The sequence below is a fragment of the Paenibacillus sp. NPDC058071 genome, assembly GCF_042885235.1.
Taxonomy (GTDB): domain Bacteria; phylum Bacillota; class Bacilli; order Paenibacillales; family Paenibacillaceae; genus Pristimantibacillus.
Genome location: NZ_JBHVSK010000022.1, coordinates 1 through 45,256 on the forward strand (window position 1 = coordinate 1; position 45,256 = coordinate 45,256).

The following is a 45,256-nucleotide window of genomic DNA, read 5'->3' on the forward strand; positions in this document are numbered from 1 at the left end:
ACTTGCTCAATCTTTTTTATCGCTTTTCCATTAATCCGTTAGGATTAACAGGGCAGTTTCGCTCGTTGTTCAGTTTTCAAAGAACAATCTTTTTTCGTCGTTCGCTTCGTTTTTCTCAGCGGCGACTTTTATAATATATCACAGGCACCTAGATGATTGCAAGCATTTTTTTAAATTCTTTTTTCATGCTTTATTTCCTCGTCCTTGGCGCGAGATATAATGTAGCATAGATTGTTCCGCGACGTCAACCCTATTCGCCAATTTCATTTCAAAACCTGCTCTAAACGTACTTTTGCCGCCTCAAACCGCTTCTTTATACAATAAAGTACTGCACACCCGCAATCAAAGCAATACCTGGCACCCCCAACACAACGACGGTACCTATCGTGGCCGGATTGATCGGTATGTACAGTTGAGGAAGTATTCCCGAATAGTTGAGCAAATACAATACCGCCGCCGCAAGCGTCAGATGAATAGCGAAGCCTTTCACCCATGACCAAGACAGCTTATGTCGCAGCAAAATCGCGATGAGCAGTAAAGATGAAACAATGAGTATCGCCAGCCATATCGTTTTCATGAGCTTAGCGTCCCCCATTCCGGCCAAGTCTTGCATGTCCGCTTAGCAACACGCAGCAGCATCTCGTATCGTTTCTCTGCCGTAATGACCGAATAAATTGCATAGTCGATTTGATCTTTCCCCTCCGCCATATTAAAAAATCGATTCGCGTTCACCCATTCCCGGCGAGCCTCTTCGATTTCCGCACGCAGGTGCTCGGTCCAAAGAAGCGAGTCCATCTCGCCTTCCCCTTCCGTTTCATGTCCGGTTCTCGACCGCCCTTTCGTTGCTACCCCCGCCCATTTCCACTTCATAACCAGCCACCCCCGTCGATTCTGGCCTAGCAATTCAGGCTATTACCTATGTATAGTTGATAGCCCGAAGAATAGAACCATACTTAGAGGAAACCGGTAAATAGCGGTAGATAAAAAGAAAGAGACCGCCCGTCAAAGGCAATCTCTTATATATACGTTCATTATTGCAATTCTCTTCTGCCTTCGAGTGCTTTGGATAGCGTAACCTCGTCCGCATATTCCAAATCGCCGCCCACTGGCAAGCCGTGCGCAATACGGGTCACTCGAATGCCGAAAGGCTTCACCAGCCTCGAAATATACATCGCGGTGGCTTCTCCTTCGATATTCGGGTTAGTTGCCAGAATTAGCTCCTGCACGCGTTCGTCGCTTAACCGCTTCAGCAGTTCGGCAATTCGAATCTGGTCGGGACCGATGCCCTCCATCGGCGAAATAGCGCCCTGCAGCACATGATAATAACCTTGAAATTCCTTCGTTCTTTCCATCGCCACAAGGTCCTTCGACTCCTGAACGACGCAAATGACCGAATTGTCACGCGTCTTGTCCTGACAAATCCGGCAAGGATCGGTATCTGTAATGTTGCAGCAAGTGGAGCAATAGGTCAAATTCCGCTTTACGCTAACAAGCGCCTTGGCGAAATCGATCACATCGTCCTCTTTCATCCGCAGCACATGAAAAGCAAGCCTTGCCGCCGTCTTCGGCCCAATACCAGGCAGCCGCGTAAAGGCATCGATTAGTTTCGCTATCGGTTCGGGGTAATACAACAGGTGCAGCTCCCTTCAAGCCATACATAAAACGGCCCCCCGCTTTGATAAGCGGTGAGGCGCGTTTGAAAGTGTTCGTATGAATGGTACGTTTCTTTTAGAACAAGCCTGGAATCTTCATACCGCCCGTAAACTTGCCCATATCTTGGTTGGCCACGTCATCCACTTTGTTAAGCGCATCGTTAACCGCCGTCAAAATAAGATCTTGCAGCATTTCGACATCTTCCGGATCTACCGCTTCTGGCTTGATGGCAATGCTCATAATCTTTTTATGACCGTTCGCCACAACCGTAACGACTCCGCCGCCCGCTGTTCCTTCGACGGTTTTGTTAACAAGCTCCTCTTGTGCTTTCATCATTTGCTCTTGCATTTTCTTCACTTGCTTCATCATTTGGTTCATATTGTTCATCATAATCACCTCATTATTAGAGTAAATGCTTTAATCTTCCTTTACGACGACCAGCTGTTCACCAAACATCTTGACCGCTTCCTCCACCCATTCTGGACGGGAAGCTTCACCGCCGCCACCCTCGCTTGCATCAATGGCTTCAGCGGACAGCTCCAGCGGTTCTCCGCCGCCGCCCGATCGCTCGGACGCAGCTTGCCAGTCCTTCAGCATAACGGTTGCGAGACGCAGTTGATTCCCGGTCACGTCCTGCAAGACCCGCTCGATGATCTCGCGGTGCGCCGGCTTCTCGGTCGTTTCGCGGTGCATCGTATTTTTGAATCCGACGAGCACGGTATCGCCTGCGACAGACACCGGCTCTCCGTCCATCAACCATGCATGGACGGTAATCTTCGCCTCTTTGACCCGCTGAAGCACCTCGCTCCATTTCATGCGGATCTGCCCGGAATCGGGACTGCCCGCCGTAGCGAGGTAAGGATCAAGCTTAACGGTTGCAGGCCTGATGCCACTAGTTCCGCCGCCGAAGCCTGCCCGTCCTGCAGCAGGCTGGCGCCCTTGACGCTGCGCGCCCTGGCCGCCGGCAGAAGCATCTCCGCCGGACAGGTCCGCACCGCTGCGCGCCAGCTGCTCGAGTTTGCTTTCCAGTGCGGCGACCTGTCGTTGAAGCCGTTCCAGTTCAGCCGACGAAGCGCCTCCGCCGCTGCCGGACGACGCAACCACAGTTGTCGAAGTTCCCGGCGCCGCCGCCATGCCGCCTTCGTTCGAAGTGCACAGCTTCATCAGGGCTACTTCGAACAGCGTCTGCGGTTGGGAGGCGTGCCTCATTTCCGTTTGGTAGCCGTTCAAAATATCGATCATGGCAAACAGCCGATCCGGCGTGAAAGAATCCGCCATCCCTTTAAACCGCTCCGCGTCCACAACCCGCTCCGTCGCCGCTCCTTGCGGAGCAAGCTTGAGCACAAGCAGATCGCGGAAGTAATAAATTAAGTTTTCCATGCACTTGTCGGCGCTTTTGCCAGCCTGCGTCAAGCTTTCGACGAGCGGCAGCACCGCCGCGACGTTGCGGTCTTTGACCGCTTCCGCCAATTGATAGAATTGCTCGGCAGCCATGCCGCCCGTAACGTCTACGGCCGACTCCAGCGTAATGCGAGAGTTGCCGAAAGCCGATACCTGTTCAAGCAGGCTGATTGCGTCGCGCATGCCGCCTTCCGACAGACGAGCGATATACGATATCGCGTCCTCGTCGGCCTCGATGCCTTCTTCGCGGCAAATCTCCAATAGCCGCTCCGTCTGCTCGACAAGCGTAACTTGCCGGAAGTCAAAGCGCTGGCAGCGCGAGATAATCGTTGCCGGCAGCTTATGCGGCTCCGTCGTAGCCAAAATAAAAATAACGTGGCCCGGCGGTTCCTCGAGCGTCTTGAGCAGCGCGTTAAACGCTTCGGCCGTCAGCATGTGCACTTCATCGATGATATATACTTTATAACGCACTTCGGACGGGGCATACCGAACTTTATCGCGGATATCGCGAATCTCGTCGATCCCCCGGTTCGAAGCGGCGTCGATCTCAACGACATCCATTATATGACCTGCCGTTATTCCTCGGCAAGCGTCACATTCGTTGCAGGGTTCCTCAGCAGGACCGCGCTCGCAGTTAACCGCTTTCGCCATAATTTTGGCGGCGCTTGTTTTGCCTGTTCCCCGTGGGCCATTAAACAAATAAGCGTGAGAGATGCGGTTCTCCCGAATCGCGTTCTGCAACGTCTGGATGATATGCTTTTGTCCAACCATGTCCTGAAACGTCTGCGGACGCCAGGCACGATACAAGGCAATATGTGTCACGCGGACCGTTCCCTCCAGCTTCCTGATTCAACCCTATTATACAACATACTGGACGATGATAAAAACGATAATCGAAATATTCGGTCGTTTAATCCATTCTATAAGTCCGAAAAATAAAAAAACACCCGTCTCTGCTATCCGGCTTATCAACCGAATATGCGTTACTGGTGTCTCGTTGCGATATTTAGAAAAAAGATAGAACCGTGCACCTGCCCCCGATACATGCGACCCAGGCGGCACTCTTGCGTCCCAGCTCGAGCCAGGCACTCCTTCGGCACATGAACTAACCTGCTTACGGCTGCTTCCTTCCGGACCTGACCGGGTTCACAAGCGCCCATTGCGAAGGACCCAACTGTCAACACTGATTGCAAACGCCAAACCCTGCATCGACATAACCTCAAACAGGAATTCAACCTCGCTAAAGCGGATTGCGAGTTACAGGGCACCGCTAACTCCCCATCTAGCACGGCAAAAATAAGTATAGCCCATTCGAACCCAAAGCGCAACTCGTGGATGCAGATTCCAGTTCTTCCACTGTCGTCAGCCGACGATTCGAGCCTTTACCTTATAGCGCGGCATATTGTATTGAAGCACCTTCTCGGCCTTTAAACGAAGCTCTTCTGCCTGTTCCTCGGTCAAGTTGCCGCTCAGCGTGAGATCGGCTCGCAAATGCTCGCCGTTGAAGTGAAGGCTATTGCCTGCCACTCCTTCGCTCTTCAATTGATTCAGTACCTGACCGGCAAATCGACCGTCGGATTTATAGTTCAAATAGGAAAAGTTATTCGGAATGTTGGGATTGCTGTTCGAATAGCCCATGTAACCGTCATGGCCGTACGTCTTGACCTGTCTGGTGCTTGGATTGCTGCTGCAGCCGGCGAGGCTCAAAGGCAGCACGACCGCGCTTGCTAGCGCAAGGCCGAGCAGAAGCGTCTTTATTTTCCGGCTGGAAGTGAAACTCGGTATCATTTTGCTCAATCAAAAAACCTCCCTTCAACCATAGGATGGCTGAGGGAGGCTCTTGTATTCTGCCAAATAAAGGCCGAATGTCCATTGCAAATATTAGATGCCGTATTTCTTTTTGAAACGATCGACGCGACCGCCCGCATCCAAGAACTTTTGCTTACCCGTGAAGAACGGGTGACATACGGAGCAAACCTCTACGCGCAGGTTCTGTTTAATCGAACCCGTTTCAAAGCTGTTACCGCAAGCGCAAGTAATACTGGAGACGTGGTATGTCGGATGAATACCTTGTTTCATCTCGTTCACCTCTTTCTGCCCTGAACCACATGCGGGTCCAGAGTTAAAATCACACACATCGGATTATAGCACGACGTCCATCCGCTTGCAATGTCCAAGTTGCTTCCAGCGTCAGAGCCGTCCAACCTTCAAAATCCTGTTATTTGCGCAGCGCCGCCGGAGGCAAGTGCGTATATGAACCAATCACAACATCCGGCAGCTCATCACGGAAAATCTCCAGCATTTGCTTCATGCCATAGATTTCTCCTCTAGCCGGCGGAATTAATTCCAAATAACTTTCCGGATCGATGTTCAAATTCCGCATTTGAATCAGCTTCAGACCCGTACGTCTAGCAAAGCCGATCATTGCTTCAATCTCCTCTTCCCGGTCGGTGACGCCTGGGAAGATCAGATAGTTAATCGAAGTATAAACGCCCTTGTCGGTTGCGTATCGAAGCGATTTCTCCACATTTTTAAGCGTATAGGCGCGAGGCTTATAGTAAGCATTGTAATGATCGTCGAGCGCACTGATCGTACTAACACGCATCAAATCGAGACCTGCGTCAACAATCGCCCGGATATGGTCGGTCAGACCCGCGTTCGTATTAATATTAATGTAGCCTTGGGACGTCTGACTGCGTACGCGACGCATCGCTTCCACAATGATTTTCGCCTGTGTGGACGGCTCCCCTTCGCAACCTTGCCCAAAGCTGATGATCGAATCGGGCTCGCGAAGGTGCTCCAGCATAATTTCCGAAATCTCATCGACTGTCGGCTTGAAGTTCATCCGCGTCTGCGGAGCGACAAAGCCGCTGTCATCCGGCTGCTCGGATATGCAGCCGAAGCAGCCCGCGTTGCAGGAATACGAGACCGGCACTCCGCCTTCCCATCTTTGCAGGAAAGTGTTCGAGGAAGTCAGGCATTCGTAACCGAGCGCGCAGTTCGACAAATGTTTATACAAGCGGTTTTCCGGATATTTCTCGAGCAATCTTTCCACGCCGTTCTTCACATCGCCGCGGTCGCAATTTAACGGATCCCATTTGTAAGGATCGTCACTTTGCTCCGCCGCCACGTAGAAGCCTCCGTCTTTCCAAACGACTGACGTGTAGCCGAACAACGGAAACTTCTCATTCTTGTTTGTCTTAACATAGCCAGGCAGTGCAAGGCGCGTATAGCCTTGCGGCAGTAAAGCGCCTACTGCCTGGACCTTGCCGTCCAGCATCTTCATCTCGCCTGTTTCGGGATCGATGCAGACGGGACGGGTGTACGGCAGGCCGACCAGCGTAGCGCCGCTCGGCAGCGGAATGAGCTCATCTTCCATCAGTTCGACGATCATGTCGCCGCTGCGCCCAACCGCTATATAATCAGGATGGTCGAATAATTTCCCCGACTCATCGGCATATACCAAATTCATCTCGATGTCCTCCTTGAAGCGGCAGCTTACGAGCTATGCGTCGTGCGCGGCGAAGGCCGTCTGCCGGACGTCGTACCGCTGCTCTTAATCGCGGCGCGCTGCTGCGTTGTCGAAGACGATTGCCCTTGCGAAGAGGGTGCGGATTCGTCTGCGGAAGCGTCCAACGACAGGAGAAACTCGTCGTTCGTCTTGCTGTTCGCCAGCTTCTTCAGGAATTTATCTACAAATTCCGGCGTGTCGGTCATATTGCGACGCACGACCCACAGCTTCTCCAGTTCTTCCTTCGTCAGCAGCAATTCCTCACGCCGCGTACCGGATCTGCGAATATCAAGCGCCGGGAAAATGCGGCGTTCAGCCAGCTTGCGATCCAAGTGCAGCTCCATATTGCCTGTGCCTTTAAATTCTTCATAAATGATGTCGTCCATACGCGAGCCTGTCTCTACCAGAGCAGTAGCCAGAATGGTCAAGCTGCCGCCTTCCTCCACGTTCCGGGCCGCGCCAAAAAACCGTTTTGGCCGATGGAACGATGCCGGATCGATACCGCCGCTGAGCGTGCGTCCCGATGGCGGTACGACCAGATTGTACGCTCTTGCCAGCCGCGTAATGCTATCCATCAAAATAACGACGTCTTTCTTATGCTCTACCAAGCGAAGCGCTCTCTCCAGCACAAGCTCTGTCACTTTAATATGGTTTTCCGGCACCTCGTCGAAAGTAGAAGCTACTACTTCCCCTTTCACTGAACGCTGCATATCCGTTACTTCCTCCGGACGCTCATCGATTAACAGCACAAACAGCTCGATATCGGGATGATTGGTCGAAATACTGTTGGCGATTTCTTTGAGCAGCAGCGTTTTGCCCGCTTTTGGCGGCGCTACAATCAAGCCGCGCTGGCCAAGCCCAACGGGCGCCAGCAAATCCATAATGCGTGTCGAGAGTTTGGAAGGGGCCGTCTCCAGCACAAGTTTCTTCTGCGGAAATAGAGGAGTAAGGGCGGGAAAATGCAAGCGTTCGGCGGCGAGCGCCGGGTCTGTGCCGTTTACTGCATTAACTTGAAGCAATCCGAAAAATTTCTCCGAATCTTTCGGCAGCCGGCATTTGCCGGATACAACATCGCCCGTTCGAAGATCAAACTTCCGAATTTGCGAGGCCGAAATATAAATGTCCTCTTTGCTCGGCAAATAATTGATCGGCCGAAGGAAGCCGTAGCCTTCCGGCAATATTTCAAGTACACCCTGCATAAACATAAGGCCGCTTTTTTCTGCTTGTGCGCGAAGTATCGCAAAAATCAATTCTTTCTTCTTGAGCTGTCCGTAATAAGGAATCTGGTATTGCTTCGCCAGCTTGTACAAGTCGGTCAGCTTCATCTCTTCCAGATCGGCGATCTGAAGATCTGTCATGTCCTCACCACTTTATTCATTTTTTCCATACCTTGATCTATCATTATATACCGAATTCGGTGCCTTCTATTCGCAGAAGGCACCAAAATCACAGTCGTTTATTCACTATCTTGCTCTCGCCATACGTCGGCGCCGAGTCTCGTCAAGTTTTCAACCAGATTGTCGTAGCCTCGATCGATATATTCGACGCCTGTTATTTCCGTGACGCCTTCTGGCACAACTAAGCCTGCAATGACAAGTGCTGCTCCGGCACGCAGATCAGTCGCTCGAACCTTCGCCGCATTCAATTTCGCACCTTCAATAACCGCCGAACGGCCTTCAACGCGGATATCCGCTCCCATACGGGCCAGTTCCGGCACATGCTTGAATCGATTGCTGTATACATAGTCGCTTAGAATGCTCACGCCTTTAGCTTGCGTCAGCAGACTGGTCATCGGCGATTGCAAGTCGGTAGCAAATCCCGGATAGACGAGCGCCTTCACATCGACGGACGTATAATGATCGTTGCCAACAATTCGAATCGACTCATCCATCTCATGGACGGTTACGCCCATTTCTTCCAGCTTTGCTGTAATCGCCTCGAGATGCTTCGGAATAACATTATCGATTAGAACATCGCCCCGCGTTGCCGCTGCGGCAATCATGTAAGTGCCAGCCTGAATTCGGTCCGGAATAATGGAGTGGCGGCAGCCGCGAAGGCTGTCAACGCCCTCGATGCGGATCGTTTCCGTCCCCGCGCCTTTAATTTTCGCGCCCATCGCATTCAACAGCGTTGCAACGTCGATAATTTCCGGCTCTTTTGCCGCATTCTCAATAATTGTGGAGCCTTTCGCCTTGGAAGCCGCAAGCATAATGTTAATCGTTGCGCCAACGCTGACAACATCAAGATAAATCTTCGCTCCACGCAGTTCTTTCGCGTGAATGCGCATGGACCCGTGATCGTTCGTTACCGTTGCGCCCAGCGCCTCAAACCCTTTGATATGCTGATCGATCGGCCGCGGCTCGAAATTGCAACCGCCCGGCATGCCGATGACCGCTTCACCAAAGCGTCCGAGCATTGCGCCCATTAAATAATAGGATGCGCGAAGCAGCTTCACTTTCCCATTCGGCATTGGCTTCGACACAGCCCTCGACGGATCAATTCGCATCACGTCGTCACTGCGGTCGATAACCGCTCCTAAATCTTGCAATATTTCGCTTAACACCGCCACATCACTAAGCTGTGGCAAGTTGTCCAATATAACTTCCGATTCCGCTAGGATCGCTGCAGGAACAAGCGCAACGGCGCTGTTCTTCGCTCCGCTGATCTGAACGGTTCCCCGCAGCGGACGTCCGCCGCGTACCATCAATTTCTCCATCAAGTAATCCTCCCGTGGATTGGAAAAGAACAAACGTATAGGATCGTCCTCTGGCGCAACCCCTACCTATAGGCAGGGCTGGCCTGACACGTTGTTCAAAGCGTGATGCTCCGATTACGCATTCCAACCTTGCTCCCTCAGACGGTCTAGCAACATCATTTATCTAGGTTCCTACTACTTGCTTCCATGTCGATGCGCCTGCGCGCGCAAAAAGCCGGAAAAGCCCCGTCGCGCCAAGCCTGCTCGACTTTTCATTCTGAGCCATTATACCATATCGGCTAAAGGAATGGTAAAGCTGTTTTAAGGCACCATTCGGGCCTAAACCCTCTTCTTACCAATTCGATTGCCCGACTTTTTCATACCAAAAGAAAGTTTTCCCGCCTCTACTCCATACGTCGATATAAAAAAGGGGCCCTTCTCAGGACCCCACCGCGAAACGGCTGTTCGAGCTGCCGCCGTGCAGCTGCTTGTTCACCGCCATGCGCATTTCATCAATATCAAACGGCTTCGTAAAATGCATCAGCGCCCCGAGGTCGGTCGCTTCCTTGATCATATCCAACTCGCCGTATGCGGTCATCATAATGACCTTAATTTCTTTGTTGATGGTCTTAATATGCTTTAAAATTTCAAGGCCGTCCATGCCAGGGATCTTCATGTCGAGCAGTACCAAATCAGGACTCTCTGTCTTTACGATTTCCAGCGCCAGTTTACCGTTCGAAGCTTGGAAAGTGTCATAACCCTCGCTGCTGAACACTTCCATCAACAGCACCCGAATTCCGTTCTGGTCGTCAACAATCAATACCTTCTTCTTCTCCAAATCTATTACCTCCCGCGTTCGAGCTGTAACTGGTCAACTCTTCCATAATCGTTAATATATTCGCGGATAGTAAGGAGAAATCCTGCTGGGACCGGAAATTTATTGCAAGGAAATTATTGGCCCGAGTAAGCGACCGCAGCGCGCACGAAACCGCGGAACAAACGTTGCGGACGGTTCGGACGGGAAGTGAATTCCGGATGGAATTGCACCGCTAGGAACCATGGGTGATCCGGCAGTTCGACCATTTCAACCAGTCGTCCGTCTGGGGACGTTCCCGAGAAGCGCAAGCCCGAAGCTTCGACTTGCTCGCGGTATTCATTATTAAACTCATACCGATGGCGATGACGCTCGTATACAAGCTCGTCGTCGTATTCAGCCGCCGCAAGCGAGCCGTCCACAATCTTGCAAGGATACAGTCCAAGGCGCATCGTGCCGCCCATGTCCTCGATATCCTTTTGATCCGGAAGCAAATCGATGACTGGATAAGGCGTCGACGGATTGATCTCGGAACTGTTTGCATTCGCCAGTCCTGTAACATTGCGAGCGTACTCGATTACAGCAACCTGCATGCCGAGGCAAATGCCGAAGAACGGAATGCGCTGCTCGCGAGCGTAACGGATCGCCGAAATTTTACCTTCGATACCGCGATCGCCAAAGCCGCCAGGAACAAGAATGCCTTGCACGCCTTCAAGCTTTTCAGTCACGTTCTGATCGCTCAGCTCTTCTGCGTTGACCCAACGCAGCTTAATGTCCGTATCGGCGTCGAATCCGGCATGGCTCAAAGCTTCAACAACGCTCAAATAAGCATCGTGCAGAGCAACGTATTTGCCAACAATGGCGATTTCCGTCGTCTTAGTCAGCGATTTCACCCGCGTAACGAGCTTTTCCCACTCGGACATATCTGGATCGTTAGTCGTCAGCTTCAGATGGTTCACGACGATTTCGTCGAGACCCTCTTCCCGCAGCATGAGCGGTACGTCATACAGCGTAGCCGCATCGCGGCACTCGATAACGGCGTTTGCGTCCACGTCGCAAAATTGAGCGATTTTGCGCTTCATATCTTCCGGCAGTGGTTGCTCAGTACGCGTTACGATAACATTCGGCTGAATGCCGATGCTGCGCAGTTCTTTCACGCTATGCTGAGTAGGCTTCGTTTTTACTTCACCGGCCGCTTTAATGTAAGGAACCAAAGTCACATGGATGTACATGACGTTGTCGCGACCAATGTCGCTTTTAATTTGACGGATCGCTTCAAGGAAAGGCAAGCTTTCGATGTCGCCAACTGTGCCGCCAATTTCGGTAATGACGACATCCGAGCCCGCTTCTTTGCCGGCACGATAGACGCGCTCTTTAATCTCGTTCGTAATGTGAGGGATTACCTGAACGGTTCCGCCCAAGTATTCACCGCGGCGTTCCTTGCTAATGACGTTGGAATAGATTTTACCGGTCGTAACGCTGCTGTGCTTCGTCAGATTAATATCGATAAAACGTTCATAATGACCCAAATCAAGGTCGGTTTCCGCGCCGTCGTCGGTTACGAATACTTCCCCGTGCTGATACGGGCTCATCGTTCCCGGGTCGACGTTAATGTACGGGTCGAATTTTTGGATCGTTACTTTCAATCCTCTGTTCTTCAACAATCGGCCTAAGGATGCGGCTGTAATCCCTTTGCCCAACGAAGAGACGACGCCTCCGGTTACAAAAATATATTTCGTCACTGTGTAAATACCCTCCATGCTCCTATGGTTATGATTAGGTATGCCCATTTGCTCGTTAAACATGGACATTGAAACGCCCTGCCTGCTCATCCATTTGATGGAAAAGCCTGCCGTATACAAACAAAAAAAGTGACACCCGTCTTCACGGGGCACTTTTCGTTAAGCCTATTTATTAAAATATAAGTCTGCAACAATCGCTTCCTGCTCTTGCTCGCCTTATATTTCACCGCAAAACGCCAGCGATCTGACGCAAGCCGCCGCAGCACTTCCGCCGCCTTGTCTTGCCCGTCGCCGTTAAGCGAATCTTATAGCCCATGCAATAGTTTACATGGCGGTTTAATGCCTGTCAAGCGCAAACAAGCAAGCCGGATCGTTGTTACGGTTAGTAAATGATACCGGCTTGCGCTGTCGCTGAAATAGACGTCGGATCGACCGTTACTTGTCGTCTTCTTCCTCGTCTTCGTATTCTTCTTCATCGTCCGAGTCGCTTTCTTCTTCATCGTCGCCCAGTTCCTCAGCGTCGACATCCTCGTCCAATTCCTCGTCTTCGATTTCCACTTCTTCGTCCACTTCCGATTCCTCTTCAGCTTCTTCGAATTCACGGTCCTCATCGTACGAATCGAAGTCTTCATCGTCGGCAGCGTACGTATCCTCTTCCTCATCGGCATACAGATCTTCATCTTCCAAATCGTCGTCGTCGTTAATGATACGCGAACGCTTGGCGTTGGAAATCGGATCCTCGTTGCGTTCCACTGGATACCAGCGTTTCAGGCCCCACATATTGCTGCCTACGCAAGCAAAACGGCCGTCAATGTTAATTTCGGTATATACCTGAGCGATCACTTGATTGATCTCGTCCGGGGAAAGACCGCGAATCCTGGCGATTTCATGCATCAGATCGCGATAGTAGTATGGCGTATTCGCCGTTTTAAGCACCTCGAAGGCCAAATCGACCATTGGCATTTCCTTTATCCGTTCTGGATCGAGCTTCAAAGTAATATTGCCGCCGCTCATAAGGACACATCCTCTCTTGCTATCTCTAAAATGTTATCTGCATTTGTTTATCACAGTATAGTAAAACCTATTTCATTCAAAAAAGCAAGTTAACCTTCCGTCGCCTTGGCGACGCGGCGACGCCGGATAAAAACAAAAAGCGAAGGGCTGTCCCTTCGCTTTGACTGTATCCACCCGGAACTCCCGCAAGCAGGCGTCCCGGAGACGTAAGAGTCCCTGCGAACTCTTACTTCATCGTATGTCCTGAGACGTTTTTTGACACGGCTGCAAGCCTAATTCTCTGAAAAAGGGCAAGTTGCTTATGCGGCGGACAACACTCGTTCATACAATAAGTCAGCATCGTCCGTCGGGAGGGGACGCGAATTTTGGATATTACCGATTTTCTCCAATGGTTGCAGGATACGGCGGCTGACCCTAGCCTCAAAACGACCCATCGAATTATTCGCTTCCAGCGCCAGGACGATTACGAGCGATTCATCCGCGAGTGGCCTTCGCCTCTAACACCGGATTCGGAATCGCTTTCCCCGCTTGACGCCTTGAAGCCGATCCCTATTATCCAGTCCGTCTCATTCCCTCTTCCTGTCCAAGAAACATTGTCGCAGTTCGAGGGACTCGTATCGCTAGAGGAGGACCGGCGCATTGCCATGCACGCGGCTCCGCAGAAATCGTTTAACTTCGACAAAGGCGTCCCATGGGGCGTGCAGCACGTAAAGGCCCCTCTCGCCTGGAGCACGACGACCGGCCATCGCGTCAAAATTGGCGTCATCGATACCGGCGTCGATTTCAGCCACCCCGACTTGCGCCAGTCGCTGTCGCGGGGAATCAACCTATTGAACCGCAGCATGCTTCCGCACGACGACAACGGTCACGGCACTCACATTGCCGGAACGATTGCCGCTGCCAATCAAGTGCAGGGCATGATCGGAATTGCTCCTCGTTCGCAGATTTATCCAGTAAAAGCATTCGATAATAACGGCAGCGCGTTCGTGTCCGACATCATTCTCGGCATAGACTGGTGCGTACGGAACCGTATCCAAATTATTAATATGAGCTTCGGCATGAAGACGCGCAGCAAAGCGCTGTACAACGCCGTCACCAATGCTTATAACGCAGGTGTCATTGTCGTCGCCTCCTCGGGCAACGATGGCAAACGGCGGTCCGTCGATTATCCCGCCCGTTATCCGCAAACCATTTCGGTTGGCGCGACAACAAGGCTTCGCCGCATTGCTCCGTTCAGCAATCGCGGCATCTATATCGACATATATGCGCCCGGCGAGAAAATCGTTTCCGCCTGGCTGCGCGGCAAATACCATGAAATGAGCGGAACGTCGATGGCCACTTCCCATGTCAGCGGCGCGATCGCCCTGCTTCTCGCCCATAGGCCCGGCCTGTCGCCAGGGGAAATCAAAACGATACTGAAGCGATCCATTCAGCCCCTTCGGGGCACGAAGGCGCCGAAAACGATCGGCGAGTTAGATATTATGCGCATGTTGAACACCGCGGACCGGTAGGTCCGCGGTGTTTTTCGTGAGAGGGCTGGCGTGCCAGACCCTTGATTCGACTCGGCGACGGCTCACTCCCAGCTCCTAGCGGCCATTTTGGCCGTTAATCTGGCTGTGCTTGCTCTTCCCACTCCTGCAACGGCCATTTTGGCCGTTATTTTCCGTTTTGCCCTCGTTTCGGCAGGCCGACGGCTCACTCCCAGCTCCTAGCAGCCATTTTGGCCGTTAATCTGGCTGCGCGTGCTTTTTTCTCTCCTACAACGGCCATTTGGGCCCTTATTTCCGAAAAAAATAGCGGTGCAAGGAGCTGTTCCTTGCACCGCCATATTAATGAAGCAAAGCAGATACTACATCCGTTCCGGAGCAGATACGCCGACTAGGCGCAGCGCGTTCGCGATAACGGTGCGGACGGCGCCAAGCAACGCCAGACGGGCTTGCGTTTGCTCTGCGTCGTCGGTAATGACGCGTTCCGCTTTGTAATAGCTGTGGAATTGCGAAGCCAATTCATATACGTAACGCACGATGCGGTGAGGCGCATATTGCTCAGCAGCTTCGGCCACTTCTTGCGGCAACTCGCCGAGCTTGCGCAGCAGGTCGTACTCCGCTTCGGAAGACAGCTTGCTGAAGTTAAGACCGTCCTTCTGAACGGCGATGCCTTGCTCCTCCGCCTGGCGGAAAATACTGCAGATACGAGCATGGGCGTATTGAACGTAGAATACCGGGTTTTCGTTCGAAGTCGAGATCGCAAGGTCCATATCGAAGTCGAGATGCGAGTCCATGCTGCGCATCGTGAAGAAGTAACGGATTGCGTCGACGCCGACTTCATCCATCAGATCTTGCATGGTTACCGCTTTGCCGGTACGTTTGGACATTTTCACTTTTTCGCCGTCCTGGAACAGGCTGACCATTTGGGCGATAAGTACGACCAGCTTGTCGGGATCGTTGCCAAGAGCAGCCATCGCCGCTTTTACGCGCGGAATATAGCCATGATGATCGGCTCCCCAAATATTGATCATACGATCGTAGCCGCGGCTAAACTTGTCGCGATGATAGGCGATGTCAGGCGTCAAATAGGTGTACGAGCCGTCATTTTTCACAAGCACGCGGTTCTTGTCGTCGCCATACGGCATCGTCGACAGCCAGGTCGCGCCCTCTTCTTCGTAGACTTGGCCTTTCTCTTTCAAAGCTTCCAGCGCCTTCTCTACTTGACCGCTTTCATACAGCGACGTTTCACTGTACCAGATGTCAAAGCCGACGCGGAACCTGCCGAGATCGCGTTTGATCTTATCCAGCTCTTTCTCCAAGCCGTATTTGCGGAAGTAAACAAAACGCTCCTCTTCCGGCAGGGAAAGCAGGCGCTCGCCCTCTTGTTCAGACAGCTCTTTGCCGAAGCCAACGATATCTTCGCCGTGGTAGCCGTCTTCCGGCATTGCCGCGTCTTGTCCAAGCGCCTGACGATAGCGCGCTTCAATCGAACGAGCCAGATTGTTTACCTGATTGCCCGCATCATTAATGTAGTACTCGCGAGTAACTTCGTATCCGGCAAAATCGAGCACGTTGCACAGCGCGTCGCCAACAGCCGCGCCGCGCGCATGACCAAGATGGAGGCTGCCTGTCGGATTGGCGCTGACAAACTCCACTTCGACGCGTTTGCCTGCTCCGAGGCTCAAGCGGCCGTAGTCGTCTCCCGCCGCCGTCACTTCACTGATAACCGAATACAAATAGCTTTTATCGATGCGGAAGTTAATAAAGCCAGGTCCTGCGATTTCCGCCGATTGAATGCCGAACTTCTCGCCGTTCAAATTGGCGATGATGGTCTCCGCGATTTGACGCGGATTTTTTTTAGCCAGCTTCGTCAGCTGCATCGCAGCGTTTGTAGCCAGATCCCCGTGCGCCTTGTCTTTCGGCACCTCAAGGACGAATGCCGGCAGCTCCTCGCGTGAGGCCAGTCCTCCGGCCACCGCCGCATCGGCGATCGCCTCTTTTACTTTCTCATACATTTGATCCAACACGTTTGTGCTCATTTTTATCCTCCTAAAAACTTTGCGTAGCAAAGTTTACTTCGTAAGCATTCACTTAAACTTTGCGTAGCAAAGTTTGACTTCGTAAGCATTCACTTAAAAACTTTGCGAAGCAAAGTTCGCTTCGTAAGCATTACAGCAGAGTTAATCCGTAAGCTTTCACTTAATCCTCGCGCAGCAAAGCTGCTTGGTCAGCATTGACCAACACTTTACGACACAAAGTCATTTCGCGGCCCAATGCGTTAAGCCTCAGCCGCAGCAATGTGCAGCCGATTCTGAAACCGGCCCGTCAATTCGCCTTCGACCCAAATCTCGTACTTCCATTCTACCGTAAAAGGCGGCGTCAGGTCTCCGTCGTCACGACCGCCGCCGGCCCGGTACGCAAGCCTTTGCGTTTCCGTCTCCATGGTGAAGGAGGTATACGGGGAGCGGTACTGTCCAGGCTGGCGACTGCCGCCTCGCAAAAAAAGCTGATCCGACTCGACCGCGCCCTTCCGCGTAATGAAAAGCTCGTCCGGCCTGCAGCGCACAATCGTCCGTACCGCTTCGGTTCCTTCCCCTTCTTCGTAGCGGATATAAACCGAGCGGTCCTTGCGGAACCACTCGCCGGGATAGACATGCCGCGTCGATTGGCCGCCCTGCTTGCTTTCCAGCGTCACCGTAACTGTCATTTTGTCCGACATTGCGTTAAACTCCTAATTCCAGTCTTCTCGTATGTTACTACTATATACAGGTAGCCTCGCAATTTCAATGTTTAAAAGGTGTCTTCCTTCCGTCCGCTTCCTCCTCCAAATAAGGAAGTACCGCGCTCCAGGCCTGAATTCGATCTTCCAGATTGCGCATCTTCTGCGTCGGGATTGGACTCGTCGACGGCAGCTTCAATGCAGCGATATGTTTCAAGGCCGGATGATCGCGAAAAAACTTGCGATAGGTATCGTATGCCTTGCTCCCATTAAAAGCGAAACAGCGCAAGCCTGGATATTGCTCTAATAGCTTCGGCAGATCGTTAGGTTCCTCTTCCCGGATATTAACGTCAAGACTGCCTTCACGCACACATGACTCGATGACGTCGAACACCGCAAGCCTGTGCTCCTGTAGGAAAGCAAGCCTTCGCTTGTAATCAGAATCGGGATCGCCGGCTCCGAACAAGCCATACACGACGCCCCAAAAGTAATTGCGGGGATGACCATAAAATTGCCCGTGTTCCAATGATTTAACGCTTGGCGCCGTTCCGAGCACAAGCACGCGAGCCCGCCGGTCGATAACGGGAGGGAACGAATGAATGCGTTCTGTTTCCATCGTTTCAATCAATCCCTTCATATATAATACAGTTCTCAATAACTGCTTTGCCGATGACCTTCACTTTCTTCTATTCTACACCAGTAGGTATAAGGTATGCCCTGCTTTCGACATCTTTTTCATCGAATGCGACAATAGACGCATATTTTAATACATTTTTTTACATCTCTTGCATCATTTTAATGTCCTTCTTTATTAAGATATGGTAAATTATCCAAATGGATGGAGTGCTAAAATCATCCAGCGGATACGTAATTTGAGGAGGAGCAGTAGATGTCAAAGAAATGGTTAAGCAGCTTTACCGCACTACTGATCGCACTAAGTCTTTGCCTGCCTCACGCAGGTACGGTTCAAGGTGCGGAAGCAAGCGCGGTTAGCGGCGATACAGCACAAGCGCTTACCGATATTTCAGGAAGCTGGGCGGAGCAAACCATCCTGAATCTTGTCGGACTAGGTGCTATTAAAGGCTATCAGGACGGAACGTTTAAACCGAATAAATCGATTTCCAGAGCCGAAATCGTAAGCGTTACCAATCAGCTTTTCAGCTACACAACCGCTACAGCCTCTACATACAAAGACGTGCCAGCCGCCAGCTGGTATTCGAAAGAAGTAGGCAAAGCGCAGCAGGCTGGTTATATATCCGGCTATGCGGACGGCACCTTCCGTCCAAACCAAGCGATTACGCGCCAAGAGTTGGCCGTTATGATCGCCAAGCTGCTGAAGCTTGCGCCATCGGATTCCGCCAACCGGTACACAGATACAGCTAGCAGCCCATCGTGGAGCAAAGGCGCGATCGGCGCTGTTATTGATGGGGGCGTCATGACCGGCTATGCGGGACAAACGTTTAAGCCTGCCGGCAACGTGACAAGAGCTGAAGCAGTGACGGTGCTGGAACGCGCATATAACAAGCTTGCCGTAACCTATGACCAAGCAGGCGTATACGGACCTGAGACTGGTATTGAGAAAATTACGGGCAACGTTGTCATCGATGCAGCCGGAATTACGCTGCGCAATGTCGAAATCAGCGGCAATCTTCTTCTAGGTGAAGGGATCGGCGAAGGCGACGTCACGCTGCAAAACGTGAAGGTACATGGCACAACGACCGTTCGCGGCGGTGGGGAAAACAGCATTCATTTCGAAAACTCCATTATGGTCACCGTCGTGGTCGATAAAGCGAGCGGCAAGGTACGAATCGTTGTAAACGGGGCGACCCAAATCGCCGATGTTACCATTCAATCAAACGCTAAGCTCGAAGCCGAAGCAGGCGCCGAGATCAACAGCGTTACGCTGGCAAAAGCACTGCCTGCCCAATCGAATGTGCAGCTGGTAGGCGCATTTGAATCGGTTAACGTAATCGCAACCAATATCGTGGTCGACATTCCGAAAGGCTCGATTAAAGAGTTCAACGTGAGCGAGCAAGCAAACGGCTCGACCATCAACGTCGGCAAAGAAGCGGCGATTATCTCCTTAATTATGAATGCGGCTACGAGCGTGCTCGGCGAAGGTAAAGTTCAAAGCGCAACGATCAATGCCGAAGGTATTTCCATGAACAAAGCGCCGGAGCAAACGAAGCTCGGCTCCAACGTACCGGCAGACACGAAAGTAAACGTAGGCGGCAAGGACACCGTTCCGGGTCAAACTGGCCCTAATGCCGGAACTCCGGGCAGCGGCGGCTCAGGCGGCGGCAACGGTGGAAACGGCGGTGTCGTCGATCCATCGCCTGGCAACCCAGATCCGTCGCCAACGCCATCACCGACGCCAAACCCTGGCGGCGGCAACGGCGGTACAACTCCATTGCCGACAGGCCCAGTTCCAATCCTTTCCGAAGTACAGTATGAAACAACTGTCGGTAAAAGCGTCTATGCGATCAGCAGCCTGGACGGCACACTCTATATTGCTGAAAGCGGCACTACCCGCAACACGATCGTCCTTGAGGAAGCCGTAAAGGCGGGCAAAGCGGTAAAAGCGGCGGCAACAGCTAACGAAGGCGTCTATATCGATACGACCGGGTTAAGCAAGAATAAGGTCTCTTTTATTGTTGTGGCCCTCAGTACGGGCGGCCAGTTGTCCGATCCATCCTATATTAAATTGTACGCAAGCGCTGACGATGCTTTAGAATTCGCGACAACGTACAGTACACCGAGCACTAATAGCAGAATCGGACTGTCTTTCAATAAGCTCATTGAGAACAATCTAACTGATCTCGATGCTTTGAAAGCGGCTTTGACCTACTCCACTGACGGGGTTAACTTCTCCCCACTCGCGGCCAATGACACGATTCTTATTTCTACCAATGAACTTCAGGTGAACTTTGCGATCCCGTACAGCGGAACAAACAATCAGCTCAAGCTCGAAGCAGGTTCCATTAGAGACTGGAGCGGCAAGGTCTACAACCAAGAGTTGATCTCTCACCCTGTGAAGGCCGGCTTGAAGGTGACCAAAATGTCTTACGCCGACCGTTTCAAAGCGGGCGAGCCCGTTACAGTTCGCGTTAACCAGCCGGCAACGGTCTACCTCGTTCGCGTTGCACCATTTAATACGCTGTACGATGTAGAGAATGAAGTCGTAGCCGGACGGGGTAAAAAGCTGGCGATCGCAGCAGCCGATCAGGATGCTGATATTCCGACCGACGGCCTGGCCCCAGGCAACTACCGCGTCATGATCTGGGCAGGGAACGAATTTATGATCACGATTGAGTAGAGTTTAGAATTACGCACGATCATTCCTTCTTGCCTTGCTGGCCTGTGTTCTATTAATTGCAGGCACCAAAAAAAGCTTGTCCCGCAAACCGGGACAAGCTTTTTTTACGTTATTTAATGAAACCGAGCAGCATTTCGCGGATGACCTTCGACGCAACGATTTGCGTCTGCTCCGTCGGATCGTAAGCAGGAGCTACTTCGACCAGATCGCAGCCGACAACGTTCACGCCGGAACGGGCGATCGCATGCACCGCATCGATCAGCTCCTTCGACGTAATGCCGCCTGCTTCCGCAGTACCTGTACCTGGCGCCGCCGAAGGATCGAGTACATCGATGTCGATCGTCAGGTAGACAGGACGTCCGGCCAACTCAGGAAGCACTTTTTTCAAAGGCTCGAGCACTTCGAACGGGTGGAAGTTAATGTTCTCGCGAGCAAACTGCCATTCTTCGCGGGAGCCCGAGCGAATACCGAACTGGTAGACATTCTTGCCGCCGATCAGGCCTGCCGCTTTGCGCAGCGGCGTCGAGTGGGACAACGGCTCTCCTTCATACGACTCGCGCAGGTCAGCGTGAGCATCGAAATGGATGATAGCGAGGTCCGGATATTTCGCGTACACTTCACGGAAGATCGGCCACGAAACGAGATGCTCACCGCCAAGGCCAACCGGCATCTTGCCGTCGTTCAACACGCCGCGCACGAACTCGCCGATAATTTCAAGGCTGCGCTCCGCGTTACCGAACGGCAGCAGCAGATCGCCTGCATCGAAATATTCGATTTCCTCCAGGCTGCGGTCGAGGTATGGGCTGTACTCTTCCAAGCCGATCGAAACCTCGCGAATGCGTGGCGGGCCGAAGCGCGAGCCCGGACGGAAGCTGACCGTAAAGTCCATCGGCATACCGTAAATAACAGCCTTCGATGCCTCGTAATCCTCAGAGCTTAAAATAAAGACGTTTCCGGAATATTTTTGATCCAATTTCATGATGTTCATCCTACCTTTCTATTTCAGCAAATCCTCAACGAACTTCGGCAGCACGAAGGCCGCTTTGTGCAATCGAGGCGTGTAGTATTTGGTTTCTAATTCAGGGATTTCGGATTCCGCCACTTCAAGCGGATCGTATTTCTTGCTGCCCAAAGTGAATGTCCACAGGCCGCTCGGATACGTCGGAATATTAGCGCCATAAACACGGACGATCGGGAACACTTCCTTCACGTCTTTATTGACGCTTTGAATGAGATCCGCTTTGAACCAAGGGTTATCCGTTTGCGCCACGAAGATGCCGTCTTCCTTCAAGGACTCGTAGATGCCTTGATAGAAGCCGCGAGTAAACAGGTTTGCAGCAGGACCAACGGGCTCGGTGGAGTCTACCATAATAACGTCGTATTCGTTCTTATGGTCGTGAATATGCATAAAGCCGTCGTTCACGAGCACTTCAACGCGAGGATTGTCCAGCTCGCAAGCGATTGTCGGCAAATACTTCTTCGAATATTCGATTACTTTTCCATCAATATCGACGAGAACTGCTTTTTTCACTTTCGGATGCTTCATTACTTCGCGGACAACGCCGCCGTCTCCGCCGCCAACGATGAGTACGTTCTCTGGATTCGGATGCGTCGACAGAACCGGATGGGCAACCATCTCATGGTATACGAATTCATCCTTCACCGTCGTCATGACCATACCGTCCAGAACGAGCATCGTGCCGAACTCTTCCGTCTCGATCATATCGAGCTGTTGAAAATCGGTTTGTTCATTTACATACGTCTTTGTGATTTTCGCCGTAATGCCGAAGCTCTCGGTCTGCTTCTCCGTAAACCACATCTCCATGTCGATAGATCCCTTCTTTCTTTCAATGGCTCAAGATGTATTATAGTAGTTCGCGGCGAAAAAGCAACCTTTTCCCAGTTTAGCCTTCGTCCGTCGGCTTGGCGGAAAAGCTGAGCGCAAAAATAGCGGAAGGATAAAGCTCTCTGTTGAATATACGCCCTCCGCTTTTTCCATACTAAGGAAGAGCAGCCGTGAAAGTGAAGGGGGTTTACGCTTCATGAAAAAAACCAAATTCCGCCCCGGAAAGCCGGGCCAAAAATATGCTTTTCCCAAAATCAACGAGCGCTTCCTGCCTTATCTGCTAAAGATGAAAAAGAGGATGAGGCGCGCTACCATTATTGCCGCATCCTTTGTGTTGCTCATCGCCGGAGGACTGCTTTATTTGCGCATGCAATCGCTGCCTGTCGCCACAATCAGCCAGACGTCGCAAATGCTCGATTTGCAAGGCCAAATCATCGATACGTTTCACGCCGGGGAAAACCGCCATTCGGTCCCGCTTGATCATATTTCGCCCTATGTCGTGCAGGCGACGCTCGCCATTGAGGACCGGCGCTTTTTCGACCATCACGGCTTCGATGTGAAGGGGCTGGCGCGCGCGGTCGTCGTCAATGTCGAGTCGCTGTCCGCCAAGCAAGGGGCAAGCACGCTGACGCAGCAGCTTGCGCGCAACCTTTACCTGTCCCACGAGAAAACGTGGCAGCGCAAGATGAAGGAAGCCGTCTATACAGTGCAGCTTGAAATGAATTATTCGAAGAAAGAAATTCTCGGGCTCTATTTAAACCAAATTTACTACGGTCATGGCGCTTACGGCATCGAGGCCGCCTCGCGTCTCTACTATAATAAGAAGGCATCCGAATTGACGCTCGCGGAAAGCGCGATGCTGGCCGGCATTCCGAAGGGGCCGAAATACTATTCGCCGTTCATGAATATGAAAAATGCAAAGGACCGCCAGCACGTCATCTTGAATGAAATGGTCAGAGCCGGCGATATTACACAAGCTGAAGCGGATGCTGCCTATAAAGATGTACTGAAGCTGCAGCCGCTCGGCACCGGAGACCAGTCCGGGTTCGCCCCCTATTTTCGCGACTACGTCCGTTACATAGCAGTGGATAAGCTTGGTATTAATGAACAGTTGCTGAACGAAGGGGGCATCACCATCTATACGACGCTCGATCCGACCGCTCAACGGGCGGCGGAAGAAGCGATCGAGAAAGGACTCGCGGGCGGCGAGGACCAGGAAGCGGCGCTAATCTCGATCGATCCGCGCAACGGCTATATTAAAGCGATGGTCGGCGGCCGCGATTACGGCAAAAATCAGCTCAACCGGACGCTCGTCGAAACGCGCCAGCCCGGCTCCTCGTTCAAGCCGATTTTATATTTGACGGCGTTGCAGCAAAAGCTAATGACGCCCGTGTCCCGGTTCAAGAGCGAGCCGACGTCTTTTACCTACGATGAAGGACGCAAAACTTATGAGCCGCGCAACTACAACGATAAATATTTCAACGATTATATCGATATGCGCACCGCCATGGCCAGCTCGGACAATATTTATGCGGTAAGCACCTTTATGACGGTCGGCTCCGATAAGGTCATAGAGACGGCGAGAAAGCTCGGCATCACAAGCCCACTCAATCCCGTACCGTCGCTTGCGCTCGGCACCTCGCCGATCAGTCCGCTGCAAATGGCTTCGGCGTTCGGCACGTTCGCAAGCGGGGGCATCCGCCACGAGCCGGTTGCCATACTGCGCATTACGGACCGCAACGGACATCTATTATATGAAGCGAAAGACCAAGCCATCCAAGCCATCGATCCGGCCAACGCTTACGTCATGACTTCATTAATGGAAAGCGTCTTTCAAGGCGGCGGTACGGCCAGCCGTATCGCTGCGCTCATTCACCGGCCGGTGGCCGGCAAGTCGGGAACGACGGCAACGGATGCTTGGCTCGTCGGCTTCACGCCAGAGCTTGCCACCGCTGTCTGGACAGGCTACGACAAAGGCCGGAAGCTCACGGTCGCGGAAGCGCACCGGGCCGCACCGATCTTTGCGAACTATACGGAACAGGCGCTGGCCGCCGTCCCGCCCAAAATGTTCACCATACCGCCTGGCGTTTCTGAAGTCTACATCGATCCATCCAGCGGCAAGCTAGCCGCCGATACTTGTCCGAGCAAGCGGCTGGAAGCATTCGTCATCGGCACTGAACCGACCGAGATTTGCGGCAAGCCGACTACCGCGGGAGAAGAGCGGCAGGAAGGCTCGCAAGAAGAACGCCGGACGTGGTGGAAAGACTTTAAGCGGTGGTGGCATAACTGATCAAGCTGCAAATCAAATTGGCAGCGATTCGGTAAATCAGACAAACCTTCGCTTAAATATGGCGGAACTTTGATCAAATTTTGAATTTTCTTTGAACAAAATTCGTATATTGTGGTATAGTATGAATAAGAAAGCACTTACAACAGTTCGGGAGTGTTCAATTATGACTACAAAATCCGCAACCATTAGCAGCATTCAGCCTGCAACCGTAGCGTCTGTTAAACGCCTTGTTAAATTAATGACGATTTTCGCATGGACCGTGTTGGCGATCGGCGTCGTTCTTAGTTTAGTGAAAATCGGCCACTTCAGCGAAGAGAACGTCTTTCTGATGGTCGGAATCGGCTTCATGGTCGGCAGCGTGTTTATTTTCGTCATCGGAACCGCTATCGGTCTCGTTCATGCAAGAATGAATCAAGCGCTAGCAGAGCAAGCTAATGCCGACGATCAGGGTAACGCGCTCTAACGTTAGGCTGGAGAAAGACAGGAAACCGCCCTTCGCCGTTACGGTGAATGGGGCGGTTTTTCTTTTCTGAAACGGTTACACGGCTTCCTTTCTCAACTCTTGGAACATCGGTGTCGAACTGGTGAACTTTCTATTACAGAAAAAAGACGAATTGTTGACGTAATTGTTAATGCGGCAGTATTTCGCTGACACATCTGTTATGTTAAAGCCAAGAGTAAAACCTGAGGAGTTGAATTATCGTGAGACCGTACCTTCGTCTGTTGACACCCTTGCTCATCATGCTGATGACCGTTCTGCTCACAGGCTGCGGAGAGCAATACCTCGTACTCGATCCGAAAGGACCGATCGGCCAATCGCAGAAAGACTTAATCATCATCAGCACCGTCCTGTGCGCGATCGTTCTCGTGCCGGTCTTGATTCTAACTGCCGTCATCGTATGGCGCTATCGTGACAAAAAAGGCAACAAAGCCGCTTATCATCCGAACTGGGAGCACAGCACCAAGCTGGAAACGATCTGGTGGAGCATTCCAATCGTTGTCATCGCTGCATTGGCCGTTATTACGGTGCAGTACACCCATAAGCTGGAGCCTTCCAAGCCACTCGTATCCGACAAGGAACCGCTTGTTATTGAAGCAACCTCGCTGGATTGGAAATGGCTGTTCACTTATCCTGAAGAGGGCATCTCGACCGTAAATTATATCCAGATTCCGCAAGATCGTCCGATTCAGTTCAAAGTAACAGCTGACACAGCGATGAATTCCTTCTGGATTCCGCAGCTCGGCGGTCAAATCTATGCGATGTCCGGCATGGCGATGACACTTCATTTGCAAGCTGATGAGCCGGGCCTCTATTACGGATCGGGCGCCAACTTCACTGGTGAGCTGTTCGCGAAGATGACCTTCGACGTGAAAGCCACTTCCGATGAAGAGTTCGACGCTTGGGTAGACGAGGTTAAAAATACGTATCCAGCCTTGACGCAGGAAGGCTTCGAGGAGCTGCGCCAGCCAGGCGCATCCGATCAGCAGTTCTTCTCTGCTTTCCCAGAAGGCTTGTTCTATAGCGTAGCCATGCAGCATGTGAAAGACGGCAGCTCCGGCCACCATCATGGAGGCGGCGCGGAAGAGTCCGCTAAGACGACTAAGCCGTCGAAGGACGTCTCCCATGAAGGCCACGAAAACCATGCAGGTGCAGCAGGCGCGGATCAAGGCTCGGCGGAAATCGCCGATGCCGACATCCATGCTGGACATTAGGATTAGAAAGAAAGGAGACGCCTCATGTTTCAGAATTTCATCGATTTCATGCTGAATGACTTTTTTGTCACCGGCGATCCCCTCATATTAGGGGCTCAAGTATCCATCGCTCTGGCGACGGTTGCGATCGTGTTCGTACTTACTTACTTTAAAAAATGGCGTTGGCTCTGGACCGAATGGCTGACCACGGTCGATCATAAAAAGATCGGCATCATGTACATCATCGCCTCCATCCTTATGCTGTTCCGCGGCGGCGTCGATGCGCTGCTCATTCGGACGCAGCTTGCGCTTCCTAATTTAGAGTTCTTGCATGCCGATCACTATAACGCCATATTCACGACTCACGGCGTTATTATGATTCTGTTTATGGCGATGCCGCTCATGTTCGGTTTGTTCAATATCATCGTACCGCTGCAAATTGGCGCACGTGACGTTGCCTTTCCGTTCCTGAACTCACTCAGCTTCTGGCTCTTCTTCTTCGGCGCCATGCTGTTCAACGTTTCGTTCGTTATCGGCGGCTCGCCTGATGCAGGCTGGCTGGCCTATCCGCCGCTTTCGGAGCTTTCGGGCAGTCCGGGCGTCGGCCAAGATTTCTACATTTGGGGCATTCAGATTTCCGGTATCGGCTCGCTCGCATCGGGTATCAACTTCGTCGTTACGATTTTGAAAATGCGCGCGCCTGGCATGAAACTTATGCAAATGCCGATGTTCACATGGTCGGTTCTGTCGTCTTCGATTACGATCATGTTCGCATTCCCGATTTTGACTGTTACACTGTTCCTGCTGTTCATTGACCGCTATCTGGGCGCGCATTTCTTCACGCTCGACGGCGGCGGCAATCCGATGATGTATATCAACCTCATCTGGATGTGGGGACACCCGGAAGTATATATCGTTATATTGCCGGCCTTCGGTATCTTCTCCGAGATCGTCTCGACGTTCGCGAAGAAAAAACTGTTCGGCTACAAATCGATGGTGTTCGCCCTCATGTCGATCAGCTTCTTCTCGTTCTTCACTTGGGCTCACCATTTCTTCACCATGGGTTCCGGCGCTAACGTCAACGCGTTCTTCGCCGTTACTACGATGATTATTGCAATCCCGACAGGGGTTAAAATATTCAACTGGCTATTCACCATGTTCCGAGGCCGGATTACGTTCTCACAGCCGATGCTGTGGACGATTGCCTTTATTCCGTGCTTCATCGTCGGCGGTATGACGGGGGTACTGCTCTCTGTCGCTCCGGCCGACTTCCAGTTCCATAACAGCTACTTCCTGATCGCCCACTTCCACCAAGTGCTGATCGGCGGCGTCGTGTTCGGTTACTTCGCAGGCCTCTACTACTGGTGGCCGAAGATGTTCGGCTTCAAGCTGCACGACGGTATCGGCAAATGGGTATTCTGGCTGTGGAACATCGGTTTCTATGTTTGCTTCATGCCGCAATACGCGCTTGGTCTGATGGGCATGACGCGCCGGTTCAACGAATACAACTTCGATATGGGCTGGCAGCCGCTTAACGTCGTATCCACGATCGGCGGTTTCATCATGGGTCTTGCGTTCCTGTTCCAAGTTTGGCAGATTGCGCACAGCATCAAGTTCTTGAAAAAAGAAAAAACCGGCGACAACTGGGACGGCCGTACGCTCGAATGGTCCACTCCTTCGCCGGCGCCGGTATACAATTTCGCTCGCTTGCCGGTTGTAACCAGCCAAGACGAGTGGTGGGAAGAAAAACAGCGTATTGCGAATGGCGGAGCACCTAAGCCGCTTGCGCCGCTGGAACCGATTCATATGCCGAAAAACTCGGCGATTCCGTTCATCATGTCCGTCTTCTTCTTCATCGCAGGCTTCGGCTTCGTATGGGGTTGGACATGGATGATCATACCAGGACTGCTTGGCGTCGCGATCTGCATGCTCGCCCGTTCGTTCAGCTACGATACCGATTACTACATCCCAGTAGACGAAATCGAGCGTACGGAAGCAGCCGCGTTAAGGGGGTCACAATAATATGGCAAATGCAGCAGCAAAGCCGCATAACGGTCATGGCCACGGAGGCCATGACCACCATGACGGCCATCACGATCATCATGACCAAGAGTCAATGAAAACGTTTGGTTTCTGGTTGTTCCTGATTACCGACGTTATCTTGTTCGGCACCTTGTTCGCGACATTCGTCGTGCTTCGCTTGAGCTTCGACGGCGGACCGACACCGGGTGAAATGTTCAAAATGCCGGGCGTTATCGCCGAGACGTTTATTTTGCTCACGTCCAGCTTTACGAGCGGTATCGCCGTCCTGCAGATGCATCGCGGCAACAAAAAAGGGTTGATCGGCTGGCTGGGCGTCACGGCAGTCCTTGGCGCATCGTTTATTTTCCTTGAAGTATACGAGTTTATTGAGCTCGTACACGAAGGCGTAACGATCGGAACTAGCGCTTACTGGTCGGCATTCTTCACGCTCGTCGGCACGCACGGTCTTCACGTCTCCATCGGTCTCGTCTGGATGGTGGCGCTGATGATTCAGCTCGCCAAACGCGGCATTACGCCGGTTACAACCCGCAAAGTCAACATTATCAGCTTGTACTGGCACTTTCTCGACGTGGTTTGGATCTTCGTCCTTACGGTCGTCTACTTGATGGGGGTGATGTAGAATGTCGAATCATAATCCGAACGAGCATCAAGCTCATGGCTCTTCTATGAAGACATATACGATCGGCTTCGTGCTTTCGATCATTCTGACCATCCTGCCGCTCGTCGTTGTCTTGAACAACATGATGAACAAAACGGCAACCGTCATTTTCATTCTCATTATGGCGATCCTGCAGTTCGTCGTTCAGCTGTTCTTCTTCATGCATATCCGCGACGAAGAGAAGCCGCGTTACAATTCGATGGCGCTCATTTTCGGCCTGGCAATTTTGCTTACCATTGTCGCCGGTTCCATCTGGATCATGAACAACAACGTCATTGGTTAATTATAGGTTCACCAAAAAGAGCAAGCCGGCGAATAAAGCCGACTTGCTCTTTTTTTGATGTACATGTACGACGCGTAATTCAACGCGACTGCATTAAAGCGGCCCACTCGAATATAGCATGGCAAGTATGCTATGATACGAAGAGACAAGACATGCTAGGAGGAACAGTAATGAAACGATTTCGCTTTACACCGGCATTCGCCTTGCTGACGATTGCCGTGCTGTTGTTCGTCGCGGGTTGCGGCGGCGGCAGCGGCAAGACGGACAACAACGAATCCAACAACGGCAAAAACGCCGCTCAGCAGCCTCCCATCGATGGACCGCTCGTCACCATCGAGATGGATAACGGCAAGCAAATTAAAGTCGTGCTCTACCCGGACGTAGCCCCGAACACGGTCAACAACTTTATTTCGCTCGTGAACAAAGGGTTTTATGACGGTTTGATCTTCCATCGCGTTATTCCCGGTTTCATGATCCAAGGCGGCGACCCGGAAGGCACCGGCAAAGGCGGACCGGGCTACAACATTAAAGGCGAGTTTACGGCCAACAACTTCCAGAACAACCTGCTCCATACGAGAGGCGTCATTTCCATGGCGCGGACGAACGTTCCCGACTCGGCCGGTTCGCAGTTTTTCATTATGTCTAACGACGCGCCTTCGCTCGACGGCCAATACGCCGCTTTCGGCCAAGTCATCGAAGGTCTTGAGACGGTTGATGAAATCGTCAACCAGGATCGCGACGGCAACGATAAGCCGCTCAAGCCGATGGTCATGACGAAAGTGACTGTCGATACGAAAGGCGTTACTTATCCTGAGCCTGAGAAGGAATAGACTTTATTCAATTAAGAAGCAAAGAGCCGAATGCGCATGCATTCGGCTCTTTTTTATATATCGTCGCGGTCGACAAAGCACGCTTTGCCGTTTTAACCTCACGGACGGCGATCGTCTCCGGTTTCCGTTTCTCTCACGGCCGGATCGAACGACGGCGGCGGCGGCGGTGATGAAACCGAGCGCGGCCAGCTGTCTCCTCTTCCAAAAAGAAGGCGGAAGCCAAAAGCAATCATAATAAAAGCGACGATGATTGTCGGTAAATTATATTTGAATTGACTGTACGCCCGGAAAATTCCCGGAAAGTTTTCAGCGATAAAATGAATCATGAATTGGTCCGCCAAATAGTAGACGCCCAGCCCGAGCATCGCAACCCCGATCCATCTCTGATAAGGAGCCAGCTGATCGAAGAGCGGCTGATCGCGCATATCGGAGCGTTCATAACGGGATATGCATTGCAGCGCATCGAAGAAAGCAAAGAACCAGACGAGCGGCATCAGAAACAGGAACAGCGATAGGCGCAGCGAGTCCATCAAATAGATAGCGACGAGAAATCCGCCCATGATCTGCAGTCCGCGCTTTTGCATGCCGAGATAGAGATGGCCGGCCCCGGGAAAGAGCGACAGCGCCATTGCCAGCAATTTGTTTTTTCGTCCCGAGCCGATCTGATCCTCCAGCTCCTCGAAGAACGGCCGGTCATGAGCGGCCAAGCCGCTATGCTTCCGCTGCAGCTGTTGAATCGCGTCAAACATCGAATAGATCCAGATGACCGGAAGCGCCAGCAAAAATACGAGAAATTCGCCAGTGCCGGTAACGAAGCATATGAACATCACAATAGCAAACAAGCCTATGAATGAAACGAGAAACGTCATGCCCCGCTGCAGCAGGCCGATAGACATATGTCCAACACCGGGCACAAAGGACAGCAAGATCGTCTGCATTTTCTCTCGCTGCTGCTCCATCGCTCGCAGGGCCATCGTGTCGCCGGCAAATGCGGCCTGCTCATAGCCTTTCGTCGGTCCTGTCACTAGTGACACCACCATATCAATAAAGTTCGCCACCCCGAACAACAGACCGATAATGAGCAGTATAACCGCCCCCTCCGTCGGCCCTCCAGACATCAACAGCAACAGCAGCAGGCCCATCGAACCGAAAAAACCTCCGCCATACAGCAGAAATCGAATGGGCCTGCCTAGATAGGCATGGCCTACACCCGGTATAAAAGACAACAGCAATGCAACAATCGGATTTCTTTGATTCATCGGCATTTTCTTCTTCCCCTTCGCTCTTCTTCTATTTAAAACGGTTCTCTTCGAATCCGTTCAGCCAATCAGATGTCCGGTTCATCAGCTTTTTGGACCAAGAAGACGAATCAACGTCCTCCCTGGTTTTGACTGCCGGTATTTCCTGCTTTTCCTTTTCCGCTTTCTCTTGCTGGAACTGCTCGTCGTAAGCCATCACCTTCGTAGCGACCCCGCCAAGCGTGCCTGTTCCGACCAGCAGCAGCGTGACGGCCGCAGCCATTGCGAAATGGGCGGCAGGATGCCGCAGCCATGACCCCTTAGGCTGGCGGCGGTTCTTGTTCGAAGCAGCATCGGATGATGCAAACAGCTTGGCGGCAGTCTCTCTGCCAATACGCTCCATATCCGGCAGCCCTCCTTCAGGAGAACAGCCATAATCCGTATCTTCTGCTTCTACAGCGGTTATAAAAAGCGATAAGCAGCTCTCGCAGGCAGCCAGATGGCTCTCCAGCCTTTCCCGATCGCTATCCGGCAGAGCGTTGCCTACATATGCTTTTATCTCTGCAGTCGTTGCATGCATAAGAGCCGAATTCGCCGTTTTGTCCCATTCTGTCATTCGAAATCCTCCTTCCGCCAATGCCGCTTGATCCAGTTCCTCGCCCGATATAGCTTCGACTCTACGCTTTTCGTCTCCAAACCGGTTTGCTTCGCTATCTCCTCGTACGATTGCTCGTTCATATAATAGGCCGTAACGACCTGACGATAATTATCCGGCAGCCCTTCCACCCTCTCACGCACAAGACGGCGTTCTTCGCGCTCCAGCGCGGCCGCTTCGGCGTTCCGGGCTGTTCCTCCCGCTTCTCTCGCCGCTTCCAAAGCCTCGGTTTCCATCAGCTCTTCCGGCTTGCGAGACTTGCTACGCTTCCAATCGATTGCCCGATTGACCGCGATGCGGGTTATCCATGCTTTGAAGCTATCCAATCGGCATTCCGGGAGGGAGCGATGGATGAGCATCAGCACTTCTTGCGTAACATCCTCCGCATCATGCGGCGAACGAACAACTGCATAAACCGTTCTATATATATAAGGCCCATACGCGTCTACAAAAGTTTGAAACTCCGCAGGCCCGCCGTTCTGTACGGCTCTGATCCATGCCTCGTCCTGAATCTCGCTCTCCTCCCTTCCCATATGTATAGACGAGCTAAATGACACTCACCCCTGCACTTCTTCGAAAAAAAAATAATAGCTTGCGGAAATTTACGTCCGTTTGAGCCGTTTTCTTACTAATAAAACGGCTCAAACATAAAATCAGTGCATGAATGAAAAGAAGAAAGCAGCGAAGGGGCAGAGGGATTCTGGAGAAACGATAGTGGTCGCTTTTAAAGCATGATTCCTACCACAAACCTCTATCAAATAAAGGAATCTGGCTTTAATGGCGATCGGAAGAACCCTCTGACCCGCAGCGCTTCCCCTCAATTAAAGTCATACACTGATTTTGGTTTCCAGCCTATTAAACTTATATTATCATTTACCTATAGCTGTTATATCGGTCCAAATAAATGCAAGTATTCGTGAAGATAGAAGTGAGGTGAACCTTTTAGTCATGCATTATAAAGAATACGGTGACGAGTCGGCCGATTTCATGCTGCTAGTCCATGGCGGGGGAGTCAGCGGATGGATGTGGGATTCTCAGTTGGATTTTTTTCGCGGCTACCATCTTCTAGTTCCCGACCTGCCTGAGCATGGAGCGAGCCGGGATGGTGCTCCGTTCTCCATTACAGACAGCGCGGAACGGCTGCTTGCCTTGATTGAAGAAAAGAGTCGTGGCAAAAAAGTGATCTTGATCGGCTTCTCGCTGGGTGCTCAAATTGTCGCCCAAATGGTGGGCATGAAGCCCACCTCCATCGATTACGCCATCATCAACAGCGCTTTGGCCAAGCCGATGCCGCATGCCCAGAAATGGATGCTCCCGCTAGCACGGCTTACGGCCCCGCTCGTTCGGAGCCGCCTGTTCTCCCGCCTGCAAGCCAAAACGCTGTATGTTAACGATCGCGATTTGGACCGATACTTCGAGGATAGCCGGCAAACGAAGCCGGATGCGCTTATCCGAGTGCTGAAAGAGAATATGTCGTTCCGTATTCCGGACGGCTTCGGTCAATCAACAGCCAGCATCTTAGTAACGGTGGGAGAGAAAGAAAGAGCGGTGATGAAACAATCGGCGCAAGCACTCGCTGCAGCCAATTCCAACGCTACCGGAATTGTCATTTCGGGAATCGGGCATGGCGTATCGATGGCGATGCCGGCCTTTTTCAACGAAATGATCGACTCTTGGATTCGTGAAGGCCGCTTGCCGGACAAGTGCCGGGTCATCCATGATTAAAAGGGAATACCCCCGTTTAAAAAAGAAAGACTGGAACGCGCCGAACGGCAGGCTTGCCGTTCACACGCATGTTCCAGTCTTTTTTTGATTAATTAATAAGCCAGTCCGAATGATTTCCCCGCATAGGCGTCAGAAGCGACCGATTGCAGCAGGAAATGGGCGACGTCGGCGCATGATATCTGCTTCCCGCCCCGCGGAACGCCGCTCTCCGTTTGCCGGTAAATGCCGGTCCACGGCTCGTCGGTCAAGCTCATCGGACGGGCGATCGTCCAACGAAGACCGCTGTCCGCTAGTAGCTCGCATGCACGTCGATGATCCTCCAACACATGGCGAAGCTTATACTGCAGCAGCTTGCCGGAAATGCCCGGCCATTCTCCGTTGATCCCGGCAGAGGCGGCGTATGCGATACGATCCACCCCGTGCTCGCGCATGCCTTCGATTATATTGTACATCGTTTCGGACATGAGCGTCGTCGATTCCGTGCCGCCGCTGCTGATGCAGTGGATGACCGCATCCTGACCGGCAATCGCCTGCTTCACATATCCCAAATACAAGGCGTCGTTTACGACGACCGTCAGCTTCGGATGCCGGATGCTCAGCCGTTCGGGCTCCCGAACGTAAGCCGTCACCTGATGGCCTGCATCGAGCGCTTGGCGAACGACCTGCCTTCCTATGCCAACGCTTGCGCCGAAGACGATCAGCTTCATTATTCGCCCTCTGGAGCTAAAGCCTGCTTAAGCGCCTCCGGCGAATTATTCCACCATTCCTCGTTATGCTCGATCAGCAGCTTGCGTAGAGCAGCCTTATCGGATGCGCCAAGCTCCTCCAGCTTATATTTGCGTTTGATAGCCCCATCAAGCTTGTTGACATGATCGGCAAGAATTTTCCACCCTCTGCGCGCTTCCGTATCAACCAGCATCTCGCAAGCGGTCGCTCCGGCATACAGCGTTCCTTGCTCCGTAATCTCCACCGCTACCCATACGATCCAACATTGGCGCCCGTTCGGCGTATTCGCCTTATCCGGCGTAAATTTGATGCCGCGCTCGATTTTGCTCTTCGCATGCATTGCTCCGTCGTCGATATAGGCGACGCCATCGTCGATAATGACGCAAGATACGGCGCTCAGGTCGATCGATCCTGCGCCAAAGCCTCTATGTGGTTTGTTGCTCACTACGTTGAGCGACAACGATCTTTTTGGTTTATTTTCCGGTTGTTCCGGCGTTCCTTGCTGTTCCGTCATGGCTTTCCCACCTTCCCATACAATAATTCCATTTTAGCTAATAATCCGCGAAAAGCAAACATATACATGCTTTAGATGCTTGTCAACGGGAGGGAAACGTTCAATGACTCCACGCCGACTCAAAATCGCACTGCTACTCACGCTCACCGCCGTCCTGCTAGGATTATCAATCCAGCAGGGCTTCGGCCATGCTTGGCAATCCCAATATACGTATGCGTTCGCCCCTGCCGCCAATGCAAGGCCGGAATCTGTCCAAAAATCGGTCAAGCCGCCCGTCGCGGCCGTTCCGGACGTTCAAGAAACGAAGCCGCAGGCGCTGAGCAAACGAATTGTCGAGTATCACATCAACGTCGGGCTTCGCGAAGACGCCCGTTATTTGGATGGCGTACAAGCGGTAACTTGGACGAATCCAGGCAAAAAAACGGTGTCCGAGCTTTACTTCCATCTGTATCCGAATGCTTTCCAGTCCGACAAATCGACGTTCATGCGCGAATCGAAGGGCAAGCTGCGCAGCGATAAGGCAACGTCCGACAGCCGGGGGTACATGAAGCTGCTGACGCTGGAGACGCTGGAGGGAGAAAGCCTGCTGCCCCGCGTCCATTACGTGCAGCCCGACGACGGCAATTCCGACGACTATACGCTGGCCAAGCTTAAGCTGCCCGTCCCGGTCCCGCCCGGCAAATCGGTTACGCTGAAGATGAGTTACGAAGTGAAGCTGCCCGAAGTATTCGCTCGCATGGGCTACTCCGGCAATTTCGTCATGGCTGGGCAATGGTTTCCGAAGCTGGCCGTATACGAGCCCGCCGGCACCCGAGGTCGCGTATCCGAAGGATGGAACATTCATCAGTACCACGGCAACTCCGAGTTCTACAGCGACTTCGGCATTTTCTCCGTTAATATTTACGTGCCTCAAGGATACACCGTCGCGGCTACCGGCTTCCAGACGAAGGCTGCCGAGCAACTGAACGACGGAAGGCTTGCTTACCGGTTCTACGCTGACGACGTTCACGATTTCGCCTGGTCGGCATCTCCCGATTTCGTGTATGTCGAGGATACGCTGTCCGGCGTCGGCATTCCCGGCGTTCGTATTAAGCTATATCTCGATCCCGCTCACGAGAGTCTTCAGGACCGTTATATGCATGCGGCGAAGTCGGCGCTGGCCAAATACGCGCAGTGGTATGGAGAGTATCCGTACTCGACGCTTTCGATCATCGTGCCGCCAAAAGGTGCGAACGGCGCAGGCGGCATGGAATACCCAACGCTCGTTACCGCTTTTGCAGCCGAAAACGACAATCCTGGCTACAGCCTGGAGAGAACCGTCGTCCACGAGATCGGTCATCAATATTGGTACGGCATGGTTGCCTCCAACGAGTTTGAGGAGGCTTGGCTGGACGAAGGCTTCACCTCCTATGCCGAGGATAAAGTAATGGAAAGCGAGTACGGCGTTATTCCCAATCTGCCGCTGGAAGCGAGTTATATGACCGATCCTGCGCCGCTGAAGCAGCCTTCATGGGCTTACGACAGCCACAGTCACTACGCGGAAAATGTGTATATGCGGGCAAAGCTCGTTCTGCTTGGTATTGAAAATCAGGTTGGTCCCCGGACGATGCAGAAGATTATGAAAACCTATTTCCAAAAATATCGGTTCAAGCACCCTTCAAGCGGCGATTTCCAACGCGTCGTCGAACAGGTGACGAAGCAGAAATGGCAGGAATATTTCGCCCAGTTCGTCTATGACGATCAGATGGCCGACTTCTCCGTCGAAACGATCGAGATCCGTCCGTTCGAGCAGGAAGGGCAGCAGGTGTACGAATCAACCGTGTTCATCAAGAAGAACGGCGGCAATAACGGCTCTATTCCGATTTTCATGCAATTCAAGGATGGCGCCAACGTCTCGAAAACGTGGGATGCCTCGGAATCGCATATTCAATATAAAATCGTGCACACGTCGCCGATAGACTGGGTCGTCATCGATCCTGAGCATACGAATGTGCTGGACAACAAGCATATCAACAACTTCATGCGGGCCGAACTTCCCGATCAGAAACGGATTCGCTGGAATCTCGGCTTCGCCAATCTGATCGAATCGCTGCTCGGTTCGCTGGGCTGGTAAGGGAGGAGGAACCGTGATGAAAACACATTTGAAGCAAGGCTGGCTGCTCGCCTCTAGACACTTCTTCATCGTCATTCTGCTGTTTCTGTACCAGCTGCTCTGGGGGTTCTTCCTCTATCGCTTCATTGACTCAATAGCCGCACCGCTGCTCCGAAGGTTTCCGAACGAAGCGCTGCCGGATTCCTCCGTCCAGCTCTTTATAAGCGAAGCGCAGTTTCATTTGATTAAAACCGATCTGATCACGCCATACGCATGGCTGCTTGGCGGTCTGATCGCCGCTCGGATGCTGCTCACGCCGCTCTTTAACGCTGGCCTGTTCTACTCATTCCGGCACGCGAATGCAAGCGAGGGAACCCGGTTTTTACAAGGCATTGGCAAGGTTTGGCGACCCGTTACGCTGCTTTATTGGATCAAAACGCTGCTCGCCTTAGCGCCCGCTTGGTGGCTGCTGCCCCGCGCTTTGCAAGCTGCGCTCGCCAGCCATTCCATAGGCGAGGCAGCGATTCGCTTGCTGCCTGGAGCTGCCGGCTGGCTGCTGTGGGCGGCGGTACTACATTTGCTTTTTCTCGCCATGCAGTTCGGCGCCGCTTCCGGCGACGGCCCGTTTCGTTCGCTATGGCATGCGCTTCGCCACGTCCTTCCGTACGGCGGCCTCTCGCTGCTCATGTGGGCGATCGGCGCCGGCGTTGCCTTGTTCGTGACTGGCCTTTCGTTCATATGGGCGGGGCTCATCGCTCTCATTATTCATCAAGGCTATAATTTGATTCGTACGATGATGAAAGTGTGGACGCTCGCCGCGCAGTACGACTGTCTGCAATCGAGGTCGGACATCTAATCGCAGGTACATCACGTTGCGGCAGGACATTCGGACTGATTCTTTAGGACCGGCATCGACAAGCTATTGTCGACGCCGGTCCTTCTTTTATGTCGAATGCTCGTCCTCCCTTCTCCCCCCTCCGTCCGTTACTCCTTCTAAAAAAAATCTACATAAACATTCATAGTCGCACATAGTTAATGTAATTAGCAGCCGTTATTGACGTATCTGCTCTATCCAAGTCGCATAAATGTATGAATTTATATTTATATCGCTAGATTGTCAGAAGATTACATGAGAATTATTAGAATTTGCCAATTGGAGGAGGAGATCGACGAAAAAAAACGAATAGTTCTCAAGTACATATTGAAACTTGCCTAATTCCTTGTACTGGAAACGGGGGAACCACCTCTGGGTGAATTGATTTCGACGCTCGGTCCAATTGCGGCCGGCGCCTGAGAAATCATAGGGATCCTTCAACCGAACCCCACAGCTAACCTCGTCGGCATCGGAAGGAGCTTTACCATCTTGAAGAAGCTTACCGCATTACTTGCAGGGCTCGTGTTGCTGCTGACTTTCCAAGCTGGCAGCGTATTCGCGGACTCGAAAATGGACGGCATTATCGATGAATTGATCGGTACGCCTTACCAAAGCGGCGGCACGTCGACTCGCGGTTTTGATTGCTCAGGCTTTACGACCTATGTCTTCGACAAAATGGGCGTAGACCTGTCCCGCACTTCGGGCTCGCAAGCAAAAATGGGCAAGAAGATCGCAAAGAGCGATCTGTCTGCCGGTGACCTCGTGTTTTTCAACACGAACGGAAAAAGTATCTCTCATGTTGGCATTTATGTAGGTGATGGCAAGTTTGCTCATTCGTCGTCCAGCAAGGGCGTAACGATCAGCAAGCTGAGCGAATCCTACTATGAAACCCGTTATGTAACGGCTCGTCGAGTGATGGATACAACGACTTTTGAGAAATATGCCGACGAAGCTGAGTAGGATTATATCTTACCGGTTCGGCGCATGATGAACCTTCATAAGAAAAAGCCGCAAGCTTGTTGTCCTTTGGGACTGAAGCCTGCGGCTTTTTCTTATGAACGATACCGTCGGGTCGCTTTTATACTTCTCCCCAGAACAGCTCTGTTCGATAGTCGAAGCTGACCCTGCCGTCCTTGCTCGTATTCTGAAACAACAGCTTAAGCTCGGCAAGCAGCGGTTCGTGATGGGGATGGCCGGCCAGCGGCATATACGAGGAGGAAAGCATACGACCCAGCAACTCTTCCTCATTCAGCAATTGCGCGAAGTCGAACGAGGCAATCTGCATGCCTTCTCCTTCCTCAAGGAAGAATGAACGCAAATCGACTGGTGCAATATTTTTATGCGAAACATGCTCATAATCGATGCCGTACGTGCGGAGCAGCCGATCATAGCCGTCCAAGAAGGGCGTTCCCTCCGTTAATCGCGAATTCCAGATCAACGCGACCTTTCCGCCCGGCTTCAGAATGCGATGGAATTCCGTCTTGGCTGCCGAACGGTCGAACCAATGAAAAGATTGCGCGCAGACGATAAAGTCCACCGAAGCATCCGATAAGCCGGTCGACTCGGCCGCCGCCGCTACCGAGCGATAACCCTCTCGCACAAGCAAGGCCCCTTCAGCCTCGGCGCGCATCGCCTCGTTCGGCTCGACCGCAATAACTTCACTTCCCCGCTCCAGCAGCAACGATGAGAAGATACCGGTACCCGATCCGATATCGGCAATTGTCGATGATGCATGGAACCCGATCTGCTCGTACAAAAAGTCCAGTGCTTGCTTCGGATAGCTGGGCCGATATTTCACATATAGTCCTGCACGGTCCGAGAATCGCTGTGTGTTGTCCATTCAATTCCCTCCCACTGTATCGATTTCGAGACTTGCCTGCTGCTTTCTGCCAAGCGTCAGCATGGCCAGCAGCACGATAAACAGCAGCACAATTAAGAAAGCAATCATCAGAATCGTTTGACTGACGCCGTAGCGGTCCATGACCCAGCCCGTCAATTTCGGAAACAGCGCCCCGCCTAATCCGCCGAAAGCAACCAGCAGGCTTGTCGTTTTCTCCGTCATGCCTGGGACTAAGCCGTTCGCATAGACGAGCGCGATACCGAAGATGCCGGAGAAGAACAGGCCGGCTAAACCGATCGATACGAACATCCAGCTGGCTTGACCGGTCAAGGCCATTAGAATAAGGGAAGCCGAAGCACCGCCCGTAGCGAACAGCAAATAGCGGGAATGGCCGATCCGGTCGGACAAGCCTCCGGCAAACAGACGGCCGATAATGACAGTTCCCCAGAACAGACTAAGAGCGGCTGGCGCGTCCGCAGCGGCAACGCCAGCTTGTTCGATCATAATCGACGGCAAATAGTTGGCAAAGCTCATTTCCATACCGACATAGATCATGAAGAACACAGCTGACAGCAGCACAAACGGAATCGTCTGCGGTTTATAACCGCCCAGCAGCCGGGAAAGCTTCCCGTCCGTGGCGACCGGCTTGGAAGCCGCTAACGACGACGATCGGGCGTAATAACCGATCTGTTCGTCGATTTTGCCGAATGACATCGTCAGCCATAGAATAAAGGTAATGCCGGCAATCGCCGATACGATAGGGAACGACAGCTGCCAAATCTCATGGCGAATGAGGAAGCCCGCTGCTGTAGGCATCAGGAAGGCGCCGATGCCGAAGAATATCTCGACGCGGCTCATGGCCGTAGCCTTCTCTTCCGATAGATCGATGACCATCGCGCCGATGACCGCTTCCGTCATGCCGAAGCCGAAGCCGGCCAGCGGCGCGATCGCAAGCATGAGTCCCCAAGGCGGCAAAAGGCTGTAAGCGGCTTCGCTAACGGTCAGAAGACCAACCGCCAGAAGCACGCATCCCCTTTTTCCAAGCTTGGACGTTAAATAAGGGGCTAGAAGCACGCCGACCAGAAATCCAAGAAATTGATTCATCACCCACTGACCGCTGTCTTTATAGGACAACTGGTAATGGGTCATCATTTGCTCCAGAACCGATCCGCCGACGACATGAGCAAGACCGATAACCAAATAAGACAAGCAGCTAAGCCATAGTAATCTTCGCATTTAAAAGGTTCTCCTTGTACGTGGAGCTTCTGCAACGCATGCTGTTACAAGCAAGAACGAATCGGCCGATCGATCGGAAAGAATCCGTTTGACGTTGTCATAGAAGCGTATCTGATTTATACTTTCTATCCATAACTAGGGGTCCATTCGGTGCTCGCAAACGCTGCACGATAAGTTAAGTATCCGGTTTCAACAAGGAGGATTGCACCTTGAACAAACATATATCTTCCTATTATAAACGATTGCCAATTGACATGACCATGCTTCCGCTGGAAATTAATCATGCCCAACAGCTGTGCGAGTGGAAATACGAGGGCCTGTACCGGTTGTACGAATGGCCGTCATGGGACGATATGCAAAAGGACGGGATCGAATTCGGCGATCCCGTCCTTCGTAATCAGCAGTATCGAGCAATCGTAGACAACAGCGGACAATTGCTGGGCTTCGCCCAGCTGTTTCCGATCGTCGGCGTCACTCGCCTCGGACTCGGCCTGCGGCCCGACTTATGCAGTCGCGGTATCGGCGGCCCGTTCGCCGCCTTCGTCGCCGAGCAGGCGCTCCTGCAGCGGCCGGACTGCACCGTCGATCTCGAAGTGCTCGTCTGGAACGAGCGCGCCGTTCGGGCTTACCTCAAAGCGGGCTTTCGGATCGAAGATACGTATATCCGCTCCACTCCGCGAGGCGCCGGCGAATTCCACTGCATGGTATACGAACGCTGACACCTGCCAGTGAAGCGCGGGACCGCGCAAGCTGCTCAGCTGCATTTTTTTAATCGTGACAATTCTCAAGCTGAACGTCCGCATCCGGCACTCGCATATCGACGAATAGAATGCAGCCCCGTCCGGTCATCACGGAGATGGTCCGAATCCATTCGCGCGTATCCAGATCGGTATACGAACGGGAAACAATCGCCTGCTGGCGATCGTTCAGCTGCACCAGATTCGGAATAAAATAAGGCCGCCAGCTCCAATTCGCTCCCTGGTACGCGTCCTCTTGCCGCCAGGATTGGTTGCCGTTTCGCGAGAAGTTGGAGGACAGCTGAATACCGTCCCCACCGCAAAGGTAGACGCGAATGCTGCGTTCGTGCAGCTTTGGCAACAGCATATGAATCCACTGATCCATCTCCATTGACTGCGAATCGCCGTCTTCCGGCAATGAAGAAGCCTCGGATAACAATTGCACCAGCTTCTCCGACTGCTTGCGCCAATAATACTCAGCCTGCAGGTGGCTTCTCAGATGCGCTCCCAGCTCTTTCTCTAGCAGTCCGGAAAAACGGTCGTCCTTCTGGAAGTCCGGCTCCGCTTGTGCAAAGAGGTAGCCTTGCACATACCTTGCGCCCGCATCGATAGCCCGCGCCAAATCCTGCTTCGTTTCAACACCCTCGACAAGCAGTGAAGCGCCGATTTGCTCCGCAAGCGTAGAGAACGATCGCAGTGCGCCCAGATAGCCGCCATGCGTCGCGCTGCGTTTAATCATGTGCATATCGATTTTCAACAGATTCGGCTGAATATGCGCAATCCGGTCGGTATTACTGAAGCCGCTGCCTACGTCGTCGATGGCAATTAGGCATCCTCTCGACCGATACAAATCGATAACCATCCGCAATTCTTCCATCGAACCGTTAAAGCTTTCTTCCGTAATCTCAAGTACGATCCTTTTCGGATCAATCCGATATTTCTCGATAAGCGATAGCGTGTACAGCTCGCCCGACTCCGTATAGCGATGCATCCAATTCGGCTTTAAATTAATGAACAGCAGCGGTGCCGATTGTCCGGCCGTTTTGCTTAAACGCTGTATGGCCTGTTCACGCAGTATCCGGTCTACAACAATATGATCCTCCGCCGGCACGTCCGGATCGCCAAAAAACGGTCCTAAGCTGCGGGCTTGATCGTCCTTGCAAGCTCGACCCAAAACCTCGTAGCCAATGATCCGTCTAGTATCCATTGCAATAATCGGCTGGTAGAACGCTGCTAGCCTCTCGCCGTCTAAACCTAGCGATTTCGGTAATTTTGCTTGTGATAGGCTCATGCGCTCACCTCTATGTAAACCTTGCGTAATCTATTCTTCCATAATATTGATTAATATCATATCGAAGTCGACATTAAATGTAAAGAAGCGACAGATACCTGCCGCCTCCGCGTGTATTATATTGAATTTTGTCGAATTACTCCATCATATGAGCCGAATGACGCGCGTTACATTGTCTCCAGCCGATACCTCAATGATATGATGCTTCGGATGATGTGTAATTGTACCTTCGCCGACTTCCAATACCGGCTGCTCTGCAAGGCCGAAAAATACGTCGTCCGCGAGCGCCTCCATCACCTCATGCTTCTCGGGTTCGCCGAGCGCCTCCCACTCTTCTTGCTCCATCTCAAAAAACGTATAGCTACCGGGAATCGCACGAACCGCTTCGGTCAATTCCTTCAATATATCTGCATATTCTCTTCCATGTCTAACACCCATGCGATCAACCGCCTTTATCCGTTCTAATTTGCGAAGCCTTCCCTATTATTCTACCTCATTGGAGCGATTTTTAACGCCCGAACTCGCAAATCCTTTTTTTTAAGTCTAATCTCCTTCCCTCCTTCTGTCGATAATAAAAGTAGAGAAATGTCGAATACGTACTGGACGGGGTGTATTATGGAAAAATCTACGATAATTGGTGTTGTTCTAGGGGTCGCGGCTGTACTGGTAGGGATGGTCTTAAAGGGAGCTGGGCTGGACAACCTTGCGAACCCGGCCGCCTTTATGATTATTATAGTCGGCACTGTGGCTGCCATCATGATCGCGTTTCCGTTCTCGGAGCTGTCGAAGACAGGCAAACTGTTCAAGATCGTATTTACTGAACAAAAACTGATGCCCCGCGAACAACTGATTGAGCGCTTCATGGAGTGGGCTTCCATCACTCGTCGCGAAGGCTTGCTCGCTCTGGAAGCGAAAGTCGACGACATCGAAGATACGTTCCTGCGCAACGGTATGCGGATGATTATCGACGGTAACGATCAAGACTTTGTTCGTGATGTTTTGCTTGAAGATATTTCCGCTACTGAAGAGCGCCATAAAGCCGGCGCCCTCATTTTCACGCAAGCTGGTACATACGCCCCTACGCTCGGGGTACTCGGCGCCGTTGTCGGTCTCGTGGCCGCCTTGTCGGATATGTCCGACATGAATCACTTGGCGCATGCAATTGCAGCTGCATTTATCGCAACGCTGCTCGGTATCTTTACAGGTTATGTCCTTTGGCACCCGATTGCTAACAAGCTGAAGCGGTTGTCGAAACGTGAAATCGAGATTCGCCTTATGATGGTAGAGGGCTTGCTCTCTATTCAATCCGGCGTATCGACGATCGCAATCAACCAAAAGCTGTCCGTATTCCTCACTCCTACTGAAAGAGTAAAACTGAGGGAGAAGGAGGAAAGAGCCGTTGAGCAAAAAGCGCAAGCATAATGATCACGAAGATCACATCGACGAATCTTGGCTCATTCCTTATGCCGATATTTTAACTTTGCTGCTCGCTACTTTTATCGTGCTCTATTCTATGAGTTCTGTCGACGCACGCAAGTTTGACGAGATGAGCCAAGCGTTCAACCTCGCGCTTAACAGCGGAACTGGCGTATTGGACAACCCTTCCGTCATCGAGAAGGGACCTAAGCAGAAAGAGATCATTCAAGATAGCAAAGAGAAAGAAGAAGAGAAGAAAGAGCAGAAGCGTCTCGAAGAGCTCATTCGGAAAGAGCAAGAAGATCTGGAGAAGCTGAAGAAGAAGCTTGATGATTACATTAAACAGAACGGTTTGTCGACGGAGTTGGAGACGAAGCTCAATCATTCGCAGTTGATGATTACGATTAGCGACAACGCGCTCTTCCCGTCCGGCAGCTCCAAGCTGAAAGAAGAATCGAAAGAGCTGGCCATCACAATCGCCAAGATGATTCAACAATATCCAGAGTATGAAATCGTCGTATCCGGACACACCGACGACCAGCCGATCTCGACGAGAGAATTCGAATCGAACTGGGATTTGAGCTCCTCGCGGGCGCTCCGGTTCATGGACGTGCTGCTCAAAAATGCGGCGCTCAAACCGGAACGTTTCAGCGCCATCGGCTACGGCGAATACCGCCCTGTGGCGACGAACACGACCGTCGATGGACGAGCGAAAAACCGCCGCGTCGAAGTGTCCATCATTCGGAAGTACGTCGATCCCGAGAAAGCACAGCAAATCCCGGCAACGCCGAAAAATTAACGGTATCATAAAGAAGCGCCTCCGGCCCAAAGCCGGAGGCGCGTCGGTGGGGGGGGGCGGTAAGTGCGGTTTTGAGGTGTTGGGGTTTAGACCGACTCAACCAGCCGGAGTCGGCGCCC

At 52.2% G+C, this 45,256-nt stretch carries 43 protein-coding genes, 1 other RNA gene and 1 riboswitch; of the genes, 16 read left to right on the forward strand and 28 right to left on the reverse strand.

Translation table 11 applies throughout. The annotated features are described in order from the left end of the window. Positions 1–313 precede the first annotated feature (313 nt). The 14 genes from ACFVTB_RS24725 to rpoE all read right to left on the reverse strand — a co-directional run bounded on the left by ACFVTB_RS24725 (position 314) and on the right by rpoE (position 12,830). Positions 314–577 (reverse strand): pro-sigmaK processing inhibitor BofA family protein, encoded by a 264-nt coding sequence (locus ACFVTB_RS24725; RefSeq protein ID WP_387755442.1) that lies wholly within the window; start codon positions 575–577, stop codon positions 314–316. Further along, entirely contained in the window at positions 574–870 is a 297-nt protein-coding gene (locus ACFVTB_RS24730; RefSeq protein WP_387755445.1) for a DUF2508 family protein, read from the reverse strand. The genes ACFVTB_RS24725 and ACFVTB_RS24730 overlap by 4 nt, the downstream gene beginning before the upstream one ends. Positions 871–1,031: 161 nt before the next feature. Further along, on the reverse strand, positions 1,032–1,631 hold the full coding sequence (gene recR / locus ACFVTB_RS24735; protein ID WP_387755448.1) for a recombination mediator RecR: 600 nt from the start codon (positions 1,629–1,631) through the stop codon (positions 1,032–1,034). Between the two features lie 97 nt (positions 1,632–1,728). Further along, entirely contained in the window at positions 1,729–2,040 is a 312-nt protein-coding gene (locus tag ACFVTB_RS24740) for a YbaB/EbfC family nucleoid-associated protein (protein ID WP_387755677.1), read from the reverse strand. A gap of 30 nt (positions 2,041–2,070) precedes the next feature. Continuing rightward, positions 2,071–3,876, reverse strand: coding sequence for a DNA polymerase III subunit gamma/tau (dnaX, locus tag ACFVTB_RS24745; protein ID WP_387755451.1), 1,806 nt, complete (start codon positions 3,874–3,876; stop codon positions 2,071–2,073). Positions 3,877–4,077: 201 nt separating this feature from the next. Beyond that, an RNA gene (gene ffs / locus ACFVTB_RS24750) (signal recognition particle sRNA large type) lies at positions 4,078–4,345 on the reverse strand. A 71-nt stretch (positions 4,346–4,416) separates the two neighbouring features. Then, the gene (locus ACFVTB_RS24755) at positions 4,417–4,851 is read right to left on the reverse strand and encodes a hypothetical protein (RefSeq protein ID WP_387755454.1); all 435 of its coding nucleotides are present in this window, start codon (positions 4,849–4,851) and stop codon (positions 4,417–4,419) included. Positions 4,852–4,935: 84 nt separating this feature from the next. Next, complete coding sequence (gene rpmE / locus ACFVTB_RS24760; protein WP_387755457.1) at positions 4,936–5,133, reverse strand: 50S ribosomal protein L31; 198 nt, start codon at positions 5,131–5,133, stop codon at positions 4,936–4,938. Between the two features lie 139 nt (positions 5,134–5,272). Beyond that, positions 5,273–6,526: a radical SAM family protein gene (locus ACFVTB_RS24765; protein ID WP_387755460.1), complete on the reverse strand. Its 1,254-nt coding sequence runs from the start codon at positions 6,524–6,526 to the stop codon at positions 5,273–5,275. 26 nt (positions 6,527–6,552) lie between these two features. Next, positions 6,553–7,923, reverse strand: coding sequence for a transcription termination factor Rho (rho, locus tag ACFVTB_RS24770; protein ID WP_387755463.1), 1,371 nt, complete (start codon positions 7,921–7,923; stop codon positions 6,553–6,555). Positions 7,924–8,021: 98 nt separating this feature from the next. Further along, complete coding sequence (locus ACFVTB_RS24775; protein WP_387755466.1) at positions 8,022–9,281, reverse strand: UDP-N-acetylglucosamine 1-carboxyvinyltransferase; 1,260 nt, start codon at positions 9,279–9,281, stop codon at positions 8,022–8,024. Positions 9,282–9,699: 418 nt separating this feature from the next. Then, complete coding sequence (locus ACFVTB_RS24780; RefSeq protein WP_387755468.1) at positions 9,700–10,098, reverse strand: response regulator; 399 nt, start codon at positions 10,096–10,098, stop codon at positions 9,700–9,702. A 113-nt stretch (positions 10,099–10,211) separates the two neighbouring features. Continuing rightward, the gene (locus tag ACFVTB_RS24785; RefSeq protein WP_387755471.1) at positions 10,212–11,816 is read right to left on the reverse strand and encodes a CTP synthase; all 1,605 of its coding nucleotides are present in this window, start codon (positions 11,814–11,816) and stop codon (positions 10,212–10,214) included. Positions 11,817–12,251: 435 nt separating this feature from the next. Continuing rightward, complete coding sequence (rpoE, locus tag ACFVTB_RS24790) at positions 12,252–12,830, reverse strand: DNA-directed RNA polymerase subunit delta (protein ID WP_387755474.1); 579 nt, start codon at positions 12,828–12,830, stop codon at positions 12,252–12,254. A 365-nt stretch (positions 12,831–13,195) separates the two neighbouring features. Here rpoE and ACFVTB_RS24795 point away from each other — a divergent pair, with 365 nt between their 5' ends. Continuing rightward, positions 13,196–14,341: a S8 family peptidase gene (locus ACFVTB_RS24795; protein WP_387755477.1), complete on the forward strand. Its 1,146-nt coding sequence runs from the start codon at positions 13,196–13,198 to the stop codon at positions 14,339–14,341. A 338-nt stretch (positions 14,342–14,679) separates the two neighbouring features. On the opposite strand, the gene argS is transcribed toward ACFVTB_RS24795, so the two are convergent. The 3 genes from argS to ACFVTB_RS24810 all read right to left on the reverse strand — a co-directional run bounded on the left by argS (position 14,680) and on the right by ACFVTB_RS24810 (position 17,652). Then, positions 14,680–16,356, reverse strand: a complete 1,677-nt coding sequence (argS, locus tag ACFVTB_RS24800) for an arginine--tRNA ligase (protein ID WP_387755480.1) — start codon at positions 16,354–16,356, stop codon at positions 14,680–14,682. Between the two features lie 239 nt (positions 16,357–16,595). Next, positions 16,596–17,036 (reverse strand): YwiB family protein, encoded by a 441-nt coding sequence (locus ACFVTB_RS24805; RefSeq protein WP_387755483.1) that lies wholly within the window; start codon positions 17,034–17,036, stop codon positions 16,596–16,598. A gap of 64 nt (positions 17,037–17,100) precedes the next feature. Beyond that, a complete protein-coding gene (locus ACFVTB_RS24810) occupies positions 17,101–17,652 on the reverse strand; it encodes a DNA-deoxyinosine glycosylase (protein ID WP_387755486.1) in 552 nt (183 codons plus the stop codon). A gap of 273 nt (positions 17,653–17,925) precedes the next feature. On the opposite strand from ACFVTB_RS24810, the gene ACFVTB_RS24815 reads away from it, so the two are divergent. Continuing rightward, the gene (locus ACFVTB_RS24815; protein ID WP_387755489.1) at positions 17,926–20,352 is read left to right on the forward strand and encodes an S-layer homology domain-containing protein; all 2,427 of its coding nucleotides are present in this window, start codon (positions 17,926–17,928) and stop codon (positions 20,350–20,352) included. A 109-nt stretch (positions 20,353–20,461) separates the two neighbouring features. On the opposite strand, the gene speB is transcribed toward ACFVTB_RS24815, so the two are convergent. Beyond that, positions 20,462–21,331, reverse strand: coding sequence for an agmatinase (speB, locus tag ACFVTB_RS24820; protein WP_387755492.1), 870 nt, complete (start codon positions 21,329–21,331; stop codon positions 20,462–20,464). Positions 21,332–21,349: 18 nt separating this feature from the next. Further along, positions 21,350–22,177 (reverse strand): polyamine aminopropyltransferase, encoded by an 828-nt coding sequence (gene speE, locus ACFVTB_RS24825; RefSeq protein ID WP_387755495.1) that lies wholly within the window; start codon positions 22,175–22,177, stop codon positions 21,350–21,352. Positions 22,178–22,394: 217 nt separating this feature from the next. Between speE and ACFVTB_RS24830 the strand changes: the two genes are divergently transcribed. The 7 genes from ACFVTB_RS24830 (at position 22,395) to ACFVTB_RS24860 (ending at position 29,994) form a co-directional block, all read left to right on the forward strand. Then, positions 22,395–24,488: a transglycosylase domain-containing protein gene (locus ACFVTB_RS24830; RefSeq protein ID WP_387755498.1), complete on the forward strand. Its 2,094-nt coding sequence runs from the start codon at positions 22,395–22,397 to the stop codon at positions 24,486–24,488. Positions 24,489–24,651: 163 nt separating this feature from the next. Then, entirely contained in the window at positions 24,652–24,951 is a 300-nt protein-coding gene (locus ACFVTB_RS24835) for a hypothetical protein (RefSeq protein ID WP_387755501.1), read from the forward strand. 278 nt (positions 24,952–25,229) lie between these two features. Continuing rightward, positions 25,230–26,201, forward strand: coding sequence for a ubiquinol oxidase subunit II (gene cyoA / locus ACFVTB_RS24840; protein WP_387755679.1), 972 nt, complete (start codon positions 25,230–25,232; stop codon positions 26,199–26,201). Between the two features lie 24 nt (positions 26,202–26,225). Then, positions 26,226–28,202: a cbb3-type cytochrome c oxidase subunit I gene (locus tag ACFVTB_RS24845; protein ID WP_387755504.1), complete on the forward strand. Its 1,977-nt coding sequence runs from the start codon at positions 26,226–26,228 to the stop codon at positions 28,200–28,202. Between the two features lies 1 nt (position 28,203). Then, complete coding sequence (gene cyoC / locus ACFVTB_RS24850) at positions 28,204–28,842, forward strand: cytochrome o ubiquinol oxidase subunit III (RefSeq protein ID WP_387755507.1); 639 nt, start codon at positions 28,204–28,206, stop codon at positions 28,840–28,842. A gap of 1 nt (position 28,843) precedes the next feature. Then, positions 28,844–29,164: a cytochrome o ubiquinol oxidase subunit IV gene (gene cyoD / locus ACFVTB_RS24855; protein WP_387755510.1), complete on the forward strand. Its 321-nt coding sequence runs from the start codon at positions 28,844–28,846 to the stop codon at positions 29,162–29,164. Between the two features lie 170 nt (positions 29,165–29,334). Next, entirely contained in the window at positions 29,335–29,994 is a 660-nt protein-coding gene (locus tag ACFVTB_RS24860; protein WP_387755513.1) for a peptidylprolyl isomerase, read from the forward strand. Positions 29,995–30,092: 98 nt separating this feature from the next. On the opposite strand, the gene ACFVTB_RS24865 is transcribed toward ACFVTB_RS24860, so the two are convergent. Genes ACFVTB_RS24865 through ACFVTB_RS24875 form a run of 3 tightly spaced genes read right to left on the reverse strand, consistent with a single transcriptional unit; the run spans position 30,093 to position 32,444 of the window. Beyond that, positions 30,093–31,253 carry a hypothetical protein gene (locus tag ACFVTB_RS24865; protein ID WP_387755516.1) on the reverse strand — a complete coding sequence of 387 codons (1,161 nt, stop codon included), beginning with the start codon at positions 31,251–31,253 and terminating at the stop codon, positions 30,093–30,095. A gap of 31 nt (positions 31,254–31,284) precedes the next feature. Continuing rightward, a complete protein-coding gene (locus tag ACFVTB_RS24870; RefSeq protein ID WP_387755519.1) occupies positions 31,285–31,848 on the reverse strand; it encodes a zf-HC2 domain-containing protein in 564 nt (187 codons plus the stop codon). Next, positions 31,845–32,444 carry an RNA polymerase sigma factor gene (locus ACFVTB_RS24875; protein WP_387755521.1) on the reverse strand — a complete coding sequence of 200 codons (600 nt, stop codon included), beginning with the start codon at positions 32,442–32,444 and terminating at the stop codon, positions 31,845–31,847. The genes ACFVTB_RS24870 and ACFVTB_RS24875 overlap by 4 nt, the downstream gene beginning before the upstream one ends. A gap of 391 nt (positions 32,445–32,835) precedes the next feature. On the opposite strand from ACFVTB_RS24875, the gene ACFVTB_RS24880 reads away from it, so the two are divergent. Continuing rightward, entirely contained in the window at positions 32,836–33,612 is a 777-nt protein-coding gene (locus tag ACFVTB_RS24880; protein ID WP_387755524.1) for an alpha/beta fold hydrolase, read from the forward strand. A 92-nt stretch (positions 33,613–33,704) separates the two neighbouring features. Here ACFVTB_RS24880 and ACFVTB_RS24885 read toward each other — a convergent pair whose 3' ends face one another. After that, positions 33,705–34,319 (reverse strand): NAD(P)-dependent oxidoreductase, encoded by a 615-nt coding sequence (locus ACFVTB_RS24885; RefSeq protein WP_387755526.1) that lies wholly within the window; start codon positions 34,317–34,319, stop codon positions 33,705–33,707. Continuing rightward, positions 34,319–34,852, reverse strand: coding sequence for a YwhD family protein (locus tag ACFVTB_RS24890; protein WP_387755529.1), 534 nt, complete (start codon positions 34,850–34,852; stop codon positions 34,319–34,321). The genes ACFVTB_RS24885 and ACFVTB_RS24890 overlap by 1 nt, the downstream gene beginning before the upstream one ends. Before the next feature lie 103 nt (positions 34,853–34,955). On the opposite strand from ACFVTB_RS24890, the gene ACFVTB_RS24895 reads away from it, so the two are divergent. The 3 genes from ACFVTB_RS24895 (at position 34,956) to ACFVTB_RS24905 (ending at position 38,778) form a co-directional block, all read left to right on the forward strand. Then, positions 34,956–36,965 carry a M1 family metallopeptidase gene (locus ACFVTB_RS24895; RefSeq protein ID WP_387755531.1) on the forward strand — a complete coding sequence of 670 codons (2,010 nt, stop codon included), beginning with the start codon at positions 34,956–34,958 and terminating at the stop codon, positions 36,963–36,965. 16 nt (positions 36,966–36,981) lie between these two features. Continuing rightward, a complete protein-coding gene (locus ACFVTB_RS24900; protein ID WP_387755532.1) occupies positions 36,982–37,800 on the forward strand; it encodes a hypothetical protein in 819 nt (272 codons plus the stop codon). A gap of 343 nt (positions 37,801–38,143) precedes the next feature. Continuing rightward, a riboswitch (cyclic di-AMP (ydaO/yuaA leader) is annotated at positions 38,144–38,302 on the forward strand. Positions 38,303–38,304: 2 nt separating this feature from the next. Beyond that, positions 38,305–38,778 (forward strand): C40 family peptidase, encoded by a 474-nt coding sequence (locus tag ACFVTB_RS24905; RefSeq protein WP_387755682.1) that lies wholly within the window; start codon positions 38,305–38,307, stop codon positions 38,776–38,778. Positions 38,779–38,896: 118 nt separating this feature from the next. Here ACFVTB_RS24905 and ACFVTB_RS24910 read toward each other — a convergent pair whose 3' ends face one another. Together ACFVTB_RS24910 and ACFVTB_RS24915 are read right to left on the reverse strand one after the other, a co-directional pair. Continuing rightward, positions 38,897–39,658, reverse strand: coding sequence for a class I SAM-dependent methyltransferase (locus tag ACFVTB_RS24910; protein ID WP_387755533.1), 762 nt, complete (start codon positions 39,656–39,658; stop codon positions 38,897–38,899). Further along, positions 39,659–40,894 carry an MFS transporter gene (locus ACFVTB_RS24915; RefSeq protein ID WP_387755536.1) on the reverse strand — a complete coding sequence of 412 codons (1,236 nt, stop codon included), beginning with the start codon at positions 40,892–40,894 and terminating at the stop codon, positions 39,659–39,661. It abuts the gene before it with no gap. Positions 40,895–41,103: 209 nt separating this feature from the next. Between ACFVTB_RS24915 and ACFVTB_RS24920 the strand changes: the two genes are divergently transcribed. Continuing rightward, positions 41,104–41,613: a GNAT family N-acetyltransferase gene (locus tag ACFVTB_RS24920; protein WP_387755539.1), complete on the forward strand. Its 510-nt coding sequence runs from the start codon at positions 41,104–41,106 to the stop codon at positions 41,611–41,613. 49 nt (positions 41,614–41,662) lie between these two features. Here the strand turns inward: ACFVTB_RS24920 and ACFVTB_RS24925 are convergent, their stop codons facing one another. Together ACFVTB_RS24925 and ACFVTB_RS24930 are read right to left on the reverse strand one after the other, a co-directional pair. Then, positions 41,663–42,922, reverse strand: a complete 1,260-nt coding sequence (locus ACFVTB_RS24925) for an EAL domain-containing protein (protein ID WP_387755541.1) — start codon at positions 42,920–42,922, stop codon at positions 41,663–41,665. A gap of 144 nt (positions 42,923–43,066) precedes the next feature. Further along, entirely contained in the window at positions 43,067–43,360 is a 294-nt protein-coding gene (locus tag ACFVTB_RS24930) for a hypothetical protein (protein ID WP_387755543.1), read from the reverse strand. A gap of 177 nt (positions 43,361–43,537) precedes the next feature. Here ACFVTB_RS24930 and motA point away from each other — a divergent pair, with 177 nt between their 5' ends. Then, positions 43,538–44,344, forward strand: coding sequence for a flagellar motor stator protein MotA (motA, locus tag ACFVTB_RS24935; RefSeq protein WP_387755546.1), 807 nt, complete (start codon positions 43,538–43,540; stop codon positions 44,342–44,344). Then, positions 44,322–45,137, forward strand: coding sequence for a flagellar motor protein MotB (gene motB, locus ACFVTB_RS24940; RefSeq protein ID WP_387755548.1), 816 nt, complete (start codon positions 44,322–44,324; stop codon positions 45,135–45,137). Before motA ends, motB begins: the two co-directional genes overlap by 23 nt. Positions 45,138–45,256 lie beyond the last annotated feature (119 nt).

Bases quoted from the DNA above. Each gene is read 5' to 3' on its own strand.
- ACFVTB_RS24925 (WP_387755541.1), bottom strand. From the start codon at position 42,922: ATGAGCCTATCACAAGCAAAATTACCGAAATCGCTAGGTTTAGACGGC.
- cyoC (WP_387755507.1), top strand. From the start codon at position 28,204: ATGGCAAATGCAGCAGCAAAGCCGCATAACGGTCATGGCCACGGAGGC.
- ACFVTB_RS24915 (WP_387755536.1), bottom strand. From the start codon at position 40,894: ATGCGAAGATTACTATGGCTTAGCTGCTTGTCTTATTTGGTTATCGGT.
- cyoD (WP_387755510.1), top strand. From the start codon at position 28,844: ATGTCGAATCATAATCCGAACGAGCATCAAGCTCATGGCTCTTCTATG.
- motA (WP_387755546.1), top strand. From the start codon at position 43,538: ATGGAAAAATCTACGATAATTGGTGTTGTTCTAGGGGTCGCGGCTGTA.
- rpmE (WP_387755457.1), bottom strand. From the start codon at position 5,133: ATGAAACAAGGTATTCATCCGACATACCACGTCTCCAGTATTACTTGC.
- ACFVTB_RS24895 (WP_387755531.1), top strand. From the start codon at position 34,956: ATGACTCCACGCCGACTCAAAATCGCACTGCTACTCACGCTCACCGCC.
- ACFVTB_RS24845 (WP_387755504.1), top strand. From the start codon at position 26,226: ATGTTTCAGAATTTCATCGATTTCATGCTGAATGACTTTTTTGTCACC.
- ACFVTB_RS24890 (WP_387755529.1), bottom strand. From the start codon at position 34,852: ATGACGGAACAGCAAGGAACGCCGGAACAACCGGAAAATAAACCAAAA.
- ACFVTB_RS24910 (WP_387755533.1), bottom strand. From the start codon at position 39,658: ATGGACAACACACAGCGATTCTCGGACCGTGCAGGACTATATGTGAAA.
- cyoA (WP_387755679.1), top strand. From the start codon at position 25,230: ATGCTGATGACCGTTCTGCTCACAGGCTGCGGAGAGCAATACCTCGTA.
- ACFVTB_RS24885 (WP_387755526.1), bottom strand. From the start codon at position 34,319: ATGAAGCTGATCGTCTTCGGCGCAAGCGTTGGCATAGGAAGGCAGGTC.
- ACFVTB_RS24740 (WP_387755677.1), bottom strand. From the start codon at position 2,040: ATGAACAATATGAACCAAATGATGAAGCAAGTGAAGAAAATGCAAGAG.
- ACFVTB_RS24900 (WP_387755532.1), top strand. From the start codon at position 36,982: ATGAAAACACATTTGAAGCAAGGCTGGCTGCTCGCCTCTAGACACTTC.
- ACFVTB_RS24805 (WP_387755483.1), bottom strand. From the start codon at position 17,036: ATGTCGGACAAAATGACAGTTACGGTGACGCTGGAAAGCAAGCAGGGC.
- ACFVTB_RS24880 (WP_387755524.1), top strand. From the start codon at position 32,836: ATGCATTATAAAGAATACGGTGACGAGTCGGCCGATTTCATGCTGCTA.
- ACFVTB_RS24830 (WP_387755498.1), top strand. From the start codon at position 22,395: ATGAAAAAAACCAAATTCCGCCCCGGAAAGCCGGGCCAAAAATATGCT.
- ACFVTB_RS24835 (WP_387755501.1), top strand. From the start codon at position 24,652: ATGACTACAAAATCCGCAACCATTAGCAGCATTCAGCCTGCAACCGTA.
- ACFVTB_RS24765 (WP_387755460.1), bottom strand. From the start codon at position 6,526: ATGAATTTGGTATATGCCGATGAGTCGGGGAAATTATTCGACCATCCT.
- ACFVTB_RS24815 (WP_387755489.1), top strand. From the start codon at position 17,926: ATGTCAAAGAAATGGTTAAGCAGCTTTACCGCACTACTGATCGCACTA.
- ACFVTB_RS24725 (WP_387755442.1), bottom strand. From the start codon at position 577: ATGAAAACGATATGGCTGGCGATACTCATTGTTTCATCTTTACTGCTC.
- speE (WP_387755495.1), bottom strand. From the start codon at position 22,177: ATGGAGATGTGGTTTACGGAGAAGCAGACCGAGAGCTTCGGCATTACG.
- ACFVTB_RS24775 (WP_387755466.1), bottom strand. From the start codon at position 9,281: ATGGAGAAATTGATGGTACGCGGCGGACGTCCGCTGCGGGGAACCGTT.
- ACFVTB_RS24865 (WP_387755516.1), bottom strand. From the start codon at position 31,253: ATGAATCAAAGAAATCCGATTGTTGCATTGCTGTTGTCTTTTATACCG.
- speB (WP_387755492.1), bottom strand. From the start codon at position 21,331: ATGAAATTGGATCAAAAATATTCCGGAAACGTCTTTATTTTAAGCTCT.
- ACFVTB_RS24870 (WP_387755519.1), bottom strand. From the start codon at position 31,848: ATGACAGAATGGGACAAAACGGCGAATTCGGCTCTTATGCATGCAACG.
- ACFVTB_RS24810 (WP_387755486.1), bottom strand. From the start codon at position 17,652: ATGGAAACAGAACGCATTCATTCGTTCCCTCCCGTTATCGACCGGCGG.
- rho (WP_387755463.1), bottom strand. From the start codon at position 7,923: ATGACAGATCTTCAGATCGCCGATCTGGAAGAGATGAAGCTGACCGAC.
- rpoE (WP_387755474.1), bottom strand. From the start codon at position 12,830: ATGAGCGGCGGCAATATTACTTTGAAGCTCGATCCAGAACGGATAAAG.
- ACFVTB_RS24730 (WP_387755445.1), bottom strand. From the start codon at position 870: ATGAAGTGGAAATGGGCGGGGGTAGCAACGAAAGGGCGGTCGAGAACC.
- ACFVTB_RS24860 (WP_387755513.1), top strand. From the start codon at position 29,335: ATGAAACGATTTCGCTTTACACCGGCATTCGCCTTGCTGACGATTGCC.
- argS (WP_387755480.1), bottom strand. From the start codon at position 16,356: ATGAGCACAAACGTGTTGGATCAAATGTATGAGAAAGTAAAAGAGGCG.
- ACFVTB_RS24930 (WP_387755543.1), bottom strand. From the start codon at position 43,360: ATGGGTGTTAGACATGGAAGAGAATATGCAGATATATTGAAGGAATTG.